Source organism: Clostridium sp. AM25-23AC (assembly GCF_003435125.1).
Classification (GTDB): domain Bacteria; phylum Bacillota; class Clostridia; order Lachnospirales; family Lachnospiraceae; genus Pilosibacter; species Pilosibacter fragilis.
Genome location: NZ_QWGI01000005.1, coordinates 115,343 through 164,102, shown reverse-complemented (window position 1 = coordinate 164,102; position 48,760 = coordinate 115,343). Strand labels below are relative to the sequence as shown.

The window sequence follows — 48,760 nt, the reverse complement described above, 5'->3', positions numbered from 1 at the left end:
ACGGCTGAGAAGCATGTGACTTTAGTCATGTGAGGTTCACATTTTTGTACTTTATGCTATAATCCTTGTATCTAAGCCATTTATTAACCGCTAACTATAAAGTACAAAATTTTTTACTTTTGATTGACATAATTATATTATGTAAACTATCTAAGTAAAAATTTAATTTATACTAAAATACTAAAAGCCGCTCGTTCCTTTTCATGGATCCGGGCGGCATATAAATTCTATTTGATGGTTTGATATTCCAAAAATGAAATCAATTCATTTAAATTTAATTCTACATTCTTAGGAATCGTTAATTCCAGCATATTCGTCTGATCCTGGAGCCATAAATAGTCTCTCTGCTCCTCTTCTTCCGAATAATAATATTCAAAACCATCCTGTACTTCTTTTGAACCTGCGTCTGGATTGTTTCTGATCATTGTCTCCAAACCACTCTTTCCATCAGAAAGTCTGTGTGTAAATAGGACAAATCCATTGTCATAGTGGCAGGAAAAATATCCCTCCCGGACCTGAATGTCCTTCAAGGATGTCTTCCATGGATTGTTATCATTGATCCAGTAAATCCGCTCGGTTGGAAGTTCTGATCGTATATTAGGCGAGTCTGAAGTCTGATATGCATAGATAAAGCTCTCTAAATTTTTGTATGTATCCGGTGTGCTAAGCACGTATTCCTCTGTCTCTGTTGAGGTGTCTGCACTTTCATTCGTTTGGTTCAGGCAGCCAGAAATGAGCAGTGCGGCAGTCAAACATAATACCATATATTTTCTCATACCCTTACACCTCACTCATGAAATCCATTGCGGCTGCTCCATTTACTTCTCTTCCATCAACAAACGATACAACGTAGGTTCCGTATGAATCTCCTTCAGGATCGCCTCGATCGCCTCCCGGTTCTCCTTCCGTTTCCCCTGCTTCACTGCCCTGATCAAAAGATTCTTAGGCGTGTGCTCCATATCGATAAACTCCAGGATCTGCACCCGGTATCCCATAGCCTCCAGCACTTCCGCACGAAGGGCATCTGTATAAAGCGCTGCCATCCGCTCCTTGATAATTCCATAATGAAACACCGGCGCAAACAACTCGCTCTCCATCTGCTTATTCACCTCATGCTGACAGCAGGGAACTGACAGGATCACCTTCGCATTCCAGCGGACCGCCTTTTCCAGCGCGTAATCCGTCGCAGTATCACACGCATGGAGCGTCACGACCATATCGACCTCATCTGTTCCCTCGTAGGAAGCAATATCCCCATGAAGGAACTCCAGTGAGTCATATCCAAACTTCTTCGCAAGACGGGAACAGTGTTCGATCACGTCTGTCTTCAGGTCCAGACCAGTGATCCGCACCGGATAGCCCTTTAAGACCTTGAGATAATAGTACATCGCAAAGGTCAGATAAGACTTTCCACAGCCAAAATCAATGATCCTGGTCTCCTGATTCTTATCAAGCTTTGGAAGCACATCCTCAATAAACTCCAGAAACCGGTTGATCTGGCGGAATTTGTCATATTTTGCGTGGACAATCGTCCCTTCCTTCGTCTGGACACCAAGTTCCACAAGGAACGGAACCGGAATTCCCTCTTCCAGGATATACCGTTTCTTTCGGTTATGGGAAAGTCCGTTCGCCCATGCAGCCTGAAGAGCCGCATCCGAACCGCCGGTGGACCCGCTATCCTGGCCGGAAGCGGAAGCTGCCACGTTTGCCATAGCAGCCTTCTTCTTCACCTTCACGGTAATCTTCCCCTTCTTGCTCACAAGAACCGTCCCACTCTTATCCTGTGCCTCCAGCTGAAGCTGCCGGAAGCTTGTCTCCATAAGACCTTCCAGATAATCCACCGCTTCCTCCGCGGTGAGATTCTTGTGGAATGCCTGCTTTCCGATAAACTCCTCTGCCTGAAAATGCAGGACACCTTTCGTCAGCACCGGACGGATCTTGGCTTTCAGAAAATCGTTCTTCTCCGCCTGTCCGCTGGCCGTAACCTGCATCAGACGCTCATTTAAAAAATCAGTGAGTACACTGTGAATCTCTCTCTTTTCCATCACTTCTTCTCTCCCCAACCGCCGCGCAAAAGCTCCAACTCATCCATCAGATGGGCGAAATCGTTAAAACGGTTTAACAACATCTCCCCGTCGGACTCCCGGTAATAAAATTCCGTGATCCCGCAGTTTTCCAGATGCTTCGCGAGCAGCGGAACATATGCGCCGTCCATATGGAGATAATGGGTCACAAGACTCCGGATCACGCCCCCATGGGTGACGACAGCTACGGTCTCTGCGCCAGACTTTGCAATCTCATCCATAACCGGAACGGCCCGACGGATCACATCTGCAGCGTTCTCCCCGCCCGGATACGGAAGATCCTCCTTCATGGTAGCTCTGGCGGCAAAAAAATCCGCGTAGCGCTCCATGATCACATCGTCGGAAAGTCCCTCCAGCTCACCGAAGGAGATCTCCCTGAGACCTTCCCGGATGATCCGCGGTGCCTGGATCTTGTCATTGATAATATCGGCTGTCTCACATGCTCGGATCAGATCACTCGACCAGACGGCGTCAATGGATTCTTTTTTCAGCCTCTCCCCGAGAAGCTCTGCCTGCCGCTTACCAGCGTCGGAAAGCGGCACATTTACATTACAAAGCGGGCTGTTCTGCCTGCCGTGACGGATCAGATAGATTCTCATAGTTTCTCCTGTTTAGTTCTTAAAGCTGTGGATCGGAGCCGGAATCCGTCCGGTTCTGCTTACAAATTTCTCACAGCTGAATGAGTTCACCGGCATGATCGGCGCATGTCCTAAAAGACCACCGAACTCTACCGTCTCGCCCACACCTTTTCCGATTACCGGGATCAGGCGGACCGCCGTTGTCTTCTGGTTTACCATGCCGATCGCCGCCTCGTCCGCGATGATTCCGGCGATGGTCGCGGCACTTGTGTCTCCCGGAACTGCGATCATGTCAAGACCCACGGAGCATACGCAGGTCATAGCCTCTAATTTTTCAATGGTGAGCGCACCCTCATTGACCGCGTCGATCATTCCCTGATCCTCACTGACAGGGATAAATGCGCCGGAAAGACCGCCGACGTAGGAAGATGCCATAACGCCGCCTTTCTTTACCTGGTCATTTAACATAGCGAGGGCAGCCGTTGTACCCGGTGCGCCTGCGCGCTCTAAACCGATCTCCTCTAAGATCTCAGCAACGGAATCGCCCACAGCCGGAGTCGGCGCTAAGGACAGATCGATGATGCCGAACGGGATACCGAGGCGTGCGGATGCCTCTTTCGCAACAAGCTGGCCTACACGGGTGATTTTGAATGCCGTCTTCTTAATAGTCTCACATAACGTCTCGAAATCAGCGCCGCGGACAGACTGCAGCGCTGTTTTTACAACACCAGGTCCGGAAACACCTACATTGATGATCGCGTCAGCCTCTGTGACACCGTGGAATGCACCTGCCATGAACGGGTTGTCATCCGGTGCATTGCAGAAAATAACAAGCTTCGCGCAGCCTAAGCAGTCGTTGTCCTTTGTGTACTCCGCGGTTCTTACGACCATCTCGCCCATTAAACGGACAGCATCCATATTTAAACCTGTTTTTGTGGAGCCGACGTTGATGGAGCTGCAGACGAAATCTGTCTCTTTTAACGCCTGCGGGATGGAACGCATCAGATTTTCATCGGCTGTCGTCATGCCCTTGGATACAAGAGTGGAATATCCGCCGATAAAATTGACGCCCACCGTCTTTGCCGCGCGATCCAGGGTCTTTGCGATAGTCACAAAGTCTTCCGGGCTCTTACATGCGGCACCGCCCACCAGGGCGATCGGTGTCACGGAAATTCTCTTATTTACGATCGGGATTCCGAAATCGCGCTCGATCTGTTTTCCTGTCGGAACCAGATCCTTAGCGAGAGTCGTGATCTTGTTGTAGATCTTTTCATTTAATTTATCGAGATCGGAGTCGCAGCAGTCCAAAAGGCTGATGCCAAGGGTGATGGTACGGACATCCAGGTTCTCGTGCTCGATCATATTGTTAGTCTCATTTACTTCCAGACGTGTAATCATAATCTTTTCCCTCTCCCTAATCAAATACGGTGCATCTTTGTAAAGATTTCTTCACGCTGGCACTTGATGTTGACGCCGATTCCAGCACCGATCTCATCGAGACCGGAAGCCATTTCATCGAATGAAACGCTTGCGCCGCTTCCGTCCACGATCATCATCATGTTGAAATATTCCTGAACAATGGTCTGGGAAATATCAAGGATGTTAATTTTATGGTCCGCAAGATATGTACATACCTTTGCGATGATGCCTACGGTGTCTTTTCCTACTACAGTGATAATAACTTTATCCATGAAAATTTTCCTCCTTGTGTTGTGCCTTCCACGTATCTTAATTTGATCCGGCCCGGCAGATATGTTCTATTGAAAGGCGGGAATCTCGGGAAAGGTAGCATTATACAGTGTTAAAGCATAAAAATTTTCTTAAAATATATCATTACATCCCATAAGATGCAAGCTTTTTTTGAGATGCACCAGCGTAAAGATGTAAGTGAGTTACTGTACACAGATAGGAATTTTCCGAACTGAAAATTCCGTACAATACGCGGGACGCCCGAATATGCCGGGACATTCTCTCTGACTACAGGCTGATGATCTCCGACATTTCATCCCGCTTCGCCACGGCCAGATGGAAATCGTCTGCATGGTACGGACAATCTCCCATGTCGATCTCCAGACGTACAGTCTCATAGGCCAGCTCCGGAATATTGTTCTCCTTGCTCAGATGGCCGAGTAATATATGTTTCAATCTGCCGCTTAAAATGCAGTTCAAGAGACGCCCTGCGTTTTCGTTGGAAAGATGTCCGAAATCCCCCATGATGCGGCGCTTTAAGTAGTACGGATACGGTCCCGTCTCCAGCATTCTGAGATCATGGTTGGACTCCAGAAGCACCGCGTCCAGATCCAGCAGATGGTCGACGGTATACTGATTAAAATGGCCGAGGTCCGTCGCTACCGCAACGGACTTGTTTCCCGACTGGATCCGGTATGCCACCGGGTCTGCGGCATCGTGATCGATGTGAAATGGCTTGACTGTCAGATCCCCCAGGGCGAACTCCGTGTCCGGAAGGATCGGGTGAAGAAGCTCTTCCGGATACTCTCCAAGACCCTTGATATTCTTAATCTCATTTAACGTCCCTTCCGTCGCGTAGATCGGGACTTCATATTTTCTCGCGAGGACGCCGAGTCCCTTCACATGGTCAGAATGCTCATGAGTGATGCAGATCCCGTCCAGCTCGCTTGTCTTTAATCCAACCTCGTTGAGCCCCTGCTCGATCCGCTTCGCGCTGATACCGGCATCGATCAGGATGTGGCTCTCCTCCGTTCCTGTGTAGATGCAGTTTCCACTGCTGCCGCTGGCGATACTAACAAATCTCATTCCAGAATCTCCTTCAGCTGTCGTTTGATATCGGACTCGTCCCCATTGTTGTCGATGACCCGGTCGCAGAGCGCGCGGTACTCTTCCTCCGATGCCTGTCTTCCGATGATATCCTCGCACTTTTCACGGCTGTAGCCCCGGTTTGCCATAAGGCGGATGATCCGGTTCTCCTTTGTGGTGTAGACATACCACAGCTCATCAAAGAGATCCTTCGGCGCGGTGTCAAAGACTGCCGCCTCGATGATCACAAGCTGCTCCTCAGCCGCTTCTGCTGCCTCTTTCATGGTCTTCCACACAAGCGGATGGATGATGGAGTTCATGGTCCTTAACGCATCCTTATTGCGGAAGATCACATCCGCCAGTGCCTTCCGGTCCACGGACCCGTCCGGGTCGAGAAATGAGGTTCCGAGGGCTTCCGTGACTTTTTTCAGTCCCTCGCTTCCCGGCTCCATGAGATCGTGGGCCACAAGATCCGCCAGAATGATCTTCGCTCCAAAATCCTCTTTCAATACCGCCAGCACACTGCTCTTTCCAGCGCCGACACCGCCTGTAATTCCAATAATTTTCTTCTTCTGTTCCATTTATTTCGCCTCAAACCAGTTCTTTCCGTCATGCATGTCGATCTCTAACTCCACCTTTAAGGATGCCGCATGGTGCATCTCCTCGGACAGGATCTTCATAACTGTCTCCTTCTCGTCCTCCGCCGTCTCGATGAGAAGCTCATCGTGTACCTGCAGGATCAGCCTGGAGCGGAGGTTCTCTCTTCTCAGTCTCTCGTCCACCCGGATCATGGCGATCTTGATGATATCGGCAGCGGTTCCCTGGATCGGAGAGTTCATCGCCACGCGCTCGCCGAAGGAACGCTGCATAAAGTTCGAAGATTTTAACTCCGGCACCGGGCGGCGGCGTCCGAACATGGTGGTGACGTACCCCTGTTCCTTTGCGTGAGCCACAAGGCTGTCAAGAAATGTCTTGACCTGTGGGTAAGTCTCAAAATACCGCTCGATATACTCCATGGCCTCTTTTCTGGAGATGCTCAGGTCCTCGCTGAGCCCAAAGGCACTGATCCCGTACACGATCCCGAAGTTGACCGCCTTCGCGTTGCGGCGCTGCAGTGGTGTCACCTCGTTTAACGGGATATGGAATACCTGGGATGCCGTGATGGCGTGGATATCCTGGGCAGTCTTATATGCCTCGATCAGACGCTCATCGCCGGACATGTGGGCGAGAACGCGCAGCTCGATCTGGGAGTAGTCGGCATCCAGGAACAGGAATCCGTCCCGCGGGACAAAGACCTTCCGGATCTCCCGTCCAAGCTCCATGCGGATCGGAATGTTCTGGAGGTTCGGCTCCGTGCTGGAGATCCGGCCTGTCGCCGTGATCGTCTGGTTAAAGCGGCTGTGGATCCGGCCATCCTCTTTGATATATGTTCCCAGACCGTCCGCGTAGGTGGAATTTAACTTTGTATACTGCCTGTAATCTAAGATCTTCTGGATCACCGGGTAATCCGGGGCGAGCTTTTCAAGGACATCTGCCGCTGTGGAATAGCCGGTCTTTGTCTTTTTTCCGCCCTTGATCTGCATCTTCTCAAACAGGATCTCGCCTAACTGTTTCGGGGAGTTGATATTGAACTCCTGTCCTGTCATCTCCCAGATCTCCTTCTCGAGAACGGCGATCTGTTTCTTCAATTTCCCGCCGTAGGCGGTGAGTTCTTCCCGGCGGACCGCAATTCCCTCATCTTCCATGTGGAATAACGTATAGATCAGCGGAAGCTCGATATTCCGGTACAGGTCCTCCATTCCTTCTGCTGCCAGACGCTCTGATAGCGGTTTCCCGGCAGCAAAAGCGGTGTAGGCCATAAGTCCCGCCATGCGGATAAAATTATCCTGTTCTTTCGCGCAGGCGTCCTTATAAGACATCTTTTTGATCAGGTCTGCCCTTGACGGAACCGTCATGCCGAGAACATCCCTCGCAATGTCATCGTACCCATAAGTGTCCTTTAACGGATTTAAAAGGTACGCCGCGACACCCGCATCGTAGACGGTATCCCCGTAGGAAAGCTTCGCAAACGGCAAAGAATGCTTGAGATCCAGCACCCAGGCATGGCCTGTGCGGCAGAGCTCTTCATACTTTCCGGCGATATAGCTTTCTGTCATAAAGCCGCCGACCGGGAAAGTATAGCTTCCGGTCTCCTCAAAGCTTAAAGCGAGAGCTGTCACGGAGCCGTTCTCCGCGAGAAGCTCCATACCGATGCGCTCTTCTTTTTTTGCCTTTTCAAAGAGCGCGTCCGCCTCTGAGAAATCTTCCACGAGGACAAACTGCTTTTCCGGTCCGCTCTCATTCCTGATCCCCTCGCCGAATCTTGCTGCGATGGATTTAAACTCCAAACGTTTCATATATTCGTAAGCTTCCGGCGTGTAGAGATTTTCCAGCTTCGCGTCCGCCATGGAAAACTCAATGGGGGCATCGATACAGATTCTTGCAAGTTTCAGGGAGAGATCTGCAAGGTCCTTGTGTTCCTCCAGCGCCTTCTTTGCCCTGGGCGGTTTTACCTCCTCGAGATGGGCGTAGATGTTCTCCAGGTTCTGGTACTGTACGATCAGGTTTGTCGCCGTCTTCTCACCGATGGACGGAACACCCGGGATATTGTCAGACTGGTCGCCCATCAGGGCCTTCACCTCGATAAACTGCTCCGGTGTTACCTGGTACTCCCGGATCACGTCCTCCGGGTAATAGTTGTGTACTTCTGTGGTTCCACGGCTTGTCTTCGGAAGACAGATCCGGATATGGGTATCGGAAAGCTGTAAAAGATCCCGGTCTCCAGAGAGAATCGTCACCTCATATCCGTCTTTCTGCTCACGTTTCGCGATGGTTCCAAGGATATCGTCCGCCTCATATCCCTCTTTTGTGAGGATCGGAACACCCATGGCCGTCAGAACTTCCTTCATAAGCGGTACCTGCTCGTGAAGCTCCTCCGGCATCGGTTTTCTTGTTCCCTTGTAGGCGTCGAACATCTTATGTCGGAAGGTCGGCGCTTTTAAGTCAAAGGCCACCGCCAGGTAGTCCGCTTTCTCCTCATCGAGAACCTTGAATAAGATATTTAAAAAACCATAGACCGCGTTCGTGTGGAGACCTTCCGAGTTTGTCAGGTTCGGCACTCCGTAGAACGCGCGGTTTAAGATGCTATGACCGTCGATCAGTACAAGTTTTTCCATGTTCACTCCTGTTTTCGATAATATTTAAAAGGATCTGTGATGATCCGTCAGACATCTCTTTATAGAAATCCAAACGTATTCCAGATCCGAAGCTGCAAAAGGATCATGACGATCAGAGCCATTCCAGTCAGCGTTGAGACTGCATAGGTTGTGATCTGAAACATGGAAATATGGCGCAGCGAACGGTAGGATTCTGCGACCTTTCGTTTCAGATCTCCCACGATATCGTATGTTCCATCCGCTTCATCCAGCTTTTTTAAACCCACATCCACCATATAGTGGATCTCCAGCTCCTCCCGGCAGTTCTCACAGGTATGGATATGGTCAAGAAAATCTTCCAGTTCAGTCGGGGACAGTTCATCCTTCATATACGGGACCACCATTTTTTCTGCTTCCACACAGGTCATGGAACACGCCTCCTCTTATCAGAATTTCCTTTTATGCAAAAAAGACACGACCATCGTGAGAAAGTCATGTCTTTTCGTTTCTGCCGGCGGCCGGACTTGAACCGGCACGAAGTTACCCCCGTCAGATTTTGAGTCTGATGCGTCTGCCATTCCGCCACGCCGGCATATCTTCGCGGCTGTGTATTTCAACAGCCGCATATAATTCTATCATAAGAACATGAAAATTGCAAGGAGATTTTAGTGGTGGAACAGACGAATACCGGTGAATGCCATCGCCATTCCGTATTTGTTGCACACATCGATCACGTTGTCGTCACGGACAGATCCACCCGGCTGTGCGATATACTTTACGCCGCTCTTGTGGGCACGTTCGATATTGTCGCCGAACGGGAAGAAGGCGTCAGAGCCGAGGGCCACATCCTGCATCTTGTCGAGCCATGCGCGTTTTTCCTCTTTTGTGAATACCGGCGGTTTTTCGGTGAATACTTTCTGCCACTCACCGTCTGCGAGAACATCCATATACTCGTCCCCGATATAAACGTCAATGGCGTTGTCGCGGTCCGCACGTTTGATCTTGCCGATAAACGGAAGGTTTAATACCTGCGGAGCCTGACGGAGAAACCAGTTGTCTGCCTTCTGACCCGCAAGACGTGTACAGTGGACACGGGACTGCTGTCCTGCGCCGATACCGATGGCCTGTCCGCCCTTCACGTAGCATACGGAGTTGGACTGTGTGTATTTTAAGGTGATCAGGGAGATCATAAGGTCGATCTTTGCGGAATCCGGGATCTCCTTGTTCTCTGTCACAACGTTGGATAAAAGTTCCTTATCGATCTTTAAGTTATTTCTTCCCTGCTCAAAGGTCACACCGAATACCTGTTTGTGCTCGACCGGTGCCGGAACGTAGGACGGATCGATCTGGATCACATTATATTTTCCATTCTTTTTCTGTTTTAAGATCTCAAGAGCTTCCGGTTCATATCCCGGAGCGATGACGCCGTCGGACACCTCGCGTTTGATAAGCTTTGCGGTGTCAACATCGCAGACATCGGAAAGGGAAATAAAATCGCCGAAGGAAGACATACGGTCTGCGCCTCTCGCTCTCGCGTAAGCGCTTGCAAGCGGGGAAAGCTCACCGAGATCGTCCACCCAGTAGATCTTTCTTAAAACTTCATCCATCGGAAGACCTACTGCGGCACCTGCCGGAGAAACATGCTTGAAGGAAGTCGCTGCCGGAAGACCTGTCGCTTCCTTTAATTCCTTAACGAGCTGCCAGCCGTTCAACGCGTCGAGAAGGTTGATGTAGCCCGGCTTTCCGTTTAAGACTGTGATCGGAAGATCACTTCCGTCTTCCATGTACACACGGGACGGCTTCTGGTTCGGGTTGCAGCCGTATTTTAATTCCATTTCATTCATGATTTGTTTTTCTCCTTTTGATACGACTAGTGATTTTTATTTACGATTCTTGTCTCATACTTTCCGGTCTCGATATCAATGAATCTGACAAAGAGGGATACCTTGTTGTCCTCATTCAGGCTCTCCCATACATTCTTTGTGAAGCTGTCGATATCGCCCTCAATGGCAATGCGTTTCGGCTCACCCTCAAAGCTCGGAAGCGGATTTCCATCGTTCATGTAAGTGTGGATGAAACGTCCCTCACCGCTTAATGGCTTCTCATATGCGTATGTAAAGCGGCTGCAGCTCTCCGGGTTTCCATCACTGCTCTTTAAGATGGACATCGCAAAATTGTAGTTCCCGTTCTCAATGTGCATGATTCCGGAGATACGCGGAGTATAGTTCGGGCCGTCCGGCTCAAACTCGCGGCAGCGCAGGGACTGCTCGAAGGTCTGCTGGCGGTCCATTCCGTCGTAGATCGTATCTGTCTGGTCGCCATTTGTCACGATGGTCTTATTTCCGAGAACGCGCACCGGGGCGTAGATGATAAGGCTCGGGTCCTCTAATTTTGACGGATCAAACGCCTGAGTACGGATTCCTTCACCATCCTCTACAAAGACACGGTTGCGGCTGTTGCTGCTTCTTCCCATAATAAAATATGCGGTCACGGCTGTCTTTCCATCGGCTGATTTTCCGATCACGATTCCTCTTCCCGGATAAGAATTGTTTTTTAACTCCTCTGAAAGTGATAATAACTTCATGGAAGTACTCCTCCTGTTTTCGTATAAGATCACCGGAATTTGTACCGGCGACGGGTTTTAATTTTATGATAACATACTTCCTGCAGATTGAGTATTTAAAATTACTTATCAACGATCCCGGCGTTTTCTTATGAAATGCTTTCATTTATTTAAAAAAATCGTAATGTGGCGTTCATGTACAAGAGGCAGGTCTTCATGATATAATATAACTGTCTTAGAAAGATAAACCTGGTACCGGACAGGCTTTCTTCCATTCGCCTATTCCGGTGCCGCATTAAAATACGATAAAAGGAGCTGATCTTCTTATGAGAAAAAATCTTTATAAATTTGCCGCTTTGACAATGCTTGCCGCATTATCCATCACCGCATGCAAAAAACACGAGGCTGTGGACATCTCTGGAATTCATACGTCCGCTGCGGAGACCATGGCGGAAACTACTTCCAATGAAACAAAGGCTGATCCGGCAGCAGACAATTCAAAAAGTGACTCCTCAAAAACGGATGCTTCAAAAGCCGGATCTTCTGAGGTCGAGACGCAAAAGGATTCCAACGCCTCCGACGCGTTAAGCGTGAAATCGAAGATCGCGACCGAAAAGACCGGAAAGGTCTCCATCGAATACCCGATCCTCTCCAATCTCCGTGATGCATCCATGACCCAGGCCGTCAATGAGCTTTTAAAGAAAGAGGCGACCTCGATCATCACTGCCTGGGAACTGGACACCGAAAAGGATGAGGTTTCCATCAACTGTGATCTGGTATCCCTCGATAAAAACAAGGCGGTATTTACATTCCACGGAATGGTAAACGTTGCAGAAACAGCCCATCCGTCAAATGTGCGCTATGCCGTCTCTGTGAACTTAAATACAGGATCACCAATCGGTCTGACTGCGTATGCAGATGCGGATTCCATCGCGGAATATCTTTCTTCCGATAACGTTGTGGTGGTAGAACCGGCGGACACAGCAGCTGAAGTAAAGGATTCCATCAAGTCCAGTGGAAAAGAACTCTGGCAGACGGTTTTTGCAGAATGTGATTTTACTTCCGTAAAGGACGGGACATTCCCACAGGCGTTTTCCTACGAAAAAGACGGAGATATCTACCTGATCGTTCCGGTGAGCCATGCGGCGGGTGATTATGCCCTTGTAAAATATTCACCGGAAACAAAATAACAATAGATGATCTGAGAAACGATCCGGTTGATTTCTATCCTGCGTTTTGGTATGATAAAGGGAAGGAAAAAACATGATCTGCCAATCGGTCTATAGGCTTTGGCAGATCACAGAAAGGCTGGTATCTATTAATGGAAAATGTAACGTATATTGACCACCCGCTGGTTCAGCACAAGATCTCCATGTTAAGAAAGAAGACCACAGGAACAAATGAGTTCCGTACTCTTGTTGAGGAGATCGCAACTCTGATGGGATATGAGGCACTCCGCGATCTCCCTCTGGAGGACGTTGAGGTCGAGACTCCGATCGAGACCTGTATGACTCCGATGCTTGCCGGTAAGAAACTTGCGATCGTTCCGATCTTGCGCGCAGGTCTTGGAATGGTAAACGGTGTCCTTTCCCTCGTTCCGTCCGCAAAGATCGGTCATATCGGTCTCTACCGCGACGAGGAGACTCATGAGCCGCACGAATATTTCTGCAAACTCCCGAATCCGATCGAGCAGAGAACGATCGTTGTCACAGATCCGATGCTCGCAACCGGCGGTTCCGCAGTTGCAGCTATTGATTTCATCAAGCAGCACGGCGGAAAACACATCAAATTTATGTGCATCATCGCTGCTCCGGAAGGTGTAAAGAGACTCCACGAGGCACATCCGGATGTACAGATCTATGTCGGACACCTTGACCGTGAATTAAACGAGAACGCATATATCTGTCCGGGTCTCGGAGATGCCGGAGACCGTATTTTTGGCACGAAGTGATTTAAGAGTATAGGTTCCCATACTAAAAATAAAACCACGATATTTGTTAAAAACTCAACATATGAGTTTCTAGATAAATATCGTGGTTCTTTTAGTTTAATAATTGCATGGATCCTTCATTTGCAGCATCTTTTTTTCAGTTATCAATTATTCCAGCACCTTCTTAGCGATCTCTCCCTGTTTCTTATAGATGGAATTCCCATCCACGCACCCGCGGACGCTGGATAACGGGTAGATATTGCAGTTCCTTCCAATAACAGTTCCTGGATTCAGAACAGAACCGCAACCGATTTCCACGCAGTCACCGAGCATCGCACCAAATTTCTTGATCCCGGTCTCGATATCGCCGTCCTCCGCATGGACCTTCACGAGAAGCTTGTCGGACTTCACGTTTGAGGTGATGGAACCGGCTCCCATGTGGGCGCGGTAGCCTAAGATGGAATCTCCCACATAGTTGTAGTGCGGAACCTGGACCTTATCGAACAGGATCACATTTTTTAACTCCGTGGAGTTTCCAACGACGGCTCCCTCTCCGACTAAGGCATTTCCCCGGAGGAACGCGCAGTGGCGGACCTCTGTGTCCTTTCCGATAATGATATTCTCGCCGAGAAACGCACTCGGCATCACCCTTGCGGTCTTATGGACCCATACGGTCTCCCCGCGCCTCTCGTACTCACCCTCCGGGAGTGTCTTTCCGAGTTCGAGGATGAACTCTTTAATATGGGCAAGTGCCTCCCACGGGTAGGTAAACTGGCGGAGGAAATCCGCAGCCTGGGTGTGGGAAAGGTCATAAAGATCGACGATCTTAGTCTCTTCTTTTTTCATAATGATTCTCCAATCTGCCATCTTGCCAGACAGCATTTATTTACGGCTGGACCGCCGAAAGCATTTTCGATAAGCTTTTGCAAACGGCTGCAGCATTGAAACAGACCTGTTGCTATTTTTTATAGAACTGAGCCGCAGCGTCAAAATACGGCCGCAGCATATAGGCGTTGTTCGTCTGCTTGACACCGTTTGTCCTGAGCGTCACAAAACGCTCCAGCTTTTCCATGTACTCATCCGGCGTGATGGTTCCCTCCGCCACGTAAGTGAGGCCTTTTTCCCAGCTTGCCGTGAGTTCCGGATTCAGGAGCTGCCGCATGGACGCCTGGCAGACATCGAAGACAATCTCCCCGAGAAGTGTCGGCGTGATGACCTGGGTCTTCTTCGCCAGTGCCAGATACTTGATGTTGAACAGCTTTTTTAAGATCTCCGCCCGGGTGGCGCTCGTTCCGATGCCGCTTCCCTTGATCTGGGCCCGCAGGTCCTCATCCTCGATGAGCTGGCCAGCGTTCTCCATGGCAAGGATCATGGAACCGGAGGTGTAGCGCTTCGGTGGAGATGTCTCACCTTCCTTGATATCAAATTTTAAAAGCTTTAATTTCTGTCCTTTTTTCAGACCGGACAGCATGGCAAGAAGATTCTTTGCCTTCTCATCATGACCCGGATCCAGTTCTTCCGTCTGGTTTTCCTGTCCTGCGCCGGAATTTTCCCCCCGGCTGTTTCCGGAAGTATCTGTTTTTTTCTTGGACGGGACGTTCGCAACCTTCAGGTAACCTGCCTCCGCAAGAACCTTATAGACCGCGAAGAACTGCTCTCCCTGCTTTTCGATCTGCAGAGAAAACTTCTGGTAGACCGCAGGTGGATAAAAGATACTTAAAAAACGTCGTCCGATCAGTTCATACACCTTCGCGGCCAGCGGATTTAGACTTCTCAGTGCTCCAAATCCCTGTCCAGTCGGGATGATCGCGTAGTGGTCAGTGATCTGCTTATCGTTCACATATTTCGTCCCTGCGATCTGTTTCCAGGTTCCGCCGTCCAGCACCTTCGCGGCAAAGTCCGCGAGAGGTCCGAAATTCCGGAGTCCGCCGATATTCTTATAGATCTCCTTCGCCACCGCAGTGGAGAGAACTCTGGCGTCCGTTCGAGGGTAAGTCACCAGCTTTTTCTCATAGAGCTCCTGGATGATCTTTAAGGTCTCATCCGGGCTGATCTTGAACATCTTCGAACAGTCGTTCTGGATCTCCGCAAGGTTATATAAAAGCGGCGGATTTTTCGTCTCTTTTTTCTTATCAAGGGCGATGAGCGTTCCTTCCATCGGGTCGGCGCTTAAAAAGCGGATCAGCTCCTCCGCCGTCTTTTGTTCTTTAAATCCGTTTTCCTTATAAAGCGCCGGTGTGCCGAAGTATCTGGAGCCTTCCACCGCTCTCCATTCCGCCTCAATGACCGCAGTCTCATGATCCGGGACATCGAAGGAACCGATGACGCGGTAGAACGGAGTCTTCACAAATTCCCGGATCTCCCGTTCCCTGCGGACCACCATACCGAGGACACAGGTCATCACACGGCCGACGGACAGCACCGCCCGCTTTTCCCTCAGGTAGGACGCCACCGATGGGCCGTATCTTAAGGTGAGCACCCTGGAAAAATTGATACCCATCAGGTAATCTTCTTTTGCTCTAAGATATGCGGAGGCTGCAAGGTTGTCGTACTCCGCAAGGTCCTTCGCCTCCCGGACGCCCCGGAGTATCTCATCCTCGGTCTGGGAGTCAATCCAGACACGGCGGCGGTTCTTTCCCTTTACCGCGGCCATCTGCTCCACCAGGCGGTAGATGTACTCTCCTTCACGCCCGGAGTCAGTGCAGACATAGATCGTGTCCACGTCCGCCCGGTTTAAGAGCCCGCTCACGATCTTAAATTGTTTTTTTACATCGTCGATCACCTGGTATTTGAATGTCTTCGGGAGAAACGGCAGGGTTTCCATGCTCCAGCGTTTCAGGGCCGGATCGTAGGCATCCGGGTAACTCATGGTCACCAGATGACCCACACACCAGGTCACGATAGCCTGGTCGGACTCAATATATCCGTCTCCTTTTCTCCCGGAAACCTTTAGCGCCTTTGCAAATTCCTGTGCGACGCTGGGCTTCTCGGCGATAAATAGTGCTTTTCCCATGAAACCTCTTTCCTGTTTATATTGACTTCACAGCTGCTATTTTTTCTTCTGCGGGAGCTCCGATAAAAGAACTGCCGCGAACATCAGCGCACATCCGGCCAACATCTTTCCTGTCAGTACATCCTTTAAAAAGATCACGGAAAACAGAGTTCCGAACACCGACTCCATGGAAAGAAGGATCGCCGATGTAGATGCGCTCAGATATTTCTGTCCGCTGTTCTGTAAGAGATAAGCCACTGTGGTGGAGAAGACTGCCAGGTATAGCAGTCCCCCGATCAGAGACTTATCCATCAGGACCGTGAAATCAAAGGATCCGTCAAGAAACGGTGCGCAGATCCAGTTGAAAATAGCTGCTGCAAGGATCTGGATCACCGTCAGGGCGATCGGGTCGTGGCATTCTGTAAACTTGTCGATAAATACCATGTGAACCGCAAACATCAGACCGCAGACCAGCGTCAGAAAATCTCCGTAATTGATCAAGAGATCTCCCTGCAATGACAAAAGCGCAAGACCGATGACCGCGAGAAACGCGGCGGCGATATTCCGGCCTGTAGGTCTCTTTTTACTGACGATCCAGTAGAGGAACGGCACGATGATGACATACAGCGTTGTGATAAAAGCATTCTTGCTTGCTGTCGTGTGCTTCAGACCGTAGGTTTGGAACTGATAGGACAGGCAGAGAAAAGCGCCTAAGATCACGCCGCAGAGGACCGTCTCCCGGTCTGCTTTCATCATATTTTTATGGAACAACAGGGCGAGCAGTACCGCGGACATGGAAAAGCGGACCGCCAGAAGGTATGTCGGCGGGATCACATCCACAGAATTTTTCATAACCACGAAGGCAAATCCCCAGATCATCGTCGTAAGGATCAGTCCCATGGATGCCAGGATCTTGATGCTGCGTTCACTTAAATTATTCATATCAATAATTCCTTAGTAGTTTTATGCAAAGCAAAAATCTCATCGGCGCAGCCGATCTGGAATGGATTTTTGCTTGTAACCATGAAGGGTTGTCATTATTTTTCATAAATATAAAAACGATATCCTGTCGCAGACGTCCACTCTTTCCCTGCCTTTACGATCGGTGATGGGAAGTGCGGTTTGTTGACAGCATCCGGGAAGTTCTGGGTTTCAAAGCAGAATGCGGTCCTTGCATGGTAGAACGCACCTTTCTTTCCTTTCTCCTGCTCAAGCCAGTTAGCAGTATAGAACTGCACGCCCGGCTGGTCTGTATAGACATCCATCGCTCTGCCGCTCTCCTCGGAGAAGATCTGCGCGGCAAGTCCGAAGTCGCCGCGGACATGGGAGAGACACCAGTTATGGTCGTATCCACGTCCCATGACAAGCTGGTCGAAATTCTCATCGATCCGATCCCCGATCACATGGAAATCCGTGAAATCCATCGGAGTTCCCTTTACCGGGCGGATCTCTCCAGTTGGGATCGATGTCTCATCGGACGGGGTGTAAAAATCTGCAAGAATTCGAGCTTTGTGGTCGAGGATGGAACCTCCGTTATTGCCGAGGAGGTTGAAATATCCATGGTTTGTCAGGTTCACCGGTGTGTCCGCATCGGAAAGGACACGGTATGTCAGCGTCAGCATATCCTCGTCGGTCAGCGTATATGTGACGGATACGATGGCATTTCCCGGATATCCCTGATCTCCGTCCGGGCTCAGAAGTGTGAAGGTGACAGCGTTTTCCGCCTCTTCCTTCGCGTTCCAGAGACGCGCGTCATAGTAATCCAGACCACTGTGCAGGTTGTTCGGGCCATTGTTCACCGCCAGGGTATACTCTTTTCCGTTCAGGGAGAACTTTCCCTTCGCGGTGCGGTTTGCGATCCGGCCCACAACAGATCCGAAATGCGGACCATTGTTTAAATAACCAGCCGCGTCGTCAAATCCCAGCATCACATCGTCCATACCCCCATTTTTATCCGGAACGACCATGCGGACCCAGACGGCGCCGAGATCTGTGATGGATGCCTCGAGACCATTTTTATTTGTGATGGTGTAGAGACTTACCTCTCTTCCATCCGGCATTTCCCCAAAGTATTCTTTTTTCAATGACATAAAAATACCTCCTCAGTTTCGATCCTTATGAATAAGTACCACTGATACGAAACAGCATCAGGCCATATACAGGTATATGTACTGATTCGCTGTCCGCGTAAAAAGGACCCGCACAAATAGCGGGCCCATGATTTACGTTCTGATCGACAGATGATAACCGATATCCGTCGATATTATTTTGCAGAAATATATCCCTGCTTTGTGAGAAGCTCTGCGCAGAGGACGGCTCCGCCTGCAGCACCGCGGACGGTGTTGTGGGACAGACCGATAAACTTCCAGTCATAGACGGTGTCTTCTCTTAAGCGGCCGATGGATACGCCCATTCCCTTCTCGAAATCAACGTCCAGCTTAACCTGCGGACGGTTGTCCTCTTCCATATACTGGATGAACTGCTTCGGTGCGCTCGGAAGCTCTAACTCCTGCGGAAGTCCCTTGAAGTTTACAAGCTTTTCAATGAGCTGTTCCTTGGAAGCTTTCTTTCTGAATTTTACGAATACAGCAGCTGTGTGGCCGTTTAATACCGGTACCCGGACGCACTGGCATGTGATTACCGGCTCTTTTGCCTTTACGATCACGCCGCCCTCTAAGTGACCCCAGATCCTAAGCGGCTCCTGCTCACTCTTCTCTTCCTCGCCGCCGATGTACGGGATCACATTCTCTACCATTTCCGGCCAGTCCTTAAAGGTCTTTCCTGCTCCGGAAATAGCCTGATATGTAGTAGCGACTACCTCGTACGGCTCGAACTCTCTCCACGCACTGAGTGCCGGAGTGTAGCTCTGGATCGAGCAGTTCGGCTTTACTGCGATAAATCCGCGGGTCGTGCCGAGTCTCTGCTTCTGGAACTTGATCACCTCAAAGTGATCCGGGTTGATCTCCGGGATTACCATCGGAACATCCGGTGTCCAGCGGTGAGCGCTGTTGTTGGAAACCACCGGAGTCTCTGTCTTCGCGTAAGCTTCCTCGATAGCGCGGATCTCTTCCTTTGTCATATCAACGGCGCTGAATACGAAATCAACGGTCTTGGATACCGCATCCACGTCATTTACATTCATAACAACTAAATTTTTAACTTTTTCCGGCATCGGAGTCGTCATTTTCCAGCGTCCTCCAACTGCCTCCTCATATGTTTTTCCTGCAGAACGCGGGCTGGCTGCCACGGTCGTCACTTCGAACCATGGATGATTCTCAAGGAGAGAGATAAATCTCTGTCCTACCATACCTGTTGCTCCAAGGATACCAACTCTAAGTTTCTTTTCCATCACACATATCTCCTCATCTCAGCCCGTCAGCCGGTATCAGCTGCCAGCCTGCCATTTTCCACCCGTCGCGGACATATGTCTCTATGCGCAACACTTGTGTTGTTGTCTATCCTAACTCAAAACGACAAAAAATGCAAGTGTTAAATGCCATTGCAGAACTGTAACGATTAAAGAATCTCAAGAGCTACGTGGATCATATCCGCAAAAGATGTTTCTCTTTCTTCTGCAGTAGTCTTCTCGCCTGTCACCATAGAGTCAGATACGGTCAGAATGGAAAGTGCACGAGCCTTTGACAGTGCCGCATTCGCGTAGAGAGCTGCTGTCTCCATCTCCACTGCAAGGACACCCATATCGGCAAACTGGAGTCCCTCGTGTTTTTTCTTCTCCGGCTCGTAGAAAAGATCGGAGGTCAGCACGTTTCCGACGTGATACGGGAGGTTTTCCTGTTCTGCATGGAAGACAGCCTTGATCAGAAGGCCAAAGTCCGCGATCGGTGCGAAATCGCCCGGAAGACCGAATTCTCTTACATAGTTTGTCTGTGTGCAGGCACCCATCGCGAATACAAGATCACGGATATGGACATCTTCAGAAATTGCTCCGGTCGTGCCTACACGGATCAGCGTCTTAACACCGTATCCTTCGATCAGTTCATGAGAATAAATTCCGATAGACGGACAGCCCATTCCTGTTCCCATGACAGAAACAGGTTTGTCGCGGTAAAATCCGGTGTAGCCGAACATATTTCTTGTAGCATTGAACTGTTTCGCACCGGCAAGGAAATTTTCAGCTATAAATTTTGCGCGGAGCGGATCACCCGGAAGTAAAATAGACGGCGCAATCTCGCCTTGTTTTGCGGCAATATGAGGTGTAGGTATATTCATATGATTTCTCCTTTTCAGCGGACAGGATCTGTCCGAACCATGGTTTTCAGTTTTATTATGTCACGAGCATCTTTCAGCTATCTCTATTATAACCTAACTTTCGTTCCTTTTCCAGCCCTCTTTGCTGCTTTCAGCCGGTTGAGGGCAACTTCTTTTCCTTTATAATCCGCGGTTCCGTCCATATCCGGCAGATATACATGTTCCAGCGTATCTTCCTTTTCCAGCCGGATTCCGCAAACACCGCGGCTGTTCTTTTTGAGCTCCGGGATTTCCTCCATCTGGAACTTTAAGAACATTCCGCCAACGGTCTGCAGGACTACGTCGCGGGTTCCGTCGATCTCGCGGATCTCCGTAAGTTTATCCCCTTCTGCCAGCTTTGTTGCCACAACAGTCCTGTTTGCTGTTACAAACTCCTCACCCGGGACGATCTTCACCGCCGCCTGAGCCGTCGCAAACAGGAATTTCTTACCGGTAAATCCGGATGCCGGAAGCATAAAGAGGATCGTCTCCGTCTTCCCATCAAATTTGCTGACGTTCTCGATGGGGATTCCCTTGTCTTTCATCTTCAGTGTCGGGAACTCCGCAACCTTCACCTGGTACATGTTTCCGGTATCTGAGAACATGCAGAGCTTATCGTCCGTCATCACCGGAAGTACCCGGACATTCTCGCTGTCCACGGTCTCCTGGTTTCTCTCGTAGATGGAGCGGTCCATGGTCTTGCAATAGCCGAAGCGGTCCATGACGAAAATCACTTCCTTCGCCTCTTCCTTCGCCTCCACGTAAACCATCTCTTCGCCGTCCTCGATGAGTGTCCTTCTCGGTTCTGCGAACTCTGCCTTGATGGAGTCAAGGTCTTCCTTGATCACCACATCCATATTCTTCTGGTTGGAAAGAATATGCTTATATTCACGGATTTTCCGCAATGTCTCCTTGTATGCTTTCTGGAGCGCGAGGATCTCAAGACCGATGAGCTTGTAGAGACGCATCTCCAGGATCGCTGTCGCCTGGCGTTCGGTAAAATGAAGCTTCTTCGCGTCCGCCTCAAAGCCCGGCACACGGAACTTGATCTTCTCCGTATTTCCGGTCATCAGGCATTCCTTTGCGTCCTTCATGTTCTTTGATCCCCGGAGAACGGCGATAATGAGGTCGATCACATCGCATGCCTCGATGAGCCCTTCCTGAACTTCCTTCTTCTCCATTTCCTTCTGGAGAAGAACATTGTACTTCTTCGTCATGTTCCGGTACTGGAATTCCAGGAATGTATTCAAGATCTGCTTAAGGTTCATGGTCTCCGGGCGTCCATCGTCAATGGCAAGCATGTTGACACCGTAAGTGTCCTCGAGCTTTGTCTTTTTATAGAGGACCGCCTTGATCTTATTGACATCCGCGTCCTTCTTTAACTCCAGGACAATGCGGATCCCCTCTTTATTTGACTGGTTTGAAATGTCCACCACATCGGTGAGCTTCCTCGTCTCAACGAGATCTGCCACATCCATGAGGAACTTGTTGATTCCCGCGCCGACCATTGTGTACGGGATCTCCGTGATCACCAGTTTGTCTCGGTCTGCCTTTCTTCTTCCGAGTTCCACCTCGATCTTTCCGCGGAGCTTGATCTTTCCAGCACCAGTCTCGTAGATCTGTAAAAGATCACTCTTATTTGCGATGATCCCGCCGGTGGGGAAATCCGGTCCCGGCATATACTGCATCAGCTCTTCAACGGTGAGAAGACGGTTATCGATATAGGCCTTTACCGCGTCGATAACTTCCCCTAAATTGTGGGTCGGAATGCTGGTGCTCATGCCGACAGCGATTCCCTCCGCACCGTTTACGAGAAGGTTCGGCACGCGGACCGGGAGGACCTCCGGCTCTTTTTCCGTCTCATCGTAGTTGGCGACGAAATCTACGGTCTTATCGAGATCTTTTAAGTAGACCTCCTCCGCAAATTTCTTTAAGCGTGCCTCAGTGTATCGCATGGCAGCTGCGCCGTCACCCTCTATGGAGCCGAAATTTCCGTGTCCGTCCACCAGAGCCATTCCCTTTTTAAAGTCCTGGGACAGGACAACTAAGGTCTCGTAGATAGAGCTGTCGCCGTGTGGGTGGTATTTACCCATGGTATCGCCCACGATACGTGCCGACTTTCTGTGGGGCTTATCGTGATCTAAGTGAAGCTCACTCATATCGTAGAGAACACGGCGCTGTACCGGCTTTAAACCGTCTCTGGCATCCGGGATCGCACGGGAGGTGATGACGCTCATGGAGTAGTCCAGATAGCTCTTCTGCATTTCCTCCGAATATTCAGTTCGCAATATTTTTTCAGACATGGTAAACTCTCCTTCTATGCGTCGATCTCCGCCTCATCGGCATGATCATAGATAAATTTCTTTCTCGGCGGAACGTCGCTTCCCATCAGAAGCTCCGTCACTTCACTTGCCATCCGGGCATCTTCGATCTCCACCCGTTTTAAGACGCGGTTCTCCGGGTTTAGCGTCGTCTCCCAGAGCTGATCCGCATCCATCTCACCGAGACCTTTGTAGCGCTGCAGCGTAAAGTCCCCGGCGTGGCTCTTCTTATATTCTTCTAGCGCCTTGTCATCGTAGAGATACCGCTCTTCTCCGCGTTTCGGAACTACCTTATAGAGCGGCGGCATCGCGATGTAAACATGTCCGTCGTAGATCAGTTCCGGCATGAAGCGATAGAGAAATGTTAACAGCAATGTGTCGATATGGCTTCCGTCCACATCGGCATCGGTCATCAGGACGATCTTATCGTATTTCAATTTCGTGATATCAAAGTCATTTCCATATCCCTCAGAGAATCCACAGCCGAAGGCATTGATCATAGTCTTGATTTCAGCGTTTGCCAGGACCTTATCCATAGACGCTTTCTCCACGTTTAAGATCTTTCCGCGGATCGGCAGGATCGCCTGGAACTGTCGGTTCCTTCCCATTTTTGCAGAGCCGCCGGCAGAATCTCCCTCGACGATGAAGATCTCACACTTTGACGGGTCACGACTCTCACAGTTTGCAAGCTTTCCGTTGCTGTCGAAGGAGAACTTCGACTTGGAGAGCATATTTGTCTTCGCCTTCTCCTCCGCCTTGCGGATCTTTGCGGATTTCTCCGCACAGGCGATGATTGCCTTTAAGGTGTCGAGATTTCGGTCGAAAAACCTTTCCAGCTCGTCTCCAGTCATGGTGAACACAGCCTTTGTCGCATCGGCGCTGGCAAGCTTTGTCTTTGTCTGTCCCTCGAAGATCGGATCCGGGTGTTTCACCGCCACAACGGCCGTCATGCCGTTTCTTGTGTCAGCGCCGGTAAAGTTGCTGTCCTTCTCTTTTAAAATGCCGAGTTCCCTCGCGTAGGAGTTGATCAGCTGGGTGAATTTCGTCTTGAATCCCACCAGGTGGGTTCCGCCCTCCTGGGTGAAGATATTGTTGCAGAATCCGAGAATATTCTCCTCGAAGGCGTCAACGAACTGGAACGCCACCTCCACCTCGATCTGGTCCACACTGCCTTTAAAATACACCGGCTCATGAACCGGCTCTTTTCCGTTGTTTAACTCGCGGACATAGGCAATGATCCCATCCGGCTCGTGGTAGGTGATCATCTCCTCCTCACCGGCGCGTTTGTTCACATAGTGGAGCGCCAGGTTCGGGTTTAAATAGGCGGACTCATGAAGACGGCTCTTTAACCACTCCGCCTTAAATTTCGTCTTCTCGAAGATCGTCGGATCTGGCAGGAAGTTGATCTCTGTTCCTGTCTCCTTTGATTTTCCGATCACAGGAAGAAGCCCATCCTTCAGTTCGATCACCGGATGTCCCTTTTCATACTCATCATAATATACTTTTCCATCCCTGGAAATTTTTACCTTCATCCGGTCAGACAAGGCGTTTACGACGGAAGAACCGACGCCATGAAGTCCGCCGCTGGTCTTATAGGAATTATTATCGAATTTTCCGCCTGCATGAAGCGTGGAGAGAACCACACGTTCCGCGGACACGCCTTTTTTGTGCATCTCCACCGGGATTCCCCGTCCGTTATCCTTTACGGTACAGGACCCATCCGCCTCCAGCGTTACCGTGATCTCCGTACAGAATCCAGCCAGGTGCTCGTCCACCGCGTTGTCGACGATTTCATATATCAAATGGTTTAAGCCCTTTGTTCCAACGCCACCGATGTACATTCCGGGACGCTTGCGGACTGCCTCCAGTCCTTCCAGTACGGTAATACTGTCAGCATTATACTGTGCTTTCGCCATGTAAAGACCTCCAATACAAGTCATAAACTACGGCAGGAAAGCTTCCCCGCCGCAGCTTTGTTTTATTTTTCATACTGCTGCGTATATGCCGCAGCCACGTTTCTCAGTCAAGCTTTTCCTATTATACACTTAAAACTTCCAGATTTGCAAGCATTTTCTATCGAACATATATTCGAAGCGTGATTTTGCATTGAAAGCAGACTGGATAGTGTCTTTCTGCCCGTCTGCTGGCAACGCAATATGGTCATCGGCAAATACGCCGGCGTCCTCTGAGTAGCGCAAAATGCATTTTTATCAGAACCTTATAAGACAGATCTATCTGAATCGTACTTTCAAAACCATCATCTTTACATATGAAATAAAGTTTTCAACTGACATGTCCAGTCAGTTGTCCCACTTTGGCAAAGAACGATCCGCAGCCCTCATCTAATACCACTTTCCCTGTTCACGATACAAAAACGCATACTTCCCACCAGACTTTATCAGTTCTTCATGCGTTCCCTGCTCGACGATCTTTCCCTTGTCAAACACAAGAATCCGATCGGCAAGTTGGGCCGAGCCAATTCGGTGGGTTACGATAAACGCCGTCTTCCCCTCCGCCATCCTTGCAAACATGCGGTACAAACGGGTTTCCTCCAGCGGGTCGATACTGGCCGTCGGCTCGTCCAGCACAATCATGTCATGCTCCTTATAGAGTCCCCTGGCAATGGCGATCCGTTGCCACTGGCCACCCGAAAGTTCGGCACCACCAAACTCCCGGCCGAGAAGCGTCCCGAATTTCTCCGGATACAGATCGGAGTTCCCGTACTCCACTCCAGCAAGAGACGCAGCCCGTTCCATCTCCTCCGCATCCCGACATTCTAGCTCCTTCAAACAAATATTGTCATCCAGTCGCATCCGGTATTTCTGGAAATTCTGGAAGACTGCAGACTGAGAGACAAAACTGTCCCGTTCCCGCAAAATCCACCCAGAGGAAGGCTCATACAGTCCCAGAACAAGCTTTACGAAGGTAGTTTTTCCAGCTCCGTTTTCACCAACGACCGCAACCGTCTCCCCCTTCCGAATCCGAACCGATATTCTATCGAGAGACGGTCGGTCGGCATTGGGATAGGCAAAAGAAACGTCTTCCACAATGACGGCACAGCTTTCCCTGCCGCTTTCACTTTCCTCTGCAATACAGCAGCCGTCAGAAGCTCCTCTGACCTGGCCATCGTCGGCCGCAAACCCATTCTGCCGGCAAAACTCAAAATAATTCCCTACCGACGCCATGTGTCGTGAAATATTTCCGGCGCTTCTCGCCACGATGTTCTCCATGAACCGGAAAATGGAATCAATGGAAGTGAACACCGCCGCAAACGCCCCAGCCGAGATGTTCCCGGAAAGCAACGACCGCACCAGAAGAAAGAGCACTCCGAGATATCCCAGAAGAGTCAAAACACGCATCAAAAGCTCTGTTCGATACAACCTGGAATCTGTCTCCCATAGCTTCTTATCATACTTTGCAAGCACCGCCCGAAATCGTTCCATGAAAAAGCCGACAGCTCCCAGCGTCCGAGTCTCCTTCCAATACCTCTTATCAATCATGCAGTCCGAATAATGCCGGTACTCCCTCTCGAGAGCTGCCGTCTCATCGGTCAGCCGCCGATACGCCTTTCTTTTTATCACCTGGGCACACACCATAGGACTAAAGATAAACAGCAACGAAAGAACCAGGATCGGATCCAGGCGGTACAAATACACCCCCATGAACGCCACATACGGCAGATTGAACATGGCAATCGAAATCACGGCTCTGAGAAGCTGCACGGTCCCGTTGATTCCTTGCCGGGCTTTCTCAATCGTTTCCAGAGTCGTCTCCTTCTCGAACTCATACAGCGGCAACTGCGCCGTCTGTGTGTGAAACTCTCTTGTCAGCGTGTTCACTGCCCTAGGATTGAAAATATGCTGCCCAATAAAATTGCCAGCTCCATTCAGTACCTGCACATAGACCGCGGCCGCTCCTACCCACAGAGCTCCAGAATAAGCGGCCTGGAGTGAGTTTCTCTCCACAGCGCTCTGTAATCCGTCAAAAAACACCTGTCTTGCCAGTGTTTCTAACGCCCACGCCGTACCGTGTAGAACATTCACGACAAGAAACAGTAGAAACACAACAGGCATGGCTCCGGCGATCTTTAGAAATAAGTGAACTACTGCGGAGACCCCGATAAAACATTCTTTTTGTCTCTTCATCCCTGATACCAGCTCCTTTGACTGTCGTACATCTCCCTGTACAACCTGTTTTCTCTGTACAGCGTCTCATGGCTTCCTGAACCGGAAACTCTCCCGTTCTCGATCACAAAGATAACGTCTGTCTGTCTCGCGCTTGCCAGCCGATGACTGATCGTAACAGAGGTATATTTCTGGTTAATGATACGGAATTTTTCGTACAGCGCACTCTCTGCAGCAGGATCCAACGCCGCCGTCGGTTCATCTAAAATCTTCACAGGGCGGTCGCTCACAAGACACCGGGCGATTGCCACCCGTTGCCACTGCCCGCCGGACAGGTCTTCCGAGTCCCTCACGATCTTCCCCAGTTTCGTCTCCATCCCATGCTTTAAGTCAGACACGATCTCGCCTAACTCCATCATATCGACAACATCTTGAAAACGAACCAGATTGATTTCGTCTCCGCACAGTTTTTCCACATCCCCGATGGCAATATTCTCATAGAGCGAAAGTCCATATCTGGCAAAATCCTGATAGACAATAGAGAAAAAACCTGCGATCCGTCCGGGGCCCCACTCCCGAATATCCGTTCCGTTAATCAGAATTTGTCCCTCATAATCATCATATAGCCCAGCGATCAGCTTCGTAATCGTAGTCTTCCCACACCCGTTTGCGCCGACAAATGAATAGCTTTTCCCGGCTGAAATCTGAAACGAGAGATGGTCAAGCACCTTTCGCTTAGTCCCCGGATAGGCAAAAGTAACATCGCGAAACTCCAGCGAAGAGAACTCCGGCAATTCACAGCTCACGCTCTCCGCCTCCCTAAAATCCATTTTGGTAAAGGTTTCAACATCATGAAAAAACTCGTTATATTTCGCGATCTCGCTGACGCTGTGGAGCAGACTCCAGGACATGAGTTGTACCAGTGAGAATATATTCGAAACCAAAGCCATAAATATACCAATCGTAATCTCTCCTGCCACGACGCCAGGAAGCAGCGCAGTCATCACCACGATCGCGATCAACACCAAGGAGATGCTGCCAAGTTTCGCCTTCGCAAAAGATTTCAGATTCACCCTCGCGTTTACTCCGAGCCATTTCTTATAGGCACTCTCCCACTCACCATTGAAATATCCGGCCCAGCCAAACAAAGTCCTCTCTTCCGCCGCATCCCTTCCGGTTAAAAGCCTGGAAATATACTCATACCGCCGCTTTAGCCCCTGGGTCTCGCTGATTCCGGCATAACTGGCTCGCCCTCCGGCCAAAGACAGCATTACCAAAGGCACCGCACAGGCCGTCACAGCCAGAGCCGCTGCTGGCACATATCGAAACATCACCAGAAATAAACCCAGCGCTTTCCATACCAGCGCCAAAAACGCCAGCAACGCCTGAAACGCATTCAAGATACTCTCATCCGTATCAGTGGAAATCTTCGTGATCAGATCCCAACTCTCCGGATTCTCCACATATCGATATCGAAGATCAGCGACCTTCTCCACCATCTCCGTTCCGAACCTCTCTCGCACATCGATCCGTAGCCGCCCCACCAGAAGATCGAGAAGTTGGTTGGAAATCCAATCGAAGCTCACTAGTAGAGACACCGCAGTCAGCGCTCTCCCAACGTCGGCATACTCCCCGGACCGCAAAAGCCCTATCGCCGCATCAATGAAGGCCCCTGTCGCCAGTGTGAGCAGAGCTGGCGTAAGCCCTTGGAACAAATACAGTAACATCACTGCTACCGAGACACCAGCGCTGCATCGAACGCACAGTCCGACCGCACTCAAAATCGAATACCTCTTACCCCGTTTAATCATAATCACACCCCTTTATATTTTGATTACGAATAAATGTTCCAGAATCGTACACAATATTCATCAATCCATTTTTAGCAGATAACGGCAATAATTGATCCACCTTTTTGTCAAGAGCATACATTTTACAAAATGAATATATAATATCCCCGCAGTCCCACCATGCTTTTTCAGACAGTTTTTCGGAAGAAAAAAGCCTGCGGGAACGCTCCCACAGGCACATATTTTCTTAAATTTTAAACTCCTCCGAACCGAAACACAACTCCGATCACTGCGGATGCCGCAATAAACGCAACCGGATGGAGTCCTTTCGTCTTTTTGCAGACTGCCGTGAAATAATAAAGTACTGCAAGAAGAATGATACTGCGGATGCTGATCAGGTCTGTGATCTTTCCGCTTGCCGCAAAAGCGTCCTTGTGAAGAAGAACCAAGGACAGAACGGAAAGTCCTGCTGCCGCGATCAGACCTGTTGATGCCGGGCGGAGTCCGTAGAAAGCGTTCTGAACATACTTGTTTGTCTTGAACGCCTTTAAGAATCCGGCAATGATCAGGATCACGATAATGGACGGTGTGATCAGACCGAGTGTAGCAATTACTGCACCAGCAGGACCGGCTGTTGTAAATCCAACGTAAGTTGCCATGTTGACGCCCATCGGACCTGGTGTGGACTCGGAGATCGCCACCATGTCCGCAAGCTGTCCGTAGGTGAACCAGCCTGTCTTATCGGAGATATTGTAGAGGAACGGGAGTGTCGCCATCCCGCCGCCGATTGCAAAGAGACCAGCTTTAAAAAACTCAAAGAAAAGTCTGACAAAGATCATCATTTGGAAGCAGCCTCCTTATTCTTTAAGATAATTCCTGCAGCAGCCGCAAGGATAACGAACACGATCGGGGAAAACTCCGTAAGTGCGGAGCCGAGGATCACAAGCAGGCAGATCACTAATGTCGGATTATCCACAACTGCCTTTTTCCAGAGTTTGACCACCGCGTTGAAGATCAGGATACAGACGCAGACACGGATACCCGCAAAGGCGTTCTGTACGATCGCGAGATGCGCAAAGTTCTGGATAAATGCCGCGATGACCGTGATAATGATCAGGGACGGGAATACAACGCCCAGAGTCGCGACGATACCGCCAATGGAGCCGGCAAGTCCCTGTCCGACAAAGGTCGCCGTATTTACCGCGATAATGCCCGGGGTACACTGGCCGATCGCGTAATAGTCCATAAGTTCCTCTTCTGTTGCCCAGTGTCTCTTCTCAACGACCTCTCTCTGGAGGATCGGAAGCATCGCGTATCCACCGCCAAAGGTAAGACCGCCGATGCGGGCAAACGTAAGGAAGAGATCCAGTAATTGATTCATGTTTTTTCTCTCCTTTATTCCAAACTTGTGTATTATCATAGCTCAAAAACGAAAAAAAGGCAAGAAAAAGGAATCATGAATTCCCTTTTCCTGCCTTCTGTATAGATTCTTTATTCAAGATCCTTTTCCGGAACCATGCCGTTTAAAAGGTCTAAAACGGCTGTATTATCAACGACCATGATCATATCTGATCCATCAAGCTGCACATAGCGGTATGTCCGGTTCGGATCCGCATAGGTGCCCACATAGATCGTGAGAGATTTCTTCTCACCGTTTACAGTAAGCTCTGCCTGAAATGTAATGCGGGTATCGGTCGTAAGGTCTGTATTGGCAAGATCCTGCTCTGCAAGATGGTAGCTGGCATAATCAAAGGCCTTCAGGTTGTTGATCCCATTTGCGATCGTTGTCAGTGCTTCGCTGTCAGCACTTGTGATCTCTGTCGTCTTTCCGTCCATGGTGATAGAAACCTTCTGAAGATCAGACGGAGCAATCTGAAGTGTCAGGCCGTCCCGGACTACCAGAGTATCATATTCAAAGACAAGGGCATCTACCGTGGACGCTTTGACCAGATATAATTTTTTTCCATCGGAGAGATAATAATTTCCGACGGAATCCTTATTTCCAATGTCAAAAGTAACTTCTCCTTTTTCACTGTCCGTGATCGTTACCTCATACGCCGGTTCATCAAAACCGTAATCAGAAAGATTCTCCGCGTCTCCCACCTCAGAGATCGCATGGAGATTCAGGAAATTCTGGGCCATTGCCTCAAATTTTTCCTGGTTGAGGGGGATTTCCGGCTCCATGGCATCCAGCCATGCCCCGTCTTTTTTCTTAAAGATCATATCGGCATCCGCGCTGGAATAATCAAAATCGATCGGAGCCTTTAAAGCGCAAACCTCAATATCCGCTCCGGAAAAGTCCGGTTCCACTACATCATCGCGGATCTCGGAGATCTCTACCTTCGGAGATCCGGATTCCTTTGTGCCGGAAGAAGAACATCCGGTAAGTCCTGCAGAAAGTGCCGCAGTCAGGAGCAGAGCTCCGAATAATACATGTTTTTTCATATTTGGTAATCCTCTCATGATTGATTTAATTAGTGCAAGCCGTCAAAGGCATGTCCGCATGCATCTGACAGCTTTCGTCCACTATAGCATACCCCTGTGTACATTTTGTGAAATGGATCCATAATTCTTTGAAAATCTCTTCCGTGTGCTGTCAGAGCTCAGCTGCAGCCGGTGCTTCCCCCAAAAAGTGGATCCTGTCTGATACCTGTGTTCCGAATGCCGTTGTATAGATATCAAGATATTCTTCGTAAGGGCAGGGAAGCCCGTTGGAAAGCATCTCCATCTCAGTTCCCCAAAGATCGACGTAGTACGACAGCATTGTAAAGCCATTCCGGAGATAAAAGCTTTTTCTTCGGGTGCGGATCACAAGTTCTTCCTCATCGACGCATTTTGTGCTCTCGATCTCAATAATGATCCGCATCCCCTGATATCGCTCCTTTAGCGCCTGCAGCACCGCGGAACCGGTTCCCTGACCTCTTCTTTCAGACGCGATGGCAAAGTAGTCGAGAAGAACCCGGTCTCCCGATTTTGCCATGATCGCAAGTCCGAGAAATGTATCATTCTCTTCTGCCGACAGAATCTCCACAAGGCCTGTCTCCTGTCCGGATATGATCATGGAGAAAGGCTTCTTCTCACCGGCAGGGAAGGCGGTCTCGTAGAGTGCATGGATCTCCATAAGACGTTCTCCTGAAAATACCTGCTTTAATTTGATTGACATCGCTTGTCTCCTTTCCACTCATCAAACACCTGCAGATCATACCTGCAGCCCTCTGCGCTCACTGGTTGTCCAGTCTGATTCCCGCAAGCGCCTTTGCGAACGCATTATTTACTGGTTCTTCAGCCTCTCTTTTCTGGCGGTTTAGATATCTTGCAACGTCCTTCTTCGAGATACCTGCGCCCTCTTTTTCTCTCCGGCTCTTAAATGCCGAGAGCTTTTCCTTGTGACCGCAGGTGCAGACGAAGATCTGTCCGTCCCCTTTTCCGCGCAGCTCCATCCGTTTATGGCAGACCGGGCAGCGTGCATTGGATGTCCTTGCGACAGTCTCCCTGTATCCGCATTCTCTGTCCTGGCAGACGAGCATTTCGCTGTTCTTTCCTTTTACGGCCAGAAGGAATTTTCCACACTGTGGGCATCGCTTTCCGGTCATATTATCGTGACGGAAGCTTCCCTGTCCCTGTTTGATTTCGGAGATCAGATCTTCGGAGTAGCTTCGGATTTCCTTCATAAAGACAGTCCGGCTCTCCCTTCCTTTCGCGATGGCTGAAAGGCGCATTTCCCACTGAGCTGTCATATCCGGCTTTTTCAGATCTTCCGGCACCAGTTCCAGAAGCTGCTTTGCCTTGGATGTGAGCCAGATCTCCTTCCCCTTTTTTTCAAGAAGAAATGAGGAGAACAGTTTTTCAATGATATCTGCCCTTGTGGCTACGGTTCCAAGACCGCCCGTCTCGCCAAGGGTCTTTGCGAGCATCTTATCATCTGATTCCATAAATGATATCGGATTTTCCATGGCAGATAAGAGAAGACTCTCCGTAAATCTCGCTGGCGGCTTCGTTTTTCCTTCCGTCAGAATATAATGTGTATTTATGAAAGAATCACCCTCAGAAAGCTCCGGAAGGTTCTGGCTGCACTCGGACTCAGACACCAGATCCGTTGTTTCCAGCGGTTCATCCTGCTCCTCATACACCGCTTTCCATCCTGCGGACTTCACGATATTTCCATGGGCAGTAAACCTCTCACCGCCGCTCTCCGCGATGATCGATGTCTGTTCATATTCATACGCCGGATACAGCACCGCAAGAAATCTCCGCACCACAAGATCATAGATCCGTCTCTCGTCGATCGTCATATGGGTGAGATCCACGAACTGTTCCGTCGGGATGATCGCATGATGGTCAGAGACCTTCGCATCATTTACAAATCCCGGTCTTGCCTTGATTTCCTTGTTAAACAGGGTTCCTGAAAGTTTCCGATAAGGCCCCACCGCGCAGGCTTTCAGTCTTTCCCGGATCGTCGGCACGATATCCGCAGTCAGATAACGGGAATCTGTTCTCGGGTATGTTAACACTTTATGATTCTCGTAAAGTCTCTGCATGATATCAAGGGTCTTCTTTGCCGGATAGTCAAACCGACGGTTCGCCTCCCGTTGGAGCTCTGTCAGATCATATAAAAGCGGTGGCTCCGTGTGCTTCGGTGTCTTCTTCACGGAGACGATCTTAAGGGGCGTTCCGGATATTTTCTCCAGGATCGTCTGCATCCGCTCCTTATCAAAAGAGGACGTGTTGTTTGATTTTTTGTCTCTCCAGATAAGCTTTAAAGCTCCTGCCTCCGCCCGGATTCCGTAATATGGCTTCGGCACAAAGTTTCTGATCTGTTCCTCCCTCTTTGCGATCATGGCCAGTGTCGGTGTCTGGACGCGCCCGCAGGATAACTGGGCGTTATATTTACAGGTCAACGCTCTCGTGGCGTTAATCCCCACAAGCCAGTCCGCCTCCGCCCGGCACATGGCGGCAGCGTAGAGCGGTTCATACTCTTTCCCGCTTTTCAGCGACGCGAAGCCTTCCCGGATCGCTTTGTCCGTCACGGAAGAGATCCAGAGACGTTTCAGGGGCTTATCCGTCCCCGCCTTTTTTAAGATCAGTCTCGCTACAAGCTCGCCTTCCCGCCCGGCATCCGTGGCGATCACGATGTCACCCACATCTTTCCTGTGGATCTGGCTCTTTACCGCCTGATACTGTTTCCCGGTCTGCTTTATGACCTCCAGGCTGAAGGTTTCCGGCATCATCGGGAGGTCTTCTATCTTCCATTCTTTATATTTCTTATCGTAATCCTCCGGGTCCGCCAGAGTCACCAGATGCCCTAATGCCCAGGTGACGATATATTTGTCACCTTCCAGACATCCGTTTCCGGAACGGCTGCATTTTAAGACACGAGCGATGTCGCGTCCCACCGAAGGTTTCTCGGCAATGACAAGTGTTTTCACCTGTTTACTCCTCTCCGCTCTCAAACATAAGCCCGAACAGGCGCTTTCCGCCTTCTGTCCGGAAATTTCTGGCAAACACGCTCTTCTGGGTATCCGGCGTCGCTCCATCCTCGAAGAGATTGACGAGGAAATCTGCCTCCACAAGGATCTGGTAATCCATCCCGTCAATATTGTCATAGGTATGGTGATGACCTACCAGATAGCAGACACGGTCAATGACCTCCTCGGGCCAGGAAAGAGCGGTAAGCATGGTCCGCGCCTCGCCCGGTCCCTCCAGCTCCTGATATTTTCCGGTATTCCGTCCATACTTCTCTTCCGCCTTGTGAATTCCGATATCATGAACGATGGCTGCCGCCTCGAGGATTTCCTGAGTATAAGGATCGAGCTTTTCCTCCAGACCGATCAGCCTTGCAAATTCGTGGACCTTTAAAAAATGCTGGATCCGTTTTACATCCCTGTCATCGTAGCGTATCATTTCATATAAGAGTTCATCAAGTCTCGTCATGTTTGTCCATCTCCTCTTTATTAAAAATTTATAGCATCGTTTCGGTTTCTACGCTGTCTGTCCCGTACTATTTTCTTTCTCGTTACAGATTCAGTTTCTCATACTTCTCTTCCATAAAGCGGTCGAGACGTTTTTTCAATTCCTGATTCTCTTCCTCCTCCAGATCCTCATCCCGATCCAGAAGCCGGTTCACATCCTCGGAAACTTTCTTAAGAGTCACCGCGTCTGTGTAGATATCCGCCAGCCGGAACTCCAGATCGCCGCTCTGGCGTATCCCGAAGATATCACCGGGACCACGGAGCTTCAGGTCTTCGGAGGCAATATAGAAACCATCGTTAGACTTATTTAAGACATCAAGACGCCGGTTCTTCTCTTTATTGCCGGAGGCATTCACCATAATGCAGTAGGACTGCCTGTCTCCTCGTCCGACACGACCGCGAAGCTGATGGAGCTGCGCCAGACCGAACCTTTCGGCGTTCTCTATCATCATCACCGTGGCATTCGGCACATTCACCCCGACTTCTATGACCGTGGTGGAGACAAGAACCTGAATCTCCCCCGCAGCAAATTTTTCCATGATCTGATTCTTCTCTTTTCCCTTCATTTTCCCATGAAGATACTCCACTCGTATCCCCGGCAGGTGCTCTCTGAGAATCTTTGTATAATCCAGAACATTCTCAGCCTCGATCATCTCGCTCTCCTCCACCATCGGGCAGATCACATAGGCCTGTCGGCCATTTTTCACCTCATTTTCAATAAATCGGTATGCCCGGGGGCGATAGCTCTTATCCACCACACAGTTCTTTATGGGAAGGCGGTTCGCCGGAAGCTCATCAATAACGGAAATATCGAGATCCCCATACAGGATGATCGCCAGTGTCCTTGGAATCGGGGTAGCACTCATGACCAGCACGTGGGGCATCTGTCCCTTATTTCCGAACATCTCCCTCTGGGCAACACCGAACCGGTGCTGCTCGTCCGTGATGACGAGCGCAAGGTTGTCATAAACGACCTTCTCCTGGATCAGGGCGTGGGTGCCTATGATCATGTCTGCCTCATGGGAGGCAATTTTCCCATAGGCGATGCGTTTTTCCTTTGCCGTCATGGATCCGGTGATGAGAACCACATTTTTATCAACACCATGTTTTTCAAAAAGTTCTGTCACAGATTCGAAATGCTGCCTCGCAAGGACTTCCGTCGGAACCATAAGGGCTCCCTGATATCCATTCTCACAGACGGCCAGAAGCGCCAGTACCGCTATGATCGTCTTACCGGAGCCAACATCCCCCTGGATCAGCCGGTTCATGACAGAACCGCTTCTGAGGTCCTTCAGCACCTCCTCCAGCGTCCTCATCTGGGCATCTGTGAGCTTATACGGCAGCTCATTCAGAAGTCTTCTGCATTCGTCCTGCTTTTTTACAGAGAACAGGCTCTGCACATCCTGACGTTTATCCTTTAAACGGCGTACCGCCAGAAGGAAAAAGAAAAACTCATCATATACGAGGCGTTTTCTGGCAAATGTCAGATCTTCCTTATCCGCCGGGAAATGGATATGTTCGATCGCAAAATTATATTCCGCAAGCTCATTTGCGATCCTGAGACTTGCCGGCAGATAATCCCGTTCCAAAGTGCGGATCGCAAGGGCCTGTTCCACCGCGGAGGTGATCGTCTTATTCCCAAGTCCCTTCGTCTGGGCATATACGGGCCGCAGGCTGGATAAAAGTCCTTCGTATGCCTCCGGCTGAAACATCTGGGGCTGTTCCATCGTGAGTCCGTTCTTTTTACGGGTCACGCGTCCACGGAAAATAAAATGGCTGTCCGCCCGCAGGGTGTTCTTTAAATAAGGCATGTGATACCAGACAAGGCGTAATTTCCCCGTCATATCGCTTATGGTCGCCTGAACGATAGAGAGACCGTTTATATGGACTCCGGTGGCTCCTGTCTTTAAAAAACCTGCCACTGTCCCTGTCTCGCCCTCGGAGAGTTCCCCAATAGCCTGCGGTTTCCCATAGGTATCATATCCCTTTGGATAGTAATGGAGCAGGTCATCGACGGTGCGGATCCCGACTTTTTCAAAGAGTTTTGCGGTTTTTTCCCCGATGCCTTTTAAAGTCTCTATGGACTGGTCGTTTGCCACCTGTTTCACGCTCCTTTTTATCTTATCCTGCGGTGCAGTCCGCAGCACTCTAAGAGAATGCCGGAAATTTCCCGCTTTTTATCTCACTGAAAAAGCTGCCTCATCAGGTCTTTTGACCAAAGGGAGCAGCTTTTCTGTCGTTATTCATTTGCCGGGTATCGAACACCGCTGGCATTTCCCGCTTACTCTACAGAAAGCAGGTAGTAATAGATCGGCTGACCGCCGTCATTTAATTCAACTTCACAGTTCGGGAATGCTGTCTGCACTTTTTCTACAAGAGCCTCGGCATCCTCCTCCGTCACATCTTCACCAAAGTAGACACTGATCAGTTCGGATTCATCCTCCACCATGCGCTTTAAGGTCTCAAGAACGGTCTCATTGACGTTCTGTCCTACGGCAAGCATGCCGGAATCGCCGATTCCCATAATATCGCCCTCATGGATCTCCATTCCGTCAATGTTCGTGTTGCGGACTGCATAAGTGATCTGTCCGGTGTGGATCCGGCCCATCTCGGATGTCATATTCTCAAGGTTCTCCTCCGGGGAAAGATCCGGAAGGAAGTTGATGAGAGCTGCGATCCCCTGCGGTACGGTTTTGGACGGAACAACGAAGATCTTCTTATCTTCCACGAGGCTCTTTGCCTGTTCTGCGGCAAGAATGATATTCTTGTTGTTTGGAAGGATGTAGATCACGTCCGCATTTACCTTCTCGATGGCATTTAGCATATCCTCGGTACTCGGGTTCATCGTCTGTCCGCCCTCGATCAGGTAGTCAGCGCCAATTCCCTTGAAGATCTCACCGAGACCTTTACCGATGGAGACAGCGATGAAGCCGTACGGTTTTCTCGGCTCGTTGGATGCCGGAGCTTCCTCTTTTTTTGCCTCTGCCGGAGTTTCCGGAGTCTGGGCAACATTGGAAGCGTTCTGGATCAGACGCTCGTGGTGCTCCTCGCGCATATTGTCGATCTTCATTCTGGAAAGGGAACCGTAAGTCAGACCTTTCTCAAATGCAAGACCCGGATGGTTCGTGTGGACATGGACTTTGATAATATCGTCATCGGAAACTACAACGACGCAGTCACCGATGGACTCTAAATATCCCTTGAATTTCTGCTCCTCGTCCATATCGTAGGTTTTCTCCACGTTTACGATAAACTCGGTGCAGTAGCCGTACTTAATATCGGAAGTAGAAAGCTCATCACTTCCTGCAGCCACCTTCGGCTTTGTGGACTCTGTGTTTCCGGCTGCCGGCGCAGCGGTATCAAACGGAATCCCTCTTCCTAAAAGACCGTCAAGACCGCCCTTCATGACCTGCATAAGTCCCTGTCCGCCGGAATCGACAACGCCAGCCTGTTTTAATACCGGGAGCATCTCCGGAGTCTGGCTTAATACATAGTCGCCTTCCTCGATGACCTGGGTCAGAAAATCGATCACGTCATCTGTCTGTGTCGCAAGATCAACGGCCTTCTCAGCCATTCCCTTTGCCACAGTGAGGATCGTACCTTCCTTCGGCTTCATAACAGCCTTGTAGGCAGTCTCAGTTGCGCGGGTAAAGGCATTCGCCAGGCTTGTCACTGTAATTTCATTGGATTCCTTGATCTCTTTTGTGAAACCGCGGAATAACTGGGATAAGATAACGCCGGAGTTACCGCGGGCACCTCTTAAGGAACCGGATGAGAGAGCCTTCGCGATGGACTCCATTGTCGGATTCTCGATCGCAGCCACCTCTCTTGCTGCGGCCATGATCGTCATGGTCATATTCGTACCCGTATCACCGTCCGGAACCGGGAATACGTTTAATTCGTTAATCCATTCTTTTTTTGCCTCAAGGCCTTTCGCTGCGGCCAGAACCGCTTTCTGTAAGAGAGCGGCATCTACGGACTTTAATTCCATGGATTTTACTTCCTCCTTAATCTATCACTCGAACGCCTTCAACAAAGATATTGATCTTTTCAACCGGCATTCCCGTGAACTCTTCTACTTTGTATTTCACACTCTCGATCAGGTTATCCGCTACGGTCGAGATGCTGACGCCATAGGATACGATTACGTGGAAGTCGATCTCAATTGCATTGTCATTGATCGTTACATTGATTCCGTGAGTCAGGCTTTCTCTCTTTAAAAGCTTTACCAGACCGTCTTTCATACTTACTGCAGCCATTCCCACGATTCCAAAGCATTCTACCGCTGTCGTGCCGGCATAAAGAGCGATAACATCGGTGTCGATCTGGATCTGTCCCATTTTATTGTTAATACATCCCTTCATACGCTAAGCCTCCATTCCTACTGATTATAAGCGCCGTATCCTGATAAAAAGGCGCAAACGCCAATGATCCAGTCATTTCATAACAGAAACCGCCCGGCTCATTCGCGCAAAAGTTCCTTTATAATTGAACTTTAATAATCCTAATATACCATATCAAGTTTTCTCTGTCCATGGGATTCCACTTATTTTTCAAAAAAATGTGAAATCTCTAAAAATTTTGCTTGCAAAATATTTAATCTTCTGCTATGATATCCATGTTATGGATTTTTGCATCCAACCGTATGAATGATTAAGGAGGTGGAATCATGGCTAAATGTGCTATTTGCGAAAAGGCGGCTCACTTTGGTAATGGAGTAAGCCATTCCCATAGAAGATCCAATAAAATCTGGAACGCGAATGTAAAATCTGTAAAGGTTAAGGTTAACGGCGGCTCCCGCAAGATGTATGTATGCACTTCCTGCTTAAGATCCGGTCTCGTTGAGAGAGCTTAATCCTCCTTTTACAAGATAGGGAATCGAAATAAAGGCATCCTCAAATGAGGGTGCCTTTATTTTTCGTATCTATAAAACTTCTGTGAGCATCTATTATTAGTAGCTCGATCTTTTTATTCATTCTTTACCAGTATTCGCGACTTTCCATCGCAAAACCTATTATATTATCCGAAGGATATATGATATACTCTTGTTTCTGCACTCATATCCGAGTTATTGTCAGGCATTCCCTTACTTTTCTTTTTTTGCTTGGAGCATTAACGGAAATATTTCTATGCAGTATACTAATAACGGAAATATTTCACACATTTTCGTTGGAAATCCTTTATAATATAATAATAAACATGCTATCGATACACCAAAAGTGAAAAACAGAAGTTTTCTTTGATATTGTAGAAGTTCTATCCATAAAAAAAGCGCTATTAATATTATAGTTGCCATACAACCACTAGGAATATCCTTATCTAAATATAGCATATATGGAATTATTGTACCAAATAATATTAGAAAATACGAAAACCATTGAGTACGATTTGCATATATCCGTTTCCATATCATCGTCTGTATAATTTCTTGAAGCAATACAATTATAATTCTCGTTATTGTGAACTTTGTTTTTGCAAACAAGAAATGGACAATGGGTGTGATTATTAATAAAAAAAGCATGTATCACCTTCTTAATTAGATTTAGAAAAACTGATTTTTGCTTTACCTCCTTTATCTTTTTCATCTATATAACGGTCAAATGAGACTTTAGGGACATGTCAATTACAATAATTTATATTTTCCACAATTTTGAATACTTCATTAAATGGAAGTTCTGTGACAACGCTTATCAGCCATTCCCCTTCCTTAATCACACACATTCGGACTCCATCTTTTTCCCAATATAATACATTTTTCTCTCCGATCATACATGACTTTATTTCTGAATTCTCCGTATTATAATTATTTGACCCATTCCCAGGTGAAAATTGTATTGTAATACTGGTATTTTCTGAATTTTTATATCTGAATTTTTTCATTAATGGGAGATTGCTCTGATATACCAATTGATATCCATCTGGAATATAGTTAATCTGGAAAGAACCTAAATTATTCCCTTCCTCTATGACATGCTTATTTTGTATACCTTCCAACCCGATTTTAGAATACTTCGGATATGTCTCCACGATCCATTCCAAAATTTTTCCACGAAATTCCGCATTTGTGACCATTGCTGTTGAAAATCCGAGAGAAATTGCAAGAAAAACAGCTGCAGCCCGCAAAATTCCACGAAATAAATGATCTGTCGGTTGTTGTGTAATATGGATTTTCCGTAATTGTTTTCTGAAACGTCTAGAATACACATGTTGGATATCCTCTGTTGTATTTATCTCAGCCATTAGCTTTATCAGTGATATTGTGCATATCTGAGAAATGCTTTCTGGACATGCAAATATTTCTGGAGTACTTGTCCATTTTTGAAGGTAATTCAACATACTAATCCGCATTCCATGAGCATACGGAATCATGAGAATTTCATTAATCTGCGAGTCATCTAAGTGAAAAGCATAATAAAGATGAAATACAGCCTGTTCCGGGAATGGGAGTGCAAGAATTTTATTTGCTGCCTTATCCAAAATGTTTTTTCTAATTTCCCCTTCGTCAATCAATTTACTTTCTTTTGACATCACATTTTTGTAATTATCTAGACTCCTATCAGCTTGTGCCCACTCTTGATTCAATCTTTCTCGACAAACTTCTCTTAAAATACTTGTCACTTTTTACCTCTCAATTTCTTCCAGTTTTTTCTTCAGTTTTTTTATTGCCCGCTGGCTCCTCTTTTTAGCTGTCTCTTCCGAGATTCCCATCAGCACTGCGATATCTTTTAATGACATGTTACGACCAAATCGAAACATAAGAAGTGTTCGATCATTTTCTTCTAAATGTTCTAATGCCACCGCCAACTGCTCCTTCTTGAATTTTTCAAAGAAAGCTTCTTCTACTCCAGAATCCGTCCTTGTTTCATAAAACTCTTCCACCGGAATCATCTTTTTCTTCTTACGAAGAATATCATAGGATGCATTCTTTGCAATAATAACACTATAGGGAATCTGGTCGCGGCGTGGTAACTGGCTGATTTTTTCAAAATGTTCCATTATATTTAAAAATGCCTGTGCAACAGCGTCTTCCGCGTCTGTTTCTGATTGAAGCAACTGATAAGAAACTTTATATAAAAGGGTGTGATTTTCATTAAATAATTGTTCGATCCAAACCTGCTCATCTTCTGAAAAGGTGCATAATACTAAGAATAGCATAAATCCATCTCCTGTGCTTCTTGTTATTTATTTAATATATAAGGTGCAGTGCATTCAACAAGGGACAATATTTTGTTTGGTTTTTATGTCGACAAAAATAAGAATCTAATACTAACGGGCTTAATATTTTTACCCACAAAACAGATTATACCCCACGATCATCAGCGCCGCCGCCGTGAGTACAAGGAAAAATGTCGTCGGCAGCACTAACGCCCAGGTCATACCGAAACCTACGCAGAACAGCATAAGACCGCATAATCGCTTCATACCCATTCTCCCAAAAAGGAATGTCTATGACAGATTATGCGGTCTTTTAGATAATGATTCGCAACAGTTCTGTATCTTTCCAGTAATCATGAATTTCACGAGTTCACGAGTGAATTTTCTTTACCAGACAGCGTTTCTTATAGAAAGAAATTCCATAGCAGAGAACCTGATCATAGCTGTCTTCAAACTCTTTTGCATACATGCGTTCATCGATCTGGCGCAATGCCGTTTCACAGCTTTCTTCCATTTTCTCAAGTGCGGCAGAACACTTAACCTCAAAGACAGCGAGCCGTCCGTTTTCCGAATCGCATACGATCACATCACTCCGTCCCTCACCGTGTTCTCGGTTGGATTCCACCATATACCCCGCACCGGCGAAGATTCCAGCAAGGAATGCATGATAAAAATCTTCTTTATAATCATGATAGCTGATGGTCATTCTCAACAGCGTGCTCATCTCACGCGTCAAAAGTTCACTGTCACCATTCCATACTGCATGGAACAGAGTTCTTCGGTCAGTTCCTTTCGCTTTGTCCTGAAACCACTTTACGACAGTCGACTCGAAGATCTCCCGGATCTCCGCGTTCGGAATCATAAGTTTTGTAGTCTGATCTTCTCCGCGAACCCCTGTCAGATAGCCGGTCAGATAAAGAATGCTCCACAAATTTTCTTCTGAGGAGTGCAGAAGATCGTATGTGAGGTTTTCTTCAACCTTCTGTGAGATCGTTCCTCCCGCTAACAATGTTTCCAGTTTTCCGGTAATACTGCTCCCCGAATAATCGATAAAGGAGCGGATGATTGCGTTATCGCTCGTATTCTTCCAGTAACTCGCAGGTCTTGCCTTCGGATCGTTCGAAAGATCAAACAGGTAATTCATCACATCCCACGGACAATATACATCAAAATCGCCAAAATGATATCCGTCATACCAGTATTTCATCGCCTCTGCATGATCTTTGGCATCCGCATCCCGTAAAATCCTGTCTACATCATCTTGCGTAAATCCAAAGTATTCATTCAGCCTGGAAGAAGTGATCGTATCTGACACGAAATTATTTGTTCCGGTGAAAATACTCTCTTTCGCGATCTTCAGGCAGCCGGTAATGATTGCAAATTGAAGGGCATTGTTGTCTTTTAATGCAGTGCTCATCATTGCTTTCACTACTTCTAACATTTCCTGATAATAATGGTGATTGCTCGCCTTGGCCACAGGAACATCATACTCATCCAGCAACAGCACCACTTGTTTTCCATAATGATCACTCAGCATTCGCATGAGAAGAGAGAGACTTTTCTTGATTCCGGTCGTACCGGCTTCGCCTTTTAAGATACGGCGAAAAGCTTCTTTGTCATAATCATTTACATTTTCGCTGTCCAGAAGGTCTGTATATTTTCGAAATAATTCAGCAATCGTTGCTTCCAACATTCCGTAGGCACTATCGAAAGTCAGGCCATCCACATCTTTAAACGAAAGGAAGATCGTCGGACACTGATTCATCCATTTCTGACAGAGCGCCGAAGCATTCATGATCCCCAGTCCCTGAAACAATACCGCACTGTCTTTTCGGATACTAAAGAAATTTTCCAGAGTACTCATCCCCAATGTCTTTCCGAATCTCCTTGGACGGGTAATCAGTGTCACTTTTACTGCCTGAGCCTTTAATACCTCGGCAATAAGGCCTGTCTTATCGACATAATAATATCCGTTCTGCCGGATCTCAGCAAAATCAGAAATTCCTACCGGGATATTTAAATGTGTCACGCTTATTCCCTCCTCTCATACCCCGAAATCGTTAAAACCATTTTATCATAAATGGCGTTCAGATACAACAATTCCCCGGATCACTCCGAGGAATTGTGTTCATTTCTCTTTCTCCATCTCAGCTGCCATCTTCTCCGCTTTTGCCGCCGCGTCCGGAGTAATATCATTGCCGCCGGTGAAGCGGTTTACGATATCCGGGACCATGTCGAGGACTTTGGTGACTGCATCCTGATGTTTGATATTGACGAGCTTTGTCATGCCGTTCTGGATCACAAGGATAGCGCTGGGGCTCATCTTCGCGCTCATACCGCCGCCGCCATTTGTCTTTGCTGATTGTGCAAAGGAACCGGCTGCCATGCCGCAGGTCACATCCACAAGCGGGATGATCGTCGTGTTCTCATCCACCTTCACAGGCTCGCCCACAACGGTTTTTGATGTAATGAAATGATCCATCCCCTTAAACAGTGCGTCCACGGTAGATGGAAACTGATTTTCTGCCATACCGATTCCTCCTAAATCTATGCTTTTTTCGTCCCAGAATCTCTTTTCCTCAAGAAACGAAGTAATCTTCTGAAATCTTTACTGATAAACAGTCTTGCTGCCGTCCAGAGCGGATACCACAGGGCGATCCGCCCCTTAAAATGAAGTTCTCCGTCAAGCGCCGTTCCGGTGAAATCCGGCTCCAGAGTCAGCGTTCTGGCGTATAAGCCGTAAAACGGACTGACCGCCGCGAGAACCTGCCCCGTATCGTAGGGATCATCGAAACCGAAGCGAATCCGTCCCTGCACCTTTTTCGGAAGAACGTAGCGGACAAGTTTTTTTGTGCGCTTCCAGACAAGGTGAAACGCTTTCTGGTTCTGCCCGTCGTGCCAGAACATCGAGATGCTGTTCCAGGTCTTTTCCAGAGAAATTTTCTTCTTTGATATCCCATCGGCCAGCTTCCGGATCTTTCCGGGCAGTTCCCGGATTCTATTCCAAAGAGTTCGGGCTTTTTTTATAAGCCGAGCCAATTTTTCTTTGATCTTCGCACCGAAACAGTTCTTAACCTTCTCCACACGCTCCTCTTTCTCAAAGGGTTCCTTAAAATTTTCCTTTGAGGAGTTTTTCAAAGCACCCGCCGGCAGTGCGCTGGGAGAAGAAGATTCATTCGATCCTGAAACAAGCTCCGTTGCATGGACAACAAGTTCATCATCTTCCGCAGGGACAGCCGTCCTGTCATCCCCGGCAGTTTTTTTCTCTTCCGCTTTCGATGTCTCCGCAACTGTTTCCAAAGGTATTTCCTGCTGCTCGTTTTCAGTTAAAACAGATACCTCTGTGTTTCTGATTTCAGAATCATTTTCTGACAGTACCGGTGTTTTTTCAAAGTCCGCAAAAACCGGCTCCGTTTCTGATTTTGTTTTTTGTTCTTCCTCATCCTCCGGCGGCCACAATCTCACATCAAACAGCTTAAACCACAGCACCCGCCCGGATATATCCGCGTGTTCGTGATAACTCACCCGGATCCGCACGAGATGTAGAAGCCAGCTCACCGCCGCCTCCCCGTCCGGTTTTCCTTCAAATAAGACATCCGCCCGGTACCGGACCGGAACAAACAGGATGAGCAGAACTGCTGTGAGCAGCAGTGCCAGGATCACCAACAGGATGATCCCGATGACCTTTAAGATCATCAGCAATATATGGATCACTCGCAGCACCCCTTTCCGAAAAGAAAGGAGTTCACATCATACCCGCCGGTCTTTTTGTATGCCTCGCAGATGATCCGCCCCGCAAGCGCCGCCGCATCCTCAAAATCCGCAGCGATCCCTACGATCAGAAGATCCTGCTTTTCATAGTAAGGAAGCTTTAATGTCAGCGCCGGATAGATATCTAAAAGGTTCCGCTCCCCAGCCGCCGGAGTCAGGACATAAAAGCCCATTGGTCTTCCATTCCGGACCGCCTGGATCGTTTCGTATCTGTGCTTTTTCGCTTTTTCCCCGACATACAGTTTTTCATACCAGCGCATGATTCACCTGCTCATCCCTTAATATTTATGACCAGATCCCGCCTGGACCCGGTCTACTGTCTGGATCTGATGATCATTCTTCTCAAAAGGTCCAGCGCCGTGACCGCGGCATGTTCCCGGATCTCCTGTCTTGTACCGTTGAAGTGGCATTCCTCCACAATCACTTCGTCCTTCATGCAGCAGGAAACGTATACGAGTCCCACCGGCTTCTCCTCTGTTCCACCGTCCGGACCAGCAAGCCCCGTTACAGCAACACAGGCATCCGCATCAGCCGCGAGAACACCGCCGAGTGCCATCTCCCTTGCAGTCTGCTCACTGACTGCCCCGTATTTTTTTAAAGTTGCCTTGCTGACATCGAGGATCTTTCTCTTTGATTTGTTCGAATATGTGATATAACCCTGATCAAATACGTCAGACGCACCCGGCACGTTGATGATCTTTGCAGCCACCATGCCGCCGGTGCAGGACTCCGCCGTTGTCACCGTGAGTCCGTACTTTGTGAGGAGGCGCACAACGGTCTCTTCCATCGTCTCATTCTCTTTCGTGGAATAATACATGTCACCCAGTGCCTTTTTGATCTCCTTGGCAACAGGTTTTAACGCCGCCTTGGCGGACTCCTCATCCTCCGCCTGTGTCTCCGCGAGAACATGGACATCTTTTCCGCGGCGTCTCGTGTAGATCACGACAGCGCCGCCGCACTTTAAGAGGTCCTGAAGCTTTTCCTTTACTTCCGTCTCGCTTTTTCCGTAAATTTTAAATATCTGGGCATAACCCTGTTCTGTTCGAATCATCACATTTTTCCTTCCGTAAGAACGCCGGCGTTCTTCACAATGTAGTCAACAAGTGAAATTACTGTCAATGCAAGAGCGATCCAGACAATGATCGTCGTCAAAGTTGACAACGCCGGAATATTAAAGATCAGAAGAACCACCCCGATCATCTGGAATGTGGTCTTAAATTTTCCCCAGTAGCTCGCTGCGATGACAACACCGTTGTCGGATGCCACCAGACGGAAGCCGCTGATAATGAACTCACGGCTGATAATGATGATGACCATCCAGGCCGGAAGCTCACGAAGCTCGATCATACAGATCAGTGCGGAGCAGACAAGCAGTTTATCCGCCAACGGATCCATAAATTTTCCAAAATTTGTTACCAGATTATACTTTCTCGCGATCTTTCCGTCCAGCATATCGGTCAGGCTCGCGATGATAAAGAGCGCCGCCGCCACATAACGCATGTTCTGGTTTGCGCCGCCGTCATAAAGAAGCGCGGCTACGAAAAACGGGATCATGATCACTCGTAATATTGTCAGTTTATTCGGTAAATTCATCCTCTGCCTCCCCTATCAGATCGTATTCGGACGCGCCTGTGACGCGTACCTTAAGGAAATCTCCGGACATCAGGGAAAGTCCGGTGTTTACAAAGATAAGTCCATCCACGTTCGGGCTGTCCATGTAGGTACGTCCGACGTAGGCATTCTCGTCAGCAACCTTGCCCTCGATCATGACTTCAAGGGTACGTCCCTTCATCGCCTCGGACTTCTCGAAAGCGATCTCCTGCTGGAGTTCCATGATCTCATCGCGGCGATCCTGTTTTACCTCCTCCGGAACCTGGTTCTCAAAGCTGAAAGCCGGAGTATCTTCCTCCGGGGAGTAAGCAAATACGCCGAGACGGTCAAATTCCATATCATCGACAAACTGCATCAGGATCTCGTGGTCTTCCTCCGTCTCACCCGGGAATCCGGAAATCAGGGTGGTGCGGAGCGCAATGTCCGGGATCTCTTTTCTGAGTTTCGCGATCAGCCCTCGGATCTCTTTGTTGTTGGTTCTTCTGCCCATCCTCTTCAACACAGCATCGCTTGCGTGCTGGATCGGGATATCCAGATAGTTACAGACTTTTTCTTCAGTTTTGATCGTCTCGATGAGCTCGTCGGTGATCTCCTCCGGGTAGCAGTACTGGAGGCGGATCCACTGGATACCGGACACGGCCGCCAGACGTCTTAAAAGCTCTGGAAGCTTCTTCTCGCCGTAAAGGTCTTTTCCGTAAAGGGTGGTCTCCTGCGCAACAAGGATCAGCTCTTTCACACCTTTCTCCGCGAGTTCTTCCGCCTCTCTTACAAGCTGTTCCATCGGAACACTGCGGTATTTTCCGCGAAGATACGGGATAATACAGTAGGTGCAGCGCTTGTCGCAGCCCTCCGCGATCTTTAAGAACGCATAGTGCCCACCTGTTGTGATAAGGCGCTCCGTAGCCGTGCTCACCGGTGCATCGATGCTTTCAAAGATTTCCGGTGTCTCGCCGTCCATAACCTCCCTGATCGCTGCTCCTACAGCCTCATAGGATGTCGTTCCGAGTATCGCGTCTACCTCCGGGATCTCATCGATGATCTCCTGCTTGTAGCGCTGCGCGAGACAGCCTGTGACGATCAGTGCCTTTAAACGACCGTTTTTCTTTAACTCCGCCATCTGGAGGATCGTGTTGATGCTCTCCTCTTTTGCGTCTCCGATAAAGCAGCAGGTGTTTACAACAACGATATCTGCCTCATTCTCGTCATCGACAAAGGAATATCCCTCTTTTCCGAGGATTCCCAGCATTTTTTCCGTATCCACAAGGTTTTTATCACAGCCCAGTGATATGAAAAGTAAATTCATTCTGTTCGTATTTCCTTTCTGTGCGTAACTGCCGCCAGAACCGACCGGCTCATAAACTCCGGACTGCCAGCGAAAAAAAGAGGAAACTTAAGCCCGATTCAGCCGTTTTCCTCCTTTTCTTTCATATTTCCGGCCATGGCCGGACTGAAAGCCGGACCACAACCGGGAACCTGTTTATTCCTCAGCGTACTCTTCTTCTTTTTTGATCTCTTCCGGAGTTCTGTCTTTTACTTCGAAATCTGTCTCGATCTCCGGCTCCTCATCCTCTGTGAGGATCTTTACCTTCTGCTCATAGAGCTCCTGAACAGCGGTGGAGAGCGGTTTCTTTCCTGCAGCGCCTGCAACTAACGGC

The 48,760-nt window shown here is 48.8% G+C and carries 44 protein-coding genes and 1 tRNA gene (1 of these 45 only partly in view); 3 read left to right on the top strand and 42 right to left on the bottom strand.

Annotated elements, in window-relative coordinates; all coding sequences use genetic code 11:
* Positions 1–227: 227 nt before the first annotated feature.
* The 12 genes from DW677_RS05130 to DW677_RS05075 form a co-directional block, all read right to left on the bottom strand.
* The gene (locus tag DW677_RS05130) at positions 228–776 is read right to left on the bottom strand and encodes a hypothetical protein (protein WP_015554552.1); all 549 of its coding nucleotides are present in this window, start codon (positions 774–776) and stop codon (positions 228–230) included.
* 42 nt (positions 777–818) lie between these two features.
* Positions 819–2,045 (bottom strand): SAM-dependent methyltransferase, encoded by a 1,227-nt coding sequence (locus tag DW677_RS05125; protein WP_117503928.1) that lies wholly within the window; start codon positions 2,043–2,045, stop codon positions 819–821.
* A complete protein-coding gene (locus DW677_RS05120) occupies positions 2,045–2,683 on the bottom strand; it encodes a histidine phosphatase family protein (RefSeq protein ID WP_117503926.1) in 639 nt (212 codons plus the stop codon). Before DW677_RS05120 ends, DW677_RS05125 begins: the two co-directional genes overlap by 1 nt.
* Positions 2,684–2,695: 12 nt before the next feature.
* Positions 2,696–4,060: a PFL family protein gene (locus DW677_RS05115; RefSeq protein WP_117566600.1), complete on the bottom strand. Its 1,365-nt coding sequence runs from the start codon at positions 4,058–4,060 to the stop codon at positions 2,696–2,698.
* 20 nt (positions 4,061–4,080) lie between these two features.
* Positions 4,081–4,353, bottom strand: coding sequence for an ACT domain-containing protein (locus tag DW677_RS05110; protein ID WP_015554555.1), 273 nt, complete (start codon positions 4,351–4,353; stop codon positions 4,081–4,083).
* Positions 4,354–4,639: 286 nt separating this feature from the next.
* On the bottom strand, positions 4,640–5,437 hold the full coding sequence (locus tag DW677_RS05105; RefSeq protein WP_117470254.1) for an MBL fold metallo-hydrolase: 798 nt from the start codon (positions 5,435–5,437) through the stop codon (positions 4,640–4,642).
* A complete protein-coding gene (gene coaE / locus DW677_RS05100; protein ID WP_117483602.1) occupies positions 5,434–6,018 on the bottom strand; it encodes a dephospho-CoA kinase in 585 nt (194 codons plus the stop codon). Before coaE ends, DW677_RS05105 begins: the two co-directional genes overlap by 4 nt.
* Complete coding sequence (gene polA / locus DW677_RS05095) at positions 6,019–8,652, bottom strand: DNA polymerase I (RefSeq protein ID WP_117566599.1); 2,634 nt, start codon at positions 8,650–8,652, stop codon at positions 6,019–6,021.
* Positions 8,653–8,711: 59 nt separating this feature from the next.
* A complete protein-coding gene (locus DW677_RS05090) occupies positions 8,712–9,059 on the bottom strand; it encodes a zf-HC2 domain-containing protein (protein ID WP_015554559.1) in 348 nt (115 codons plus the stop codon).
* Positions 9,060–9,140: 81 nt separating this feature from the next.
* A tRNA-Leu gene (locus DW677_RS05085) sits at positions 9,141–9,223 on the bottom strand.
* Positions 9,224–9,296: 73 nt separating this feature from the next.
* The gene (locus DW677_RS05080) at positions 9,297–10,475 is read right to left on the bottom strand and encodes a phosphoribosylaminoimidazolecarboxamide formyltransferase (RefSeq protein WP_117566598.1); all 1,179 of its coding nucleotides are present in this window, start codon (positions 10,473–10,475) and stop codon (positions 9,297–9,299) included.
* Between the two features lie 26 nt (positions 10,476–10,501).
* The gene (locus tag DW677_RS05075) at positions 10,502–11,215 is read right to left on the bottom strand and encodes an IMP cyclohydrolase (RefSeq protein WP_021904996.1); all 714 of its coding nucleotides are present in this window, start codon (positions 11,213–11,215) and stop codon (positions 10,502–10,504) included.
* Positions 11,216–11,520: 305 nt separating this feature from the next.
* On the opposite strand from DW677_RS05075, the gene DW677_RS05070 reads away from it, so the two are divergent.
* Together DW677_RS05070 and upp are read left to right on the top strand one after the other, a co-directional pair.
* Complete coding sequence (locus DW677_RS05070) at positions 11,521–12,384, top strand: hypothetical protein (RefSeq protein WP_117470250.1); 864 nt, start codon at positions 11,521–11,523, stop codon at positions 12,382–12,384.
* 131 nt (positions 12,385–12,515) lie between these two features.
* Positions 12,516–13,145 carry a uracil phosphoribosyltransferase gene (gene upp / locus DW677_RS05065; RefSeq protein WP_015554563.1) on the top strand — a complete coding sequence of 210 codons (630 nt, stop codon included), beginning with the start codon at positions 12,516–12,518 and terminating at the stop codon, positions 13,143–13,145.
* A gap of 147 nt (positions 13,146–13,292) precedes the next feature.
* Here upp and DW677_RS05060 read toward each other — a convergent pair whose 3' ends face one another.
* The 19 genes from DW677_RS05060 to DW677_RS04965 form a co-directional block, all read right to left on the bottom strand.
* Positions 13,293–13,970, bottom strand: coding sequence for a UDP-N-acetylglucosamine pyrophosphorylase (locus DW677_RS05060; protein WP_117566597.1), 678 nt, complete (start codon positions 13,968–13,970; stop codon positions 13,293–13,295).
* Between the two features lie 112 nt (positions 13,971–14,082).
* Positions 14,083–16,137: a DNA topoisomerase gene (locus tag DW677_RS05055; RefSeq protein WP_117566596.1), complete on the bottom strand. Its 2,055-nt coding sequence runs from the start codon at positions 16,135–16,137 to the stop codon at positions 14,083–14,085.
* 36 nt (positions 16,138–16,173) lie between these two features.
* Entirely contained in the window at positions 16,174–17,058 is an 885-nt protein-coding gene (locus DW677_RS05050) for a DMT family transporter (protein ID WP_117566595.1), read from the bottom strand.
* A gap of 95 nt (positions 17,059–17,153) precedes the next feature.
* Positions 17,154–18,206 (bottom strand): aldose epimerase family protein, encoded by a 1,053-nt coding sequence (locus DW677_RS05045; protein WP_117470245.1) that lies wholly within the window; start codon positions 18,204–18,206, stop codon positions 17,154–17,156.
* 173 nt (positions 18,207–18,379) lie between these two features.
* Positions 18,380–19,465 (bottom strand): aspartate-semialdehyde dehydrogenase, encoded by a 1,086-nt coding sequence (gene asd, locus DW677_RS05040; protein ID WP_117483606.1) that lies wholly within the window; start codon positions 19,463–19,465, stop codon positions 18,380–18,382.
* Positions 19,466–19,632: 167 nt separating this feature from the next.
* A complete protein-coding gene (gene deoD, locus DW677_RS05035) occupies positions 19,633–20,346 on the bottom strand; it encodes a purine-nucleoside phosphorylase (protein WP_117470243.1) in 714 nt (237 codons plus the stop codon).
* Between the two features lie 86 nt (positions 20,347–20,432).
* Positions 20,433–22,667, bottom strand: coding sequence for a DNA topoisomerase (ATP-hydrolyzing) (locus DW677_RS05030; protein WP_117566594.1), 2,235 nt, complete (start codon positions 22,665–22,667; stop codon positions 20,433–20,435).
* Between the two features lie 14 nt (positions 22,668–22,681).
* Positions 22,682–24,601: a DNA gyrase subunit B gene (locus DW677_RS05025; protein ID WP_117470241.1), complete on the bottom strand. Its 1,920-nt coding sequence runs from the start codon at positions 24,599–24,601 to the stop codon at positions 22,682–22,684.
* A gap of 426 nt (positions 24,602–25,027) precedes the next feature.
* Positions 25,028–26,830 carry an ABC transporter ATP-binding protein gene (locus DW677_RS05020; RefSeq protein WP_117566593.1) on the bottom strand — a complete coding sequence of 601 codons (1,803 nt, stop codon included), beginning with the start codon at positions 26,828–26,830 and terminating at the stop codon, positions 25,028–25,030.
* Entirely contained in the window at positions 26,827–28,620 is a 1,794-nt protein-coding gene (locus DW677_RS05015) for an ABC transporter ATP-binding protein (protein WP_117503893.1), read from the bottom strand. Before DW677_RS05015 ends, DW677_RS05020 begins: the two co-directional genes overlap by 4 nt.
* 233 nt (positions 28,621–28,853) lie before the next feature.
* On the bottom strand, positions 28,854–29,438 hold the full coding sequence (locus DW677_RS05005; RefSeq protein WP_181968302.1) for a chromate transporter: 585 nt from the start codon (positions 29,436–29,438) through the stop codon (positions 28,854–28,856).
* Entirely contained in the window at positions 29,438–29,980 is a 543-nt protein-coding gene (locus DW677_RS05000; protein ID WP_117566591.1) for a chromate transporter, read from the bottom strand. The genes DW677_RS05005 and DW677_RS05000 overlap by 1 nt, the downstream gene beginning before the upstream one ends.
* Before the next feature lie 110 nt (positions 29,981–30,090).
* Positions 30,091–31,044: a DUF4340 domain-containing protein gene (locus DW677_RS04995; RefSeq protein ID WP_181968299.1), complete on the bottom strand. Its 954-nt coding sequence runs from the start codon at positions 31,042–31,044 to the stop codon at positions 30,091–30,093.
* 151 nt (positions 31,045–31,195) lie between these two features.
* Complete coding sequence (locus DW677_RS04990; protein WP_117566589.1) at positions 31,196–31,762, bottom strand: GNAT family N-acetyltransferase; 567 nt, start codon at positions 31,760–31,762, stop codon at positions 31,196–31,198.
* A gap of 58 nt (positions 31,763–31,820) precedes the next feature.
* Positions 31,821–34,025 (bottom strand): DNA topoisomerase III, encoded by a 2,205-nt coding sequence (locus DW677_RS04985; protein ID WP_117503883.1) that lies wholly within the window; start codon positions 34,023–34,025, stop codon positions 31,821–31,823.
* A 4-nt stretch (positions 34,026–34,029) separates the two neighbouring features.
* Positions 34,030–34,530: an HD domain-containing protein gene (locus DW677_RS04980; protein ID WP_117503881.1), complete on the bottom strand. Its 501-nt coding sequence runs from the start codon at positions 34,528–34,530 to the stop codon at positions 34,030–34,032.
* An 82-nt stretch (positions 34,531–34,612) separates the two neighbouring features.
* Positions 34,613–36,688, bottom strand: a complete 2,076-nt coding sequence (recG, locus tag DW677_RS04975) for an ATP-dependent DNA helicase RecG (protein ID WP_278286990.1) — start codon at positions 36,686–36,688, stop codon at positions 34,613–34,615.
* 161 nt (positions 36,689–36,849) lie between these two features.
* Complete coding sequence (locus tag DW677_RS04970) at positions 36,850–38,559, bottom strand: DAK2 domain-containing protein (RefSeq protein WP_117503879.1); 1,710 nt, start codon at positions 38,557–38,559, stop codon at positions 36,850–36,852.
* 16 nt (positions 38,560–38,575) lie between these two features.
* Positions 38,576–38,932 (bottom strand): Asp23/Gls24 family envelope stress response protein, encoded by a 357-nt coding sequence (locus tag DW677_RS04965; protein ID WP_015554579.1) that lies wholly within the window; start codon positions 38,930–38,932, stop codon positions 38,576–38,578.
* Between the two features lie 305 nt (positions 38,933–39,237).
* Between DW677_RS04965 and rpmB the strand changes: the two genes are divergently transcribed.
* Positions 39,238–39,423 carry a 50S ribosomal protein L28 gene (rpmB, locus tag DW677_RS04960; RefSeq protein WP_015554580.1) on the top strand — a complete coding sequence of 62 codons (186 nt, stop codon included), beginning with the start codon at positions 39,238–39,240 and terminating at the stop codon, positions 39,421–39,423.
* Positions 39,424–40,187: 764 nt separating this feature from the next.
* On the opposite strand, the gene DW677_RS04950 is transcribed toward rpmB, so the two are convergent.
* From DW677_RS04950 to rpoZ, 11 genes are all read right to left on the bottom strand, one after another.
* Entirely contained in the window at positions 40,188–41,186 is a 999-nt protein-coding gene (locus DW677_RS04950; protein WP_147324930.1) for a DUF4367 domain-containing protein, read from the bottom strand.
* 3 nt (positions 41,187–41,189) lie between these two features.
* Positions 41,190–41,723 (bottom strand): sigma-70 family RNA polymerase sigma factor, encoded by a 534-nt coding sequence (locus tag DW677_RS04945; RefSeq protein WP_117469642.1) that lies wholly within the window; start codon positions 41,721–41,723, stop codon positions 41,190–41,192.
* Positions 41,724–41,852: 129 nt separating this feature from the next.
* Positions 41,853–41,990 (bottom strand): hypothetical protein, encoded by a 138-nt coding sequence (locus tag DW677_RS18250; RefSeq protein WP_166462275.1) that lies wholly within the window; start codon positions 41,988–41,990, stop codon positions 41,853–41,855.
* A 103-nt stretch (positions 41,991–42,093) separates the two neighbouring features.
* Entirely contained in the window at positions 42,094–43,752 is a 1,659-nt protein-coding gene (locus DW677_RS04940) for an AAA family ATPase (RefSeq protein WP_117503873.1), read from the bottom strand.
* 99 nt (positions 43,753–43,851) lie between these two features.
* Positions 43,852–44,253, bottom strand: coding sequence for a GerW family sporulation protein (locus tag DW677_RS04935; protein ID WP_015554583.1), 402 nt, complete (start codon positions 44,251–44,253; stop codon positions 43,852–43,854).
* 17 nt (positions 44,254–44,270) lie between these two features.
* Positions 44,271–45,437 carry a DUF2953 domain-containing protein gene (locus DW677_RS04930; RefSeq protein ID WP_117566587.1) on the bottom strand — a complete coding sequence of 389 codons (1,167 nt, stop codon included), beginning with the start codon at positions 45,435–45,437 and terminating at the stop codon, positions 44,271–44,273.
* The gene (locus DW677_RS04925) at positions 45,434–45,754 is read right to left on the bottom strand and encodes a hypothetical protein (RefSeq protein ID WP_117469646.1); all 321 of its coding nucleotides are present in this window, start codon (positions 45,752–45,754) and stop codon (positions 45,434–45,436) included. The genes DW677_RS04930 and DW677_RS04925 overlap by 4 nt, the downstream gene beginning before the upstream one ends.
* 53 nt (positions 45,755–45,807) lie before the next feature.
* Positions 45,808–46,545, bottom strand: a complete 738-nt coding sequence (locus tag DW677_RS04920) for a nicotinamide-nucleotide amidohydrolase family protein (RefSeq protein WP_021904975.1) — start codon at positions 46,543–46,545, stop codon at positions 45,808–45,810.
* Positions 46,545–47,087, bottom strand: a complete 543-nt coding sequence (pgsA, locus tag DW677_RS04915; protein ID WP_015554586.1) for a CDP-diacylglycerol--glycerol-3-phosphate 3-phosphatidyltransferase — start codon at positions 47,085–47,087, stop codon at positions 46,545–46,547. Before pgsA ends, DW677_RS04920 begins: the two co-directional genes overlap by 1 nt.
* Positions 47,071–48,408 (bottom strand): 30S ribosomal protein S12 methylthiotransferase RimO, encoded by a 1,338-nt coding sequence (gene rimO / locus DW677_RS04910; RefSeq protein WP_117566586.1) that lies wholly within the window; start codon positions 48,406–48,408, stop codon positions 47,071–47,073. Before rimO ends, pgsA begins: the two co-directional genes overlap by 17 nt.
* Before the next feature lie 174 nt (positions 48,409–48,582).
* Positions 48,583–48,760, bottom strand: the 3' portion of a protein-coding gene (gene rpoZ, locus DW677_RS04905) for a DNA-directed RNA polymerase subunit omega (RefSeq protein WP_015554588.1). The gene runs 140 nt beyond the window's last position; 178 of the gene's 318 nt are visible here — the last part of the coding sequence; its start codon lies beyond the right edge, outside the window — the gene reads right to left on this strand; the stop codon is at positions 48,583–48,585.

Bases quoted from the DNA above. Each gene is read 5' to 3' on its own strand.
- DW677_RS05130 (WP_015554552.1), bottom strand. From the start codon at position 776: ATGAGAAAATATATGGTATTATGTTTGACTGCCGCACTGCTCATTTCT.
- DW677_RS05125 (WP_117503928.1), bottom strand. From the start codon at position 2,045: ATGGAAAAGAGAGAGATTCACAGTGTACTCACTGATTTTTTAAATGAG.
- DW677_RS05120 (WP_117503926.1), bottom strand. From the start codon at position 2,683: ATGAGAATCTATCTGATCCGTCACGGCAGGCAGAACAGCCCGCTTTGT.
- DW677_RS05115 (WP_117566600.1), bottom strand. From the start codon at position 4,060: ATGATTACACGTCTGGAAGTAAATGAGACTAACAATATGATCGAGCAC.
- DW677_RS05110 (WP_015554555.1), bottom strand. From the start codon at position 4,353: ATGGATAAAGTTATTATCACTGTAGTAGGAAAAGACACCGTAGGCATC.
- DW677_RS05105 (WP_117470254.1), bottom strand. From the start codon at position 5,437: ATGAGATTTGTTAGTATCGCCAGCGGCAGCAGTGGAAACTGCATCTAC.
- coaE (WP_117483602.1), bottom strand. From the start codon at position 6,018: ATGGAACAGAAGAAGAAAATTATTGGAATTACAGGCGGTGTCGGCGCT.
- polA (WP_117566599.1), bottom strand. From the start codon at position 8,652: ATGGAAAAACTTGTACTGATCGACGGTCATAGCATCTTAAACCGCGCG.
- DW677_RS05090 (WP_015554559.1), bottom strand. From the start codon at position 9,059: ATGACCTGTGTGGAAGCAGAAAAAATGGTGGTCCCGTATATGAAGGAT.
- DW677_RS05080 (WP_117566598.1), bottom strand. From the start codon at position 10,475: ATGAATGAAATGGAATTAAAATACGGCTGCAACCCGAACCAGAAGCCG.
- DW677_RS05075 (WP_021904996.1), bottom strand. From the start codon at position 11,215: ATGAAGTTATTATCACTTTCAGAGGAGTTAAAAAACAATTCTTATCCG.
- DW677_RS05070 (WP_117470250.1), top strand. From the start codon at position 11,521: ATGAGAAAAAATCTTTATAAATTTGCCGCTTTGACAATGCTTGCCGCA.
- upp (WP_015554563.1), top strand. From the start codon at position 12,516: ATGGAAAATGTAACGTATATTGACCACCCGCTGGTTCAGCACAAGATC.
- DW677_RS05060 (WP_117566597.1), bottom strand. From the start codon at position 13,970: ATGAAAAAAGAAGAGACTAAGATCGTCGATCTTTATGACCTTTCCCAC.
- DW677_RS05055 (WP_117566596.1), bottom strand. From the start codon at position 16,137: ATGGGAAAAGCACTATTTATCGCCGAGAAGCCCAGCGTCGCACAGGAA.
- DW677_RS05050 (WP_117566595.1), bottom strand. From the start codon at position 17,058: ATGAATAATTTAAGTGAACGCAGCATCAAGATCCTGGCATCCATGGGA.
- DW677_RS05045 (WP_117470245.1), bottom strand. From the start codon at position 18,206: ATGTCATTGAAAAAAGAATACTTTGGGGAAATGCCGGATGGAAGAGAG.
- asd (WP_117483606.1), bottom strand. From the start codon at position 19,465: ATGGAAAAGAAACTTAGAGTTGGTATCCTTGGAGCAACAGGTATGGTA.
- deoD (WP_117470243.1), bottom strand. From the start codon at position 20,346: ATGAATATACCTACACCTCATATTGCCGCAAAACAAGGCGAGATTGCG.
- DW677_RS05030 (WP_117566594.1), bottom strand. From the start codon at position 22,667: ATGTCTGAAAAAATATTGCGAACTGAATATTCGGAGGAAATGCAGAAG.
- DW677_RS05025 (WP_117470241.1), bottom strand. From the start codon at position 24,601: ATGGCGAAAGCACAGTATAATGCTGACAGTATTACCGTACTGGAAGGA.
- DW677_RS05020 (WP_117566593.1), bottom strand. From the start codon at position 26,830: ATGAAGAGACAAAAAGAATGTTTTATCGGGGTCTCCGCAGTAGTTCAC.
- DW677_RS05015 (WP_117503893.1), bottom strand. From the start codon at position 28,620: ATGATTAAACGGGGTAAGAGGTATTCGATTTTGAGTGCGGTCGGACTG.
- DW677_RS05005 (WP_181968302.1), bottom strand. From the start codon at position 29,438: ATGATCTTTGTCAGACTTTTCTTTGAGTTTTTTAAAGCTGGTCTCTTT.
- DW677_RS05000 (WP_117566591.1), bottom strand. From the start codon at position 29,980: ATGAATCAATTACTGGATCTCTTCCTTACGTTTGCCCGCATCGGCGGT.
- DW677_RS04995 (WP_181968299.1), bottom strand. From the start codon at position 31,044: ATGAAAAAACATGTATTATTCGGAGCTCTGCTCCTGACTGCGGCACTT.
- DW677_RS04990 (WP_117566589.1), bottom strand. From the start codon at position 31,762: ATGTCAATCAAATTAAAGCAGGTATTTTCAGGAGAACGTCTTATGGAG.
- DW677_RS04980 (WP_117503881.1), bottom strand. From the start codon at position 34,530: ATGACGAGACTTGATGAACTCTTATATGAAATGATACGCTACGATGAC.
- DW677_RS04970 (WP_117503879.1), bottom strand. From the start codon at position 38,559: ATGGAATTAAAGTCCGTAGATGCCGCTCTCTTACAGAAAGCGGTTCTG.
- DW677_RS04965 (WP_015554579.1), bottom strand. From the start codon at position 38,932: ATGAAGGGATGTATTAACAATAAAATGGGACAGATCCAGATCGACACC.
- rpmB (WP_015554580.1), top strand. From the start codon at position 39,238: ATGGCTAAATGTGCTATTTGCGAAAAGGCGGCTCACTTTGGTAATGGA.
- DW677_RS04945 (WP_117469642.1), bottom strand. From the start codon at position 41,723: ATGCTATTCTTAGTATTATGCACCTTTTCAGAAGATGAGCAGGTTTGG.
- DW677_RS18250 (WP_166462275.1), bottom strand. From the start codon at position 41,990: ATGAAGCGATTATGCGGTCTTATGCTGTTCTGCGTAGGTTTCGGTATG.
- DW677_RS04935 (WP_015554583.1), bottom strand. From the start codon at position 44,253: ATGGCAGAAAATCAGTTTCCATCTACCGTGGACGCACTGTTTAAGGGG.
- DW677_RS04925 (WP_117469646.1), bottom strand. From the start codon at position 45,754: ATGCGCTGGTATGAAAAACTGTATGTCGGGGAAAAAGCGAAAAAGCAC.
- DW677_RS04920 (WP_021904975.1), bottom strand. From the start codon at position 46,545: ATGATTCGAACAGAACAGGGTTATGCCCAGATATTTAAAATTTACGGA.
- pgsA (WP_015554586.1), bottom strand. From the start codon at position 47,087: ATGAATTTACCGAATAAACTGACAATATTACGAGTGATCATGATCCCG.
- rimO (WP_117566586.1), bottom strand. From the start codon at position 48,408: ATGAATTTACTTTTCATATCACTGGGCTGTGATAAAAACCTTGTGGAT.